The 57,184-nt window shown below is 60.4% G+C and carries 51 protein-coding genes and 1 tRNA gene (1 of these 52 cut by a window edge); 24 read left to right on the top strand and 28 right to left on the bottom strand.

The window, feature by feature from the left end; all coding sequences use genetic code 11:
* Positions 1-157 precede the first annotated feature (157 nt).
* Entirely contained in the window at positions 158-553 is a 396-nt protein-coding gene (locus tag Q355_RS0108655; RefSeq protein ID WP_027877440.1) for a GatB/YqeY domain-containing protein, read from the bottom strand.
* Between the two features lie 75 nt (positions 554-628).
* On the opposite strand from Q355_RS0108655, the gene purH reads away from it, so the two are divergent.
* The gene (purH, locus tag Q355_RS0108660) at positions 629-2,137 is read left to right on the top strand and encodes a bifunctional phosphoribosylaminoimidazolecarboxamide formyltransferase/IMP cyclohydrolase (RefSeq protein WP_027877441.1); all 1,509 of its coding nucleotides are present in this window, start codon (positions 629-631) and stop codon (positions 2,135-2,137) included.
* Positions 2,138-2,170: 33 nt separating this feature from the next.
* Here the strand turns inward: purH and Q355_RS0108665 are convergent, their stop codons facing one another.
* The 3 genes from Q355_RS0108665 to Q355_RS0108675 all read right to left on the bottom strand — a co-directional run bounded on the left by Q355_RS0108665 (position 2,171) and on the right by Q355_RS0108675 (position 4,172).
* Positions 2,171-3,070: an EamA family transporter gene (locus tag Q355_RS0108665; RefSeq protein ID WP_027877442.1), complete on the bottom strand. Its 900-nt coding sequence runs from the start codon at positions 3,068-3,070 to the stop codon at positions 2,171-2,173.
* Positions 3,071-3,113: 43 nt separating this feature from the next.
* Positions 3,114-3,731: a uracil-DNA glycosylase gene (locus tag Q355_RS0108670; RefSeq protein WP_027877443.1), complete on the bottom strand. Its 618-nt coding sequence runs from the start codon at positions 3,729-3,731 to the stop codon at positions 3,114-3,116.
* Between the two features lie 72 nt (positions 3,732-3,803).
* Positions 3,804-4,172 carry a hypothetical protein gene (locus tag Q355_RS0108675; RefSeq protein ID WP_027877444.1) on the bottom strand — a complete coding sequence of 123 codons (369 nt, stop codon included), beginning with the start codon at positions 4,170-4,172 and terminating at the stop codon, positions 3,804-3,806.
* A 284-nt stretch (positions 4,173-4,456) separates the two neighbouring features.
* On the opposite strand from Q355_RS0108675, the gene Q355_RS0108680 reads away from it, so the two are divergent.
* Positions 4,457-5,923, top strand: a complete 1,467-nt coding sequence (locus Q355_RS0108680; protein ID WP_027877445.1) for a hypothetical protein — start codon at positions 4,457-4,459, stop codon at positions 5,921-5,923.
* 209 nt (positions 5,924-6,132) lie between these two features.
* On the top strand, positions 6,133-7,659 hold the full coding sequence (gene guaA, locus Q355_RS0108685) for a glutamine-hydrolyzing GMP synthase (protein ID WP_027877446.1): 1,527 nt from the start codon (positions 6,133-6,135) through the stop codon (positions 7,657-7,659).
* Between the two features lie 176 nt (positions 7,660-7,835).
* Here guaA and Q355_RS0108690 read toward each other — a convergent pair whose 3' ends face one another.
* The 8 genes from Q355_RS0108690 to Q355_RS0108720 form a co-directional block, all read right to left on the bottom strand.
* Positions 7,836-8,417: a protoglobin domain-containing protein gene (locus tag Q355_RS0108690; RefSeq protein ID WP_027877447.1), complete on the bottom strand. Its 582-nt coding sequence runs from the start codon at positions 8,415-8,417 to the stop codon at positions 7,836-7,838.
* A 186-nt stretch (positions 8,418-8,603) separates the two neighbouring features.
* Positions 8,604-10,883, bottom strand: coding sequence for a protein translocase subunit SecD (gene secD, locus Q355_RS0108695; protein WP_027877448.1), 2,280 nt, complete (start codon positions 10,881-10,883; stop codon positions 8,604-8,606).
* 192 nt (positions 10,884-11,075) lie between these two features.
* A complete protein-coding gene (locus tag Q355_RS0108700) occupies positions 11,076-11,396 on the bottom strand; it encodes a hypothetical protein (protein ID WP_027877449.1) in 321 nt (106 codons plus the stop codon).
* A gap of 129 nt (positions 11,397-11,525) precedes the next feature.
* The gene (infB, locus tag Q355_RS0108705) at positions 11,526-13,241 is read right to left on the bottom strand and encodes a translation initiation factor IF-2 (protein WP_027877450.1); all 1,716 of its coding nucleotides are present in this window, start codon (positions 13,239-13,241) and stop codon (positions 11,526-11,528) included.
* Positions 13,242-13,269: 28 nt separating this feature from the next.
* A complete protein-coding gene (locus tag Q355_RS16445; RefSeq protein ID WP_084496093.1) occupies positions 13,270-13,569 on the bottom strand; it encodes a YlxR family protein in 300 nt (99 codons plus the stop codon).
* 26 nt (positions 13,570-13,595) lie between these two features.
* The gene (gene nusA, locus Q355_RS0108710) at positions 13,596-14,774 is read right to left on the bottom strand and encodes a transcription termination factor NusA (RefSeq protein WP_027877451.1); all 1,179 of its coding nucleotides are present in this window, start codon (positions 14,772-14,774) and stop codon (positions 13,596-13,598) included.
* Between the two features lie 54 nt (positions 14,775-14,828).
* Positions 14,829-15,371 (bottom strand): ribosome maturation factor RimP, encoded by a 543-nt coding sequence (gene rimP / locus Q355_RS0108715; RefSeq protein WP_416338664.1) that lies wholly within the window; start codon positions 15,369-15,371, stop codon positions 14,829-14,831.
* Positions 15,372-15,683: 312 nt separating this feature from the next.
* Positions 15,684-15,770: transfer RNA gene (locus Q355_RS0108720), tRNA-Leu, on the bottom strand.
* A 109-nt stretch (positions 15,771-15,879) separates the two neighbouring features.
* Between Q355_RS0108720 and Q355_RS0108725 the strand changes: the two genes are divergently transcribed.
* The 10 genes from Q355_RS0108725 (at position 15,880) to Q355_RS0108770 (ending at position 24,261) form a co-directional block, all read left to right on the top strand.
* Complete coding sequence (locus tag Q355_RS0108725) at positions 15,880-17,022, top strand: ABC transporter ATP-binding protein (RefSeq protein ID WP_027877453.1); 1,143 nt, start codon at positions 15,880-15,882, stop codon at positions 17,020-17,022.
* Positions 17,015-17,878 (top strand): ABC transporter permease, encoded by an 864-nt coding sequence (locus Q355_RS0108730; RefSeq protein ID WP_027877454.1) that lies wholly within the window; start codon positions 17,015-17,017, stop codon positions 17,876-17,878. The genes Q355_RS0108725 and Q355_RS0108730 overlap by 8 nt, the downstream gene beginning before the upstream one ends.
* Positions 17,875-18,654 carry an ABC transporter permease gene (locus Q355_RS0108735; protein WP_027877455.1) on the top strand — a complete coding sequence of 260 codons (780 nt, stop codon included), beginning with the start codon at positions 17,875-17,877 and terminating at the stop codon, positions 18,652-18,654. The genes Q355_RS0108730 and Q355_RS0108735 overlap by 4 nt, the downstream gene beginning before the upstream one ends.
* A gap of 55 nt (positions 18,655-18,709) precedes the next feature.
* The gene (locus Q355_RS0108740) at positions 18,710-19,735 is read left to right on the top strand and encodes a polyamine ABC transporter substrate-binding protein (RefSeq protein ID WP_027877456.1); all 1,026 of its coding nucleotides are present in this window, start codon (positions 18,710-18,712) and stop codon (positions 19,733-19,735) included.
* A 211-nt stretch (positions 19,736-19,946) separates the two neighbouring features.
* The gene (locus Q355_RS0108745) at positions 19,947-20,399 is read left to right on the top strand and encodes a c-type cytochrome (RefSeq protein WP_027877457.1); all 453 of its coding nucleotides are present in this window, start codon (positions 19,947-19,949) and stop codon (positions 20,397-20,399) included.
* Between the two features lie 34 nt (positions 20,400-20,433).
* Positions 20,434-20,874, top strand: a complete 441-nt coding sequence (locus Q355_RS0108750) for a c-type cytochrome (RefSeq protein WP_027877458.1) — start codon at positions 20,434-20,436, stop codon at positions 20,872-20,874.
* 290 nt (positions 20,875-21,164) lie between these two features.
* The gene (locus tag Q355_RS0108755) at positions 21,165-21,713 is read left to right on the top strand and encodes a PadR family transcriptional regulator (protein ID WP_027877459.1); all 549 of its coding nucleotides are present in this window, start codon (positions 21,165-21,167) and stop codon (positions 21,711-21,713) included.
* 45 nt (positions 21,714-21,758) lie between these two features.
* On the top strand, positions 21,759-22,607 hold the full coding sequence (modA, locus tag Q355_RS0108760; RefSeq protein WP_027877460.1) for a molybdate ABC transporter substrate-binding protein: 849 nt from the start codon (positions 21,759-21,761) through the stop codon (positions 22,605-22,607).
* Entirely contained in the window at positions 22,607-23,275 is a 669-nt protein-coding gene (modB, locus tag Q355_RS0108765; RefSeq protein WP_027877461.1) for a molybdate ABC transporter permease subunit, read from the top strand. The genes modA and modB overlap by 1 nt, the downstream gene beginning before the upstream one ends.
* Positions 23,254-24,261: an ABC transporter ATP-binding protein gene (locus Q355_RS0108770; RefSeq protein ID WP_027877462.1), complete on the top strand. Its 1,008-nt coding sequence runs from the start codon at positions 23,254-23,256 to the stop codon at positions 24,259-24,261. The genes modB and Q355_RS0108770 overlap by 22 nt, the downstream gene beginning before the upstream one ends.
* Here Q355_RS0108770 and Q355_RS0108775 read toward each other — a convergent pair.
* Both Q355_RS0108775 and rodA read right to left on the bottom strand, forming a co-directional pair.
* Positions 24,258-24,437, bottom strand: coding sequence for a twin-arginine translocase TatA/TatE family subunit (locus Q355_RS0108775; RefSeq protein WP_027877463.1), 180 nt, complete (start codon positions 24,435-24,437; stop codon positions 24,258-24,260). The two genes, Q355_RS0108770 and Q355_RS0108775, sit on opposite strands and share 4 nt — an antisense overlap.
* An 85-nt stretch (positions 24,438-24,522) precedes the next feature.
* A complete protein-coding gene (rodA, locus tag Q355_RS0108780; RefSeq protein ID WP_027877464.1) occupies positions 24,523-25,605 on the bottom strand; it encodes a rod shape-determining protein RodA in 1,083 nt (360 codons plus the stop codon).
* Between the two features lie 617 nt (positions 25,606-26,222).
* Between rodA and Q355_RS0108790 the strand changes: the two genes are divergently transcribed.
* Positions 26,223-27,416, top strand: a complete 1,194-nt coding sequence (locus Q355_RS0108790) for a thiolase family protein (protein ID WP_027877465.1) — start codon at positions 26,223-26,225, stop codon at positions 27,414-27,416.
* A gap of 237 nt (positions 27,417-27,653) precedes the next feature.
* Here the strand turns inward: Q355_RS0108790 and Q355_RS0108795 are convergent, their stop codons facing one another.
* From Q355_RS0108795 to Q355_RS0108815, 5 genes are all read right to left on the bottom strand, one after another.
* Positions 27,654-27,980: a DUF503 domain-containing protein gene (locus Q355_RS0108795; RefSeq protein ID WP_027877466.1), complete on the bottom strand. Its 327-nt coding sequence runs from the start codon at positions 27,978-27,980 to the stop codon at positions 27,654-27,656.
* 51 nt (positions 27,981-28,031) lie between these two features.
* Positions 28,032-28,916, bottom strand: a complete 885-nt coding sequence (fdhD, locus tag Q355_RS0108800; RefSeq protein WP_027877467.1) for a formate dehydrogenase accessory sulfurtransferase FdhD — start codon at positions 28,914-28,916, stop codon at positions 28,032-28,034.
* The gene (locus Q355_RS0108805; protein WP_027877468.1) at positions 28,852-31,116 is read right to left on the bottom strand and encodes an FdhF/YdeP family oxidoreductase; all 2,265 of its coding nucleotides are present in this window, start codon (positions 31,114-31,116) and stop codon (positions 28,852-28,854) included. The genes fdhD and Q355_RS0108805 overlap by 65 nt, the downstream gene beginning before the upstream one ends.
* A 264-nt stretch (positions 31,117-31,380) precedes the next feature.
* The gene (locus Q355_RS15635; RefSeq protein WP_245597540.1) at positions 31,381-31,854 is read right to left on the bottom strand and encodes a hypothetical protein; all 474 of its coding nucleotides are present in this window, start codon (positions 31,852-31,854) and stop codon (positions 31,381-31,383) included.
* A 350-nt stretch (positions 31,855-32,204) separates the two neighbouring features.
* Positions 32,205-33,269 (bottom strand): alpha/beta hydrolase, encoded by a 1,065-nt coding sequence (locus Q355_RS0108815; protein WP_027877469.1) that lies wholly within the window; start codon positions 33,267-33,269, stop codon positions 32,205-32,207.
* A gap of 114 nt (positions 33,270-33,383) precedes the next feature.
* Between Q355_RS0108815 and Q355_RS0108820 the strand changes: the two genes are divergently transcribed.
* The 6 genes from Q355_RS0108820 to cimA all read left to right on the top strand — a co-directional run bounded on the left by Q355_RS0108820 (position 33,384) and on the right by cimA (position 41,158).
* The gene (locus Q355_RS0108820) at positions 33,384-34,367 is read left to right on the top strand and encodes a YpdA family putative bacillithiol disulfide reductase (RefSeq protein ID WP_027877470.1); all 984 of its coding nucleotides are present in this window, start codon (positions 33,384-33,386) and stop codon (positions 34,365-34,367) included.
* Positions 34,368-34,582: 215 nt separating this feature from the next.
* On the top strand, positions 34,583-36,268 hold the full coding sequence (ilvB, locus tag Q355_RS0108825) for a biosynthetic-type acetolactate synthase large subunit (protein WP_027877471.1): 1,686 nt from the start codon (positions 34,583-34,585) through the stop codon (positions 36,266-36,268).
* 62 nt (positions 36,269-36,330) lie between these two features.
* A complete protein-coding gene (ilvN, locus tag Q355_RS0108830; protein WP_027877472.1) occupies positions 36,331-36,840 on the top strand; it encodes an acetolactate synthase small subunit in 510 nt (169 codons plus the stop codon).
* Between the two features lie 77 nt (positions 36,841-36,917).
* A complete protein-coding gene (gene ilvC / locus Q355_RS0108835; protein ID WP_027877473.1) occupies positions 36,918-37,937 on the top strand; it encodes a ketol-acid reductoisomerase in 1,020 nt (339 codons plus the stop codon).
* A gap of 42 nt (positions 37,938-37,979) precedes the next feature.
* Entirely contained in the window at positions 37,980-39,539 is a 1,560-nt protein-coding gene (locus Q355_RS0108840) for a 2-isopropylmalate synthase (RefSeq protein ID WP_027877474.1), read from the top strand.
* A 2-nt stretch (positions 39,540-39,541) separates the two neighbouring features.
* Positions 39,542-41,158 carry a citramalate synthase gene (cimA, locus tag Q355_RS15640; RefSeq protein ID WP_036259101.1) on the top strand — a complete coding sequence of 539 codons (1,617 nt, stop codon included), beginning with the start codon at positions 39,542-39,544 and terminating at the stop codon, positions 41,156-41,158.
* 21 nt (positions 41,159-41,179) lie between these two features.
* On the opposite strand, the gene Q355_RS0108850 is transcribed toward cimA, so the two are convergent.
* The 6 genes from Q355_RS0108850 to Q355_RS0108875 form a co-directional block, all read right to left on the bottom strand.
* Complete coding sequence (locus Q355_RS0108850) at positions 41,180-41,692, bottom strand: isoprenylcysteine carboxyl methyltransferase family protein (RefSeq protein ID WP_027877475.1); 513 nt, start codon at positions 41,690-41,692, stop codon at positions 41,180-41,182.
* Complete coding sequence (locus Q355_RS0108855) at positions 41,686-42,747, bottom strand: type III polyketide synthase (protein WP_036259117.1); 1,062 nt, start codon at positions 42,745-42,747, stop codon at positions 41,686-41,688. Before Q355_RS0108855 ends, Q355_RS0108850 begins: the two co-directional genes overlap by 7 nt.
* A gap of 5 nt (positions 42,748-42,752) precedes the next feature.
* A complete protein-coding gene (locus Q355_RS0108860; RefSeq protein ID WP_027877477.1) occupies positions 42,753-43,538 on the bottom strand; it encodes a nitroreductase family protein in 786 nt (261 codons plus the stop codon).
* Positions 43,539-43,653: 115 nt separating this feature from the next.
* Positions 43,654-43,935, bottom strand: a complete 282-nt coding sequence (locus Q355_RS0108865; RefSeq protein ID WP_027877478.1) for a hypothetical protein — start codon at positions 43,933-43,935, stop codon at positions 43,654-43,656.
* Positions 43,936-44,160: 225 nt separating this feature from the next.
* A complete protein-coding gene (locus tag Q355_RS0108870) occupies positions 44,161-44,736 on the bottom strand; it encodes a hypothetical protein (protein WP_245597541.1) in 576 nt (191 codons plus the stop codon).
* 192 nt (positions 44,737-44,928) lie between these two features.
* Positions 44,929-46,350 (bottom strand): phosphoglucomutase/phosphomannomutase family protein, encoded by a 1,422-nt coding sequence (locus Q355_RS0108875; RefSeq protein ID WP_036259103.1) that lies wholly within the window; start codon positions 46,348-46,350, stop codon positions 44,929-44,931.
* 114 nt (positions 46,351-46,464) lie between these two features.
* Here Q355_RS0108875 and Q355_RS0108880 point away from each other — a divergent pair, with 114 nt between their 5' ends.
* Positions 46,465-48,585, top strand: a complete 2,121-nt coding sequence (locus Q355_RS0108880) for an ATP-dependent helicase (protein ID WP_027877481.1) — start codon at positions 46,465-46,467, stop codon at positions 48,583-48,585.
* Positions 48,586-48,792: 207 nt separating this feature from the next.
* On the opposite strand, the gene Q355_RS0108885 is transcribed toward Q355_RS0108880, so the two are convergent.
* Positions 48,793-51,078 carry an LruC domain-containing protein gene (locus Q355_RS0108885; protein ID WP_027877482.1) on the bottom strand — a complete coding sequence of 762 codons (2,286 nt, stop codon included), beginning with the start codon at positions 51,076-51,078 and terminating at the stop codon, positions 48,793-48,795.
* Between the two features lie 85 nt (positions 51,079-51,163).
* On the opposite strand from Q355_RS0108885, the gene Q355_RS0108890 reads away from it, so the two are divergent.
* The 3 genes from Q355_RS0108890 to Q355_RS0108900 all read left to right on the top strand — a co-directional run bounded on the left by Q355_RS0108890 (position 51,164) and on the right by Q355_RS0108900 (position 54,707).
* A complete protein-coding gene (locus Q355_RS0108890; protein ID WP_156941898.1) occupies positions 51,164-52,777 on the top strand; it encodes a hypothetical protein in 1,614 nt (537 codons plus the stop codon).
* Positions 52,774-53,898, top strand: coding sequence for a mannosyltransferase family protein (locus tag Q355_RS16205; protein WP_051529363.1), 1,125 nt, complete (start codon positions 52,774-52,776; stop codon positions 53,896-53,898). The genes Q355_RS0108890 and Q355_RS16205 overlap by 4 nt, the downstream gene beginning before the upstream one ends.
* A 137-nt stretch (positions 53,899-54,035) precedes the next feature.
* Entirely contained in the window at positions 54,036-54,707 is a 672-nt protein-coding gene (locus Q355_RS0108900; protein WP_027877484.1) for a response regulator transcription factor, read from the top strand.
* Here Q355_RS0108900 and Q355_RS0108905 read toward each other — a convergent pair.
* Together Q355_RS0108905 and Q355_RS0108910 are read right to left on the bottom strand one after the other, a co-directional pair.
* Positions 54,688-56,232: a glycoside hydrolase 5 family protein gene (locus tag Q355_RS0108905; RefSeq protein WP_027877485.1), complete on the bottom strand. Its 1,545-nt coding sequence runs from the start codon at positions 56,230-56,232 to the stop codon at positions 54,688-54,690. The two genes, Q355_RS0108900 and Q355_RS0108905, sit on opposite strands and share 20 nt — an antisense overlap.
* Positions 56,229-57,184, bottom strand: the 3' portion of a protein-coding gene (locus Q355_RS0108910) for a hypothetical protein (RefSeq protein WP_027877486.1). It continues 220 nt past the right edge of the window; the window shows 956 of its 1,176 coding nt (coding positions 221-1,176); its start codon lies beyond the right edge, outside the window — the gene reads right to left on this strand; it ends in the stop codon at positions 56,229-56,231. Before Q355_RS0108910 ends, Q355_RS0108905 begins: the two co-directional genes overlap by 4 nt.

The raw sequence follows: 57,184 nt of genomic DNA on the forward strand, positions 1-57,184 counted from the left end.
AAGGGATACGCTTTCTTCGCCGAGCGCAGCGAGGGGTGTGCTCTAGGATTCAAAAAGATAGCCTCTTAGCGCTTTTTATTTGAAGATTATCTTTTTGAATCCGGTATTACGAGCCGTTGGAGGAATCCGGCCTGAAGGGGGATCGGGCCTGGCTGGATTAGCCTTTGACGATTTTCTCAATCACCTGCTTCACCCGTTCCCCCGGCGCAGATGGCCCTAGCGCCCTGGTTACAATACCGATAGCGGCCATGGGCGATTTGAGCTGGGAGAAGTCCACGTTGGCGCGAACCCAGGCTTCAATTTCGGCTTCGCTCAGCTCTTTCGGCAGGTATCTGTCCAGAAAAGCAAGCTCGAAGGCGTTTTGGTTTTCTTCCGCCGTGACCCGCAGGGCCTTGAGAATTTTGGCTGCATCGGCATCTGGTAGGGGTCTGCCATCGCCCTTGCGGTCGAGTTCGGCTTTGACTACGCGGGCGAAGTCGCGGGTGGCGGCATCGCCCCGCTTCATGGCTTCGACAATCTCCTTCTTGATGGCTTCATAAATGCTCGTGCTCATATCTACAGTGTAGCTTGCTCTGGCCAGCCAAACCAAAGTTTATAGGCGCTCTTTGGAGGGTATGATTTTTGAGCTATGCGTGCGCTTTTATCGGTGTCGAATAAGTCGGGCCTGGTGGAGTTCGCCAGCGGTCTGGTAGAGCTGGGGTTTGAGCTGGTGTCTACCGGAGGAACCTACAAAACCCTGCAGGCGGCGGGCCTGCGCGTTACCTACGTGTCCGAGGTGACCGGCTTCCCCGAAATTTTGGATGGCCGGGTAAAAACCCTGCATCCCCATATTCATGCAGGCTTACTGGCCAGCAAAAGCCCCCAACACGAAGCAGAGCTAAAAGCCCACAACCTGACCCGCATCGACCTGCTATGTGTCAACCTGTACCCCTTTCGCGAGACGCTTGCACGCGGGGCCGCTTTTGAAGAGTGCCTGGAAAACATCGACATTGGGGGGCCGGCCATGCTGCGCGCCGCCGCCAAAAACCACGAGGCTGTGCTGCCGGTGTGCGACCCCGCCGACTATGCACAGGTACTGCAGGCCCTGCGAACCGGTATCAGCAGTGAGTTTCGTCGTAGGCTGGCCTATAAGGCTTTTGCTCACACTGCGGCCTACGATGCGGCCATTGCCAACTTTCTGGCTTATGAGAAGTTCCCCCAGACCAAGCTCCTGACCCTGGAGCGCCTGCCGGGGGTGGAGCTGCGCTATGGCGAGAACCCGCACCAGGAAGCGGCTTTGTACGCCCTCGAGGGCCAGACCGGCCCAGTGTTGCACGCAAAGGTGCTTTCGGGTAAGCCCATGGGTTTCAACAACTACGCCGACGCCGACGCGGCCTGGAGTCTGGTCAAAGAGTTTGAGCTGCCGGCTTGTGTGGCCGTCAAGCACGCCAACCCCTGCGGGGTAGCCCTGGCCGATAACCCCAAAACTGCCTGGGAACGTGCCCGTGACGCCGATACCCTCTCGGTGTTTGGCGGGGTGGTGGCTTTTAACCGTCCGGTGGATTTACCCACCGCGATGGCTACCCGTGGAACTTTCCTCGAGGTGCTCATCGCGCCCGAGGTAAGCCTCGAGGCCCTGGACTGGTTCCGCAGCAAAAAACCAGACCTGCGGGTGCTGGTTGCGGCTTTGGAAGACGCCGACAAGCGAGAGTTTCGCCCCCTGGTGGGCGGTTTCCTAGCCCAGGACAGAGATTTTCGGCGTTGGGAGGAGCTAAAGCTGCGCTATGTGACCGAGCGCATTCCCACACCCCAGGAACTGCTCGACCTTAAGTTTGCCTGGTATGTGGGCAAGCACACCCGCTCGAACAGCGTGGTGCTGGCTAAAGATGGCGTGACGGTGGGGCTGGGTACAGGTGCGGTAAGCCGCATCTGGGCCGCCGAGCGCGCCATCCAGAATGCGGGTGAGCGGGCCCGTGGGGCGGTACTCTCTTCCGAGGCCTTTTTTCCTTTCGACGATGTGGTGCGGGCGGCGGCGGCAGCAGGTGTTACCGCCATCGTGCAGCCAGGTGGCGCCAAACGGGATGAAGAGGTAATTGCTGCTTGCAACGAGCTGGGCCTTGCGATGGTTTTTACTGGTTCGCGCCACTTCAAACACTGATGGTTGGACAAAGGTTCCCTTGGCGCAGTCAGGTTAGAGCACAGGCTGGACAGCGGGCTTCATGCGGCTGCGGAAAACCAGGCCCACCCCCACAAGCACCAGGGCGGCCCCTATCCAGGTCCAAACCCCCAGGGGCTCTTGCAAGAACGCCCAGCCTAACAGCAGGGCAATTACCGGATTTACATAGGCATAGGTTGTTACGAGGCTCAGGGGCAGCAGCCGCACCGCCAGGATGTATGAGGTATAGGCAATTAGTGAACCAAAGACAATCAGGTAAAGGTTGCTGGCCCAGCCCAGAAGCGTGGGGGTGTGCCACGGCTCGCCAAGAACGATGGAGATCAGCAAGAAGCCCAGCCCGCCAAAAAGTTGCTGATAACCCGAGACGACCACCGGCTCTACGCTGGCAATGCTGCGCTGGGTGTAGATAGTGCCGCTGGCCCACATTATTGGAGAGATGAGCAATAGCGCGAAAGCCAGCAGGTTGGTGGGCGCGGCTGTGCTCAGCTTGGGTACGTTTAGCGCCAGGATACCCAACAAACCAATCAGCAGGCCTAGCACTAGAAGCCCTGAGGGCTGCTTTCGATCCAAAAAGCCTTCAACGATGGCAGCCCAGATGGGTGTAGTGGCAATCATCAAAGCCACGTAACCCGAAGGCACATACTGGGTTGCCACCAGAATGAGGCCGGTGCCGCCCAGCCATAGCATGGTGCCCGATAGCGCCAGTTTCCCCACTATGGCACGGCGGGGCTGTACCTGCCTGCCCCGCCAGCGGGCATACAAAAGCAAAAGCAAGGCCGCGGGGATAAACCGCGTGGCTCCCATCCAAAACGGCTCAAAGCCATTGAGGAGACCAATTTTGAAGGCCAGATAGGTGCTGCTCCAAACCAGATATACCACCAGGAGATGCAGCAGGCCAACACGGGAGATAAGCATTTGCGAGCTCTGTCAAACAGGCATCTTGGGGGCTTTTGACCATTCAAAAAAGCGATTCCTGGCTGGCGGCTTTGATTTCGACACCCCTTTTGGGGCCCAGCTCGTCGAGGGTTTTTTTGACCAGCTGAATGTCTTGCCAGGTGAGGTATTTGGGGCTGCCTGCTTCGCGCGAGGGATTGCGTAGCAGGTAAGCCGGGTGGAACATGGGGAAAATTTTGATGCCCTGCCACTCAAAAAACTTGCCTCGAGCTCTGGTGATGGGCAGCTTCTCGCCAGCGAAGAACTCGAGCGCTGTCGCACCCAGGGGAATAATGATTTGGGGCTTGACCAGCTGGATTTGCTTTATCAGCCAGAGCGAGGTGCAGGTCTTGGCCTCGAGCGGCTCGGGTGCACGGTTTCCTGGTGGGCGGCACTTTACGATGTTGGCGATGTAGACGCTCTCTCGAGCGATCCCCACAGCCCCCAGGATTTTGTCGAGCAGTTGCCCGCTGCGCCCCACAAACGGCCTACCCTGCAAGTCTTCATCTTCGCCAGGGCCTTCGCCCACTATCATCAGCTGGGCATCGGGGTTGCCCTCTCCAAAGACCACCTGGGTACGGTTTTTGGCCAGGCCACAGGCCACACAGGCTCTGGCTTGAGCAGCAAGAAGTTCGAGGTTCATGGTTGATAAAAACAAGACAGTTGTGAGGCCCAAATCTGGGGAGCGCCCCAGTATCCCCCAGGCTGGCGCCCTTTATTGCAAGGGTTTACGTGCTTTGCGGGCCTCCCGGCGAATTTTGGGATCGAGACCAATCATCAGAAAGAAGTTCTCGAGGGCGTTTTCCTGGCCTTTAATTTCGGGGTGTGCATCTTCGGCGGTGCCGGTTACAAAGGGCAACTGCTGGTACAGCTCCAGGGCCTGGCTCACGACCGCATCGGGGCCTTCGGCCTCGGCTACCTCGGCCAGCTTGGCATAAATTTCGCGCCGGGCTTCAGCGTGCAGGCGAAAGATATCGGGGTTCGGTGTCTCCGGGGCCCGAAGAACATCCTGCTTGGCAATACGGCGATAGTGCTTGAGACCGCGCACAATTTCTTCGGTGGAGAGGGTCACCTTGTACTCCATCCTAGCTCCTTTCAACGCAGAACCCACTTTGGGGTAAAGGTCGACTTTCCTAGTTGTGATTATAGGATTCACAAAAATATAGTGTCAACGCAAAGCTGTTTGTATAGAGTCTGTTTTTTGTGTACTGATGTGTTCGATTCAAAACCCAGATGGCACGCCGGCATCAAGCTGGCGTGCAGGTTGAGGGGGCACCAGGCTGGGCCAAGCTTGAAGCCAGGTATTCAAACAGCGCTCCTCAGATACCCCATGCCTTTTATGGCCCTAAGCGCGATATACTGCGGGTTATGGAAAGCCTGGGGCACTACTTGTTGCGGGAGCGCATTGCGCTGCCGGGGGTAGGTGCAATTGAGGCGTATGAAGGCCAGGATGTGCGTACTGGTATTGATGTGCTGGCCTTTAAGCCTTTGCCGGAACAACCTCCCAAACTATCCATACCCCATACCCTTTCCTGGATAGACCAGGAAGAAGACGCCTGGATTGCCGAGATTCCTGTAGGTGCCGTCAAGACCGCCTGGCTGGCCGGACGGGTTGATGTGGTCCGACTGACGCAGTGGTGCAAGCAACTATTGGGCGTGCTTAATCGGGCACAAGAAAGCAGCATTCCGGTGGGGTGCATAATTCCAGAGCTGATCTGGGCCAGGGGTAGCCGGGTCTGGCTGGGTGGGGTAGGGGTGCCCAACCCTGTGCACAGGTGGGATTTTGGAGGGTTGCTCAACACCGTGAAGGTGCTTGCTGGAGATGCGTATCCAGCCTTGCCCTGGAGGGCAGCACTGGAAGACTACGTGGCGGGCCGGCTCGACTACGCAGACCTGGTGGAGCAACTCGAGGCCGAAGGCGCGAGCGGTGGAGGGATTAGCGGCCAGTTTACTCCCAGTCAAGATGCCTCGTCTTCGCTCGAGACGCTTGCTTCGGGGCGCGAGGCTGAGGATACGTCCCCAGCGACAGACGAGCCCAAGCGCGTCCGAAATGGGCACCTCGAGGCCCGTAGGGCGCGAGCCCAGGGGGAGAGGGTGGACAGTGTGTCTCACGAGGAGAGGGCCTCGTCTTCGCTCGAGACACTTGCTTCGGGGCGCGAGGCTCAAGATACGTCCCCAGCGACAGACGAGCCCAAGCGCGTCCGAAATGTGCGCCTCGAGGCCGAAGGCGCGAGCAGACTGGGCAAGTCCCCACAGACCAAGACACCCCTGGAAGCCTCGTCTTCGCTCGATGGCTTCTACTCGCCATACTCGGAGGAAGCAAAGCAGGCTCAGCCTGAAGCAGTCCCCGAAAAGCCTGCCGTTAGCAAAAGCCTCAACGTTCAGGTAAACGAACCTTCCTTGCCGACACCGACCGCCATACCCCCACGCCGCATCCGTATCGAAGAGCGCCTCGAGCCTCCCTTTGAGGTTTTAGAACCCCCTTCGCAAAGCCGTCGTGCAGCCCTGCTTTGGCTATGGCTGATTCCCCTTTTGTTGCTGCTGGCCGGGGCTGGTTTGTGGATACGCTCCAGAAACGCTTCTTCCGCGCAGGCTACGGCCTATCCGGTCGAGTTTCGCCTGCAACCGCCAGGGCCGAGTGCTAGCCTGGTTATCCTGGAAATCCCCGAAGGTTCCAAAATGCCGCTCAACACCGAGGTGGCCCAGTTGCCGGGGCGGGTCGACTTCGACAAACCTGGTGTTTATCGCATTCGGGTTCGGGTGCAGGGGCGCGTGCCGGTGGAATCGCTGATCGAGGTGCCCAACCCTGGCGGGGTTACTATCAGCTTGCGCTAGGGCGGGTAATACCCAGCAGCTAAAGGCGCATCGCCGAGGCGTGGCCCAGCCGCAAAAGAATCCCTGTACGCTTTTGGCTCAAATTGAGAACGGTTGAGGGTGCAGGCTTACCCCGGTGGTGTTTCAGGAACTGGCCGACAGAGAACAGAGCAGGCAAAACATGTCGTCAACATCTTGGAGCTTGCCGCCTCGAGCCTTATGCTTCTTGCATGAGTGTGGTCATCCTCGACTATGGTTCGCAGTACACCCGCCTGATTGCCCGCCGTATCCGGGAGCTACGGGCATATTCGGTTATTTTGCCGGGGACTGCCAGTTTAGAGCGTATCAAAGCGGAAAATCCGCAAGCCCTGATTCTCTCGGGGGGGCCCGCCTCGGTGTTCGACCCGAGCAGTCCGCGGCCTGCGCCAGGGGTGCTCGAGCAGGGCTGGCCGGTGCTGGGCATCTGCTACGGGATGCAGTACCTGGCCCAGCACTACGGGGGCAGGGTCGAGCGGGCTGGGCGCCGCGAGTACGGTAAGGCCAACCTGGTTTTTCATACCGGCCCGCTCTTTGCTGGCCTCGAGGGCGAGCTGCAGATGTGGATGTCCCACTCCGACGCAGTTACCGAGCTACCCCCTGGTTGGCAGGTAATTGCCCGTACGGAAGAAAATCCGGTTGCGGCCATTGCTGCGCCCGATGGGCGTACCTTTGGGGTACAGTTTCACCCCGAGGTGGTGCACAGCCCCAAGGGAATGCAGGTGCTGGAGAATTTCCTCGAGCTAGCCGGAGTTGCCCGCGACTGGACGGCCCAGCACACCCTGGAAAGCCTGGTGGCCGACATTCGCGCCAGGGTGGGCGACGACAGAGTGATGCTGGCCGTATCGGGCGGGGTAGACTCCTCCACGCTGGCCCTCTTGCTGGCAAAAGCCATTGGAGACCGTCTCACAGCGGTTTTTGTGGATCATGGCCTGCTGCGGCTGGGTGAGCGAACCGAGGTCGAGCAGGCCCTGCGCCCCCTGGGAAAGGCCCTGCGGGTGGTGGATGCAAAAGAGCAGTTTATGGCTGCTCTGCAAGGGGTAGCTGACCCCGAACAGAAGCGCAAAATAGTGGGCCGCGAATTTATCCGGGTTTTCGAGCGCGAGGCCCGGCAGCTTTCGGCCCAGGGCTACCGATGGCTGGCCCAGGGAACCCTCTACCCCGACGTGATCGAGTCAGCGGGCAGCGGCGAGGGCAGCGCCAACATCAAAAGCCACCACAATGTGGGGGGCCTGCCCGAGGATTTGCAGTTTGAGCTGCTCGAGCCCTTCCGCTACCTGTTCAAAGACGAGGTGCGCGAACTGGCCCTGCTGCTGGGCCTGCCCGAGCCCATCCGAATGCGGCACCCTTTTCCGGGGCCGGGGCTGGCCATCCGCATACTGGGCGAAGTCACCCAGGAGAAACTGGATATTCTGCGTCGGGCAGACGACATCTTTATCTCCAGCCTGCGGGACTGGAACCTCTACGACCAGGTTTCGCAAGCAGCGGCCATCCTGACCTCTATGCAAAGCGTGGGGGTGGTGGGCGATGAGCGCAGCTATGGCTATGTGCTGGGTTTGCGGGCGGTATCCACGGTAGACTTTATGACCGCCGACTGGGCCCGTCTTCCGCTGGACTTTCTGGACGAAGTGGCGCGCAAAATTACCCGCCAGGTACCGGAGATTGGGCGGGTGGTCTACGACATTACCAGCAAGCCCCCGGCTACCATTGAGTGGGAGTGAAGCCCAAGCAAAGGGCGCTGTGGGGCAGGCCTGCTTGTCTATGGTGAACAGCCGCTTTAGCGGTCTGTCCCGAAGGGGATCGTCCGGCTGGTGAACAGCCGCTTTGGCGGTCTGTCCTGAACGGGGTCGCCTACCTGCTGTTGTTCAAAGCCATTATTGCAACACAGGCAAAGTGGTTAGATCTGGCTGGAACGTTCCTCGAGCCAGCTCACTGCTGCCGACTGGAGAATGCGCGGACTGACCCCGGACTGCTCCAGTTTATGCAGGTAGGCCTCGAGCCGCTCGTCAGCAGCCATGGCTTGGACGGAGTTGGCCAGGCGCATCCAGGCCCTGAAGAGCTGGTCGGCCTCGTCGAGGGGCAGGCTGAGGTGGGAAAGTTGCCAGATTTGCTCGATGAGCCAGCCCCACATCACCATGACCTGGCTTTTGGAGATGCCCCGGTACTGATGCACCCATCCGACCAGAACCTGCCAGGCGAAGTACTCGAGGTCAAACGGCCCAGCAATCGTGCGCCGGTACCATATCCTGAGCACCTGCTCCCGCATGGGCCGCTCACCCTCACGAAACACCGAGCGGGTGGCTGGGTGGCTGAATAAGATGTCGTAGAACCCGCTGATAATGGCCTCTTCCCAGCCCCGTAAGTGCGCCGCGTAGGTATTGAGGGTAACCCCATCCTGGGGGCTATAGCGGGTCATGGGTGGTAAGGTCTCCCAGACGGTCTGGGCGACCTGGAAATACCCGTTCAACGATGGATACATACGGTCAGCTTAGAACAGTTTCAGAGGTACAAATTGCCCCGATCCCCACAGGCGCTGAACAGTTGACTTTGCAAGCATAGCGGCTTCACAGCGCTGTGCAGCCAAATTCTGTTCATCCAAACCCGGTATCGGCTGGGGTAGCAAAAGACCCCCACCCGCAGGTGGGGGCTGCCCGGCCCGGCTGAACTAGGCCGAACGGGCTTTTGTGGCCGCCTTGCGGCGCTGCTCGAGGGTTTTGTACCAGACCACCAGGCCCGAAACCACATAGATGGAAGAGTAGGTTCCCACAATAAAGCCCACGAAGATGGCCAGCGAGAAGTCGCGCAGTACCGGCCCGCCCAGGAAGAGCAGGGCCAGGATGGGCAGCATGGTTGAGAGCGAGGTCATAAGGGTGCGGGAGAGGGTCTGGTTGATGGAGGCGTTGACGATATCGTAGTAACTGCGGCCCCGCATTAGCTTGAGGTTTTCCCGGATGCGGTCAGAGATGATGACGGAGTCGTTGATGGAGAACCCCACAATGGTCAGCAAGACCGCCACCGTCGGAATGGAAAATTCCAGCCCCAACAAGCTATACATCCCGGCCACAATCGCCACGTCGTGGCCTACTGCAATCACGCTGGCTACCCCGAACACCCAGTCGAAGCGGAAAGCCACATAAATCAGGATGAGCGCCAGCCCCACCAGCACCGCAAAAACAGTATTCCGGCGCAGCTCCGCCCCAATGGCCGGGCCCACCGTTTCGGACTGGAGGATGGTGGCATTTAGGCCTTCCTGGAACTTTTTCTCTAGTTCGATGCGCTGTTCTTCGCTCACCTGACGCACCCGCACCGAGAACTCATTGCCGCTCACACTGGAGAGCGAGGTGATGACCGATTCGGCCCCGCGCAGCTCGGCAATGCCAGTGTTATCCAGGAAGCTGCGTATCTGATCGGCCCTGACGGTATCAGGTACGCGGATGGTAAAAGCCGTACCGCCGGTAAAGTCGATGCCAAAGTTGAAGCCCTTTACAAATACAATACCCGCGGCGATGACAGCCAGGGTGAGCGATGCAGCCGTGACGTAGCGGGAGATGCCCAGGAAGTCAATTTTTGTACCCCACAGCCAGTAGGGGGGCTTAACTTCGCGGCGGTCGCCGATGGTTTCCAGGAGCCAGCGGCTGAAGACCAGGTTGGAGAAGACCGCGGTTACCACCCCCAGGGCCAGCATCACCGCAAAACCCCGCACCGGGCCGGTGCTGTACTGGTAAAGGGCGGCTGCCGCCAGCAGATGGCACATGTTCACGTCGAGAATGGTAATGATGGAGTGGGAGAAGCCGCCCGGGATGGCCTGACGGAACTTCTTGCCCATTTTGAGCTCTTCCTTGATGCGCTCGAAGGAGAGCACGTTGCCGTCCACCGCGGCTCCCAGGGTGAGAATCAGGCCAGCGATGCCCGGCAGGGTAAGGGTTGCGCCCAGCATGGAAATCGAAGCTAGCAGCAGGATGGCAGTATAAACCAGGCCAAGTGCAGCAACCAACCCCATCCAGAAGCCGTAGTAGGCGAAGATTAAGACAAACAGCAGGATCGTGCCGATAATTCCTGCCTGGATACCCGCGTTGATGGCATCCTGACCTAGGGTAGGGCCAATGGCGCGGGTTTCCGCCACTTCCAGCTTCACCGGGAGGGAGCCTGAGCGCAGCACCAGGGCAATGTCGGAGGCTTCCTGTACGCCTGAAAGCCCCTCGATAACGGCCCGCCCACCGACGATGGCCTGGCGGATGCTGGGTGCAGTATAAACTTTGTCGTCCAGCACTACTGCCAGCTGGCGGCCCACATTGGCCCGGGTAACCTCCTCGAACTTTTTAGCCCCCTCGGGGGTGAACTCCATATCGACCTGAGGTCGGCCAAACTGATCGAAAGAGGCATTGGCAGTGCGGAGGTCGGCACCGGTGAGCAGGGGCGGTCCGAGGTCCTCGAGCTTGTACAGATTTTTCTCGAGCTCGGCCCGGCGGGCAGCCAGGGCGGCCCCGCTCAGGCCTGAGTTGCGCAGTTGCTCGTTGATTTGCGCCACGGTGGTGCCAGTTGCGCCCTGATTGACAATGCGAAACTCGAGCTTGGCGGTCTGGCCAATCAATGCTAGGGCACGCTCTTGCTGGTCCTGCTTCAAGCCTGGCAGCTCAACGATAATCCGGTCGTTGCCCTGCACCTGCACCAGCGGCTCGGCCACCCCAATCGCATTGACCCGGTTCTCGATAACGGTGCGGGCTACCTCGAGCTCGGTTTTGGCTACGGCAGGGTCGGGGTTCGGGGTTACTACCCTCAGGGTTACCCGCAAGCCCCCTTGCAGGTCGAGGCCTAGCCGAATCAGTCCATCTGCAGGCAGCAAGGGGTTTTGCGGGTTGCGGGCTTCCCAGGGACGGAAAAGTCCCACCATGGCTGCTACAAGCAGCCCGATCAGAAAAACAGCTTTCCACAAACGGTTGGTCATATGGGCTCCTGCTGCAGTTCACTGTATTTCTCCGCCAGAGTGGGGCGGGATTGTTTTCGCGAACTGCTCTAAATCCAGTTAGGACGAGGGTTTTGGGCCATACCTTATCCAGATTGCACTCGCCTGGGGCCAGGCCAAAATTCCTGAACAGCGTTTATTTTTTGGCCTTTGGCACCGGGCCGCATGGGGGTTTTAGCCACCGTCGGTTTGCAGGCGGGAATAGGCCAGATAAAGCCGCCGCCTTGGGGGCAGCATGAACTGTGCAGGGGCCGGCGGGCAAACCGGGACAGAAGGGCTGCGCATGGCCAGTCCAAGCGCCACCACAATCAAGCCCAAACTTAGGGGATTGAATTTGGCTTTGGCCTCGAGCAGTTGCTGGGGTAGGGGAATGGCCATCCAGCCCTGGCTAAACCCGTTATCGGCTTTGGCTTTGCTGGGCGACCAGAAGAGCCCCGGCCCCAAGGCTAATAGGGCCAGGATTGCAAAGGTGATCCAGCGTTGCCAGCGTTTCATAACTTAAAGCCAAACCACTTTATACCGCAATGCAAAGTTTGACCAGCTCGAGGCACCGCTGCGGCAAAGCGCAAAGCACTCGACTGCCCATACACAAGAAGGTTTTCTGTAACCGCTTGAGGCGCTTGGTTAGTCTGTGGCGACCTCAACTTGCTGGCTGGCCTCGAGCACGTCCCCCTCCTGGAAATCGGTAAAGCCATCCAGCAGAATTCCGCACTCAAAGCCCTGAGCCACCTCACGCACATCGTCTTTGACCCGCTTGAGGCTTTCGATTTTGCCTTTCCAGACCTCCTTACCTTTGCGCAAAACCCTGATGTCGGCGTTGCGTGTAATTTTGCCCGAGGTGACCATGCAGCCTGCAATGACCCCACGGGTCAGCTTGAAGATGGCCCGCACTTCGGCAGTTCCCAGGATTTCTTCTTTGTAAACCGGCTCGCGCTGCCCCTTCACCATTTTTCGGATCTCGTCAATCAGCTCGTAGATGATGCGGAAGCTTTGTAAGGGCACACCCTTTTGCTCCGCCGCTTTCTTAACTGAGCCGCTGGGATTGACGTTAAAGGCGAGGATGGCCCCGCCCGCAGTCGAGGCCAGCAGCACATCCGATTCCGTAGGTGCGCCTACCGCGGCCAGCAGCAGGTTGATCTTGACTTCTTCGGTGGCCTCTTTAGCCAGAATGTTTTGAATGGCTTCCAGGGAACCCTGGGTATCGGCGCGCAGGATCAGGTTGATTTCCTTTTGTTCGTCCTCGTGTACCTTTCGCATCAGATCGGCCAGGCTGCGGGCGCGGGTAAACTCGGCTTTGGCCTCAGAGGCTTTGCGCTCCTCGATGCGCTCTTCGGTAATTTCCTTGGCCGCTACCTGGTCGGGGACCCAGGTAAAGGTATCCCCGGCCGAGGGCAGGTCGGAAAAGCCCAGTACCTGCACAGCACTCCCGGGGCCAGCCTCAGTGCGACGGTTGCCTTCGGCATCGGACATGGCCTTTATCTTGCCCCAGTGCTCGCCCGCGACCACATAATCGCCGATTTTGAGGGTACCTTGTTGTACCAGCAGGCTCACCAGGACACCGGCTTGTTTGTCAACTCGAGCTTCCAGTATTACCCCCTGGGCCTCGGCTTTGGGGTCGGCCCGCAGGTCTTCGAGTTCGGCTAGCAGCAGGATGGTCTCGAGCAGATCGGCGACGCCCTGGCCGGTCTTGGCCGAGATGGGCAGCACTTCTACATCCCCCCCGAAGGCCACCGGCACCATGCCCAGCTGCATCAAGTCCTGGTAGACCTTGTTGATGTCTGCGCCTGGCAGATCCATCTTGTTGGCGGCAAAGACAATCTTGGCCCCGGAGGCCTTGGCGTGGGCGATGGCCTCTTTGGTCTGGGGCATCACCCCCTCGGTGGCGGCGACCACGATAACGGCGATATCGGCAACCCGGGCCCCCCGCTGCCGGATGGTGGTGAAGGCCTCGTGGCCGGGGGTATCGATAAACACCACTGTGCCGCCTTTGGTCTTTACTTCAAAGGCCCCTACGTGCTGGGTAATACCTCCGGCTTCCTTCTCGGCGATGCGGCTTTTGCGCAGGTAATCGAGCAGGCTGGTCTTGCCGTGGTCTACGTGCCCCATAATCACCACCACCGGGGGACGGTGGGGGATAGACTTGCGGGCCTCTTCAGCTTTGCGTGCTGCCTCGGCGACCTTTTGTTCACCGATGAGCTCCTTGACTGCTAGGGCGGTGTCTTCCTCGAGGGTGCTGGCATGGGACTTATAGCTTACCCCCATCTCGTCGAGGATTTTGAGCAGCTCTTCGTTGGTCATGCCGAGCTCTTTAGCGAGCTGATAGATTCTGATTTTTGCCATGCTGACCTCCAGTTCTGTGCGTCCAAAGTCATGTGTCTTGCGACGACGGTTTCTCGACCTTTGGGGCCTGACTAAAGACGTTTCCTAGAACCATTTGTAACGCTGTGGAGAGCTCTGTTGCTTTGGCTCCGGCGAAGCGGCGAAGTTTTTTCTCGGCCCAGCACCCGGGGCGGTCGGGGCATACGTAAGCGCCACGCCCGGGTTTGCGCCCGCTGGGATCGAGCACGGGGCCTCCCTCGGTAATCACAATCCGCAACAATTCCTGCTTGGGCCTGCGTTCCCGACAGGCGATGCACTGGCGGATGGGAATGTGTTTAGCCTTGGGCATCCAGCCTCCGTGATGGGCCACCGCCACTATTCGCCGTCTTTGAACAGGCTCTCGAAGCGGCTCTTGGCATCCTGCGAGACCTTCAGGGACTCGTCCTTCTCGGCTGCTTTCAGAATGGCTGCGTCGAGGTCGGTAATCTCTTCGGCTTCTTCAAAGTCGATCTCGTAGCCGGTTAGCTTGGACGCCAGGCGCACATTCTGGCCAGCCTTACCGATAGCCAGCGAGTGTTGATCTTTTGCGACCACTACCCTGGCGCGGTTCTTGCCATCCTCGCTGGTTTCTATGGTTATTTCGCCCACAGTGGCGGGCGAGAGTGCGTTGCGGATGAACTCTTTTGGATTAGGGCTCCATTGAATAATGTCGATTCGCTCGCGGCCAAGCTCGGCCGAGACCGCCTGAATGCGCTGGCCCTTGTGCCCGATGCAGGCTCCGATGGGGTCGACGTTGGGGTTGTGGCTTACCACGGCCACCTTGGAGCGGCTTCCGGGTTCGCGAGCCAAGGCCTTGACCTCCACGATGCCCTCGGCAATCTCGGGGACTTCCTGGCGAAGCAGGTAGCGCAACAGTTCTTCGTGGGCCCGGGAAACCACCAGGCTGGGTCCTTTGGTGGAGCGCTGCACCTGTTTCAGGTAGACCTTAATGCGCTGGCCGGGGTGATAACGCTCGGTGGGGATTTGCTCTTTGGGGGGCATCAGGGCCTCACCGCGGCCCAGCTCCACGTAAACGTTGCCCCGGTTGTCCACCCGGGCCACGCTGCCGGTTACGACCTCGCCTTCTTTGTTCTTGTACTCGTTATGTACGCGGGTGCGTTCGGCTTCTTTGAGGCGCTGGGTGAGCACCTGCTTGGCAATCTGTACCGCAATGCGGCTGAACTCCTCGGGGTCGACGGGGAACTCCATCTCCTCGCCCACTTCGACTTCGGGGTCGTACTTTCTGGCCGTCTCGAGGTCAATCTCTTTATCGGAGTCTTCGACCTTCTCGACCACCCGCCGTATTTCCAGCACCTCGAGGTGGCCCTCCTGGGGGTCTAGCTGCACCTCTACGATGGGGCCCTTGCCTTCTTCTTCGACATCTTTTTGTTTGAAGCCTTTTTGCCGTAAGTAGGCTAGCCGCAAGGCCTCTTCAAAATTGGAAATTAACTCTTCTGCTGTAACCCCACGCTCGTGGGCTACCTGGGAAAGGGCGTCTACAAAATCTTTGTTCACAGATGTTCCTCCTTTTTGGATGCGGATACTTGCCTGGGGCTTGTTGGGCCTGACCTACCTGGGCCTGTCGGGCCACTCGGCCAGGTTCGCTTTGAAGGTGCCGAGCTGAAGGGTGCGCACCTCGTCCTTCTCGAGCCAGAACTCCACCATATCCCCCTTGACTGTCCCTACCCGTCCGGTAAAGTTGCCCTGGGGGCTGCGAACCTTCACCTTCAAGCCCACAAAGCGCTCGAAATGGCGGGCAGTGAAGAGCGGACGTTCGGCGCCCGGCGACTCGACCTGAAGCAGGTAATGCTCTGGCAAAAGCGCCTCGAGGGTGTCGAGATGCGCGCTGAGTGCGCGGTTGGCCCGCTCGAGGTCGGCCACCGAGATGGGCACCTCGTCCTTGCGCTCAATGCGCACGAGCAGAATGGGGTTCTTACCGCTTTTTAGGCTGGCCTCGAGCACCTCATAACCCAGGGGCGACAGCACACCTGCGGCAACCTGGTTCCACTGAGAAGTGCTTTCTGAGCCGGTTTTGGGCCCCATCTGCAAGGATTTATCTGGCTCCACGCATTCACCTCCTCCCCAAGAAAGAAGGGTGGGTTGAAAACCCACCCCCTGGAATCTCGGGAGAACTTAGCAAGTAAAAGTGTAGCACTATTTGATGAGAGGGTAAAGTGAGACGGATTGCCTTGTGCGCTGGGCTTAACCTGGGGGCAACAAACCCCTAGTACCGGCTTAACAGATTGGCTGTTCAGCCAAACCCGACATAACTAAGAAATGCCCTTGGTTAGTTCTTTTTGCTGGGGTTCCCACCTGAAGCACGGGTAGCAACGGCCTGAAAAACGCTGGTGCTCCGACCTCTCCCTAACGGAACGATTCGGGTAGGATTCATATAAGAGACCCCCTCTTGCAAGAGGGGGTTGGTGGTGCCGGGAACAGGACTTGAACCTGCACACCCTTGCGGGCGCATGACCCTGAATCATGTGCGTCTACCAATTCCGCCATCCCGGCTCAGGGCAAGAGAAATAGTAGCCAGTTAAGTCTACTTCGTCAAGGGGGGTAGCAGAAAGAAACCGGGGCATGTTGTCGTCAACCTTTATTAAAGATTACACTCTGCCCTGTGGAGCCTACGCTTTTTCGCAGCCGACGCGAGCGGAAACTGGGTGAGCAAATTGCCGTGCGCCTCGAGGGTGTCACCAAACGCTTTGGCGATCAGGTAGCGGTTGATAGGGTAAGCCTCGAGATTCGTGATGGTGAGTTTTTTAGCCTGCTGGGGCCCTCGGGCTGTGGCAAAACCACCTTGCTGCGCATGATTGCCGGCTTTGATACCCCCGACCAGGGCCGGGTCATCATCGGAGGAAAGGACATGACCGAGGTGCCGCCCTACCTGCGCCCGGTCAATACAGTTTTTCAGAACTATGCGCTTTTCCCCCACATGACCGTGGAGCAAAACATCGCTTTTGGGCTGCGCATGAAAAAAATGCCCCGCGACGAAATTGCCCGGCGGGTGCAGTGGGCCCTGGAGCTCATTAACCTGCCGGGCTACGAAAAACGCCGCACCGACCAGATGTCCGGGGGCCAGCGTCAGCGCATTGCTCTAGCCCGGGCCCTGGTTAACGAGCCGGAGGTGCTGCTGCTCGACGAACCCCTTTCGGCCCTCGACCTAAAGCTGCGCCAGGAGTTGCGGGTAGACCTGATGAACCTCCAGGAACAACTGGGCATCACCTTCATCTTTGTAACCCATGACCAGGAAGAAGCCCTGGTCATGTCCGACCGCATCGCCGTGATGAACAAGGGGCGTATCGAGCAATTAGGCCCCACCGAGGAGATTTACGAGCTTCCACAAACGGCCTTTGTGGCTAAGTTCATCGGCGACTCCAACCTGATTCCGGCCCAGGCCATAGAGCCGCGCAAAGTCAGGACGCCCCTGGGTGAGTTTGTGCTCGACGACGAGGACGCCCTCGCCCCTGGTCAGGAGGTGCTGCTTTCGATTCGCCCCGAGAAAATACGCCTCTTTAGGGAGAAACCCAGCCTGCCCAACGTTTTTTCGGCAAAGGTAGACGACATTATCTACACGGGTTCGGAAAACCAGTATTTGCTTTTGGCCGATGGGCAGCGCCTGATGTGCAAGACCCTCAACCAGGACATACAGGAGCCCGGCCACGAGGAGTTTGCCTACGACGAAGAGGTCTGGGTGGCCTTCACGCCCGAAAAGCTGGTGGTCATTCAGGGCGGGGCCGAAGGGAGCAATCCCTATGCGTGAAGCCGCAAGGCCCTGGGAGCGCTTGCGCCAGGTGCTCGTTACGGTGGGGCCGGGTGCTTTGTGGCTGGTGGTTTTTGTTCTTATCCCGACCCTCATCATGTTTGTGGCCTCGCTGATGAGCCGGGGCAGCCTGGGCCAGCTGGTACCGCCATTTGGCCTGCACAACTATGCGCGCTTTTTTTCCGACCCGCTTTTTATTGAAATTATCGGGCGCAGTCTGGTGATTGGCTTCTGGTCTACGGTATTCATCGTTTTGCTGGGCTATCCGCTGGCCTTTTACATTGCCCAAAGCCGACACAAGGAAGTGTTGCTGCTGCTGGTGGTCATTCCGTTCTTCACCAATTTTCTGATTCGGGTCTACGCCTGGATTGTGGTGTTTCAGAAAGAAGGCCTTGTGAATAGCCTATTCGCAGCCTTTGGTCTCCCACCTGCGGAGCTGCTGCCCTCTACCTTCGCGGTGTATGTGGCTACCGTTTACACCTACCTGCCTTTTTTTGTACTGCCGCTTTATGCCGCCGTCGAGCGCATCGACTGGAGCCAGCTCGAGGCTGCCTACGACCTGGGGGCCCGGCCCATCCGGGCTTTCTGGGAGGCCATCTTTCCCCAGACGCTTCCGGGCTTGTTTGCTGGCTTTTTGCTGGTGTTCATACCGGCGGTAGGCACTTTTGTCATTGCCGACCTGCTGGGGGGCGGCAAGGTTACGCTGGTGGGCAACCTGATCCAGCTTCAGTTTGGCTCGGCGCAAAACTGGGCCTTTGGCAGCGCGGCCAGCATGGTGCTAATGGGCATGGTATTGCTGGGGCTGTGGCTCTACGCCCGTACCCAGGGTGAGAAAGGACTGGACAAGCTGGTATGAAGCGCTTGCTATCCCTTCACGCCTGGCTGGTATTTGCCTTTTTATATCTGCCCATAGGGGTCATCGTGGCCCTCTCCTTCAACCAAAGCCGCTTTGGGGTGCGCTTTACCGGCTTTACTTTCGACTGGTACCTTCGGCTTTTTAGCAACGAGCGCATCCTCGAGTACCTCACCAACACCCTGATTGTGGCGGTGGTGTCCACCCTGGTCTCGACCATCCTGGGCACCCTTCTGGCGGTGGGTTTGGTGCGTTATCAGTTCCGCTGGCAGAACGTGCTGCGCTACTTGCTGTATGTGCCGGTGGTGGTGCCGGACGTGGTGATGGGCATCTCGCTGCTGCTTTTGTTCGACGTGGTGCGCGACGCCATTGGCTGGCCCCGGCTGTCGCTGTTTACCATCATCCTGGCCCACATCAGCTTTCAAATTGCCTACGTCACCCTGGTGGTGCGGGCCCGGCTAATGCTCCTGGACCCCACCCTGGAAGAAGCCGCCAAAGACCTGGGGGCTACCCCCTGGCTCACCTTCCGTGAGGTAACGCTGCCGCTGATCATGCCGGGGGTGGTTTCGGGGGCTTTACTGGCTTTTAGCCTATCGCTCGACGATTTCGTGGTAACCTTTTTTACCGCAGGCCCGGGTTCAACCACCCTGCCGCTTTATATCTATTCGTCGGTCAAACTGGGGATTAGCCCCGAAATTCATGCCCTTTCTACATTGATGGTGGGGATTACAATTTTGGTGCTGTTGTTGGGGACACTGTTCTGGAGGAAGCGTACCTAGCGCCCTGGGTGCGTTGGTAGGAACGACAACAAGTCTTGAGTGGAGGAAGGTTGGCATGAACAGATTCGGGCTTATCGCTTTGTTGGGGCTTTTGATAGCCGGGTGCGGTCAGCAGAAAAAAGAGTTGCGTCTGCTGAACTGGTCGGACTACATGCCCAAAGAGGTGCTTCAGGAGTTCGAGAAGCGTGAGGGCATTAAGGTGGTGGAGGATACTTACGACTCCCCCGAGGCCATGCTCTCCAAGTTGCAGGCCGGTGGCGACACCGAGTACGACGTGCTGATTACCCCCGACTATACCGTGGGGTCGCTGGCTCGAGCCGGTAGCCTGCTGGAGCTCGACAAGACCAAAATTCCCAACCTCAAGAACCTCGACCCGCAGTTTGCCAACCCGGCCTTTGATCCAGAGGGCAGGTACAGCGTGGTGTACCAGTGGGGCACCACCGGGCTGGCCTACCGTGAAGACCTGGTAAGTGGGCCGGTGGAGAGCTGGGCGGTGTTGTTCGACCCGGCCAAGCAGGTAGGGCGGTTCTTGCTGCTGGACGAGATGCGCGAGATGATAGGGGCAGCCCTCAAATACAAGGGGGCGTCGGTGAACACCACCGACCCGGCTATCCTGGCCGAGGTTCAGGCCCTGCTACTCGAGGCCAAGCGTCGTTCGCAGGGCTTTGCTGGGGGAACCAGTATCCGCGATCGCCTGATTGCCGGTGACATTGCGGTGGGGCCCGCCTATTCGGGGGACATCCTGGCGGCCCAGCCCGAGAATCCCCAGCTCAAATATGTAATCCCTGCTGAAGGGGCTACCCTCTGGACCGACAACCTGGTGCTGTTGAAAAAGAGTCCCAACCACGAGCTGGCCCATAAGTTCATCAACTTCTTGCTCGAGCCCGAGATTGCCGCGCAAATCTCCAACTCGATTGGCTATGCCACCCCAGTAGCGGCAGCCATGGATCAGGTTGAAGAAAAAGACAACCCCATCATCTACCCCACCCCCGAGATTAGGGCCCGCCTCGAGCTGCTGGCCGACCTGGGCGACCAGGCCGATTTGTTCAATAAGGTCTGGGCGGAGGTCAAGTCACGTTAGGGGGCTTTGACCCCGAAAGCAAACTTTGGGCATGCAGCACGGATTGCTCATAGGCGCAGGTGCGGTATCGTCCAAAACCCGTTCTGCTCTGGCCTGGCTCGGCCAGCGACTTTTGCTAAATCGGACTGGCGGCCTTTAGCTTCGATTAACCAAAGGCCCCTGTGGGGCTGAACCTTACTTTTGTCACAGCCAGCAGGGCTATACTCAGGGCGTGAGAACGCTCTTTGGTCTCCTGACCTTTTTGAGCCTGGCGCTGGGCCAGCCTGGGCCCCAGATTTACCAGCAGAACTGCGCGTTCTGCCACGGCGACAACGGCCAGGGACGGCCGGGAGCCTTTCCGCCCCTGGCGGCCCATGTCAACGAGTTGGTAAAAATCCCAGAAGGCCGTACCCATCTGATTAATGCGGTGCTATTCGGGATGCAGGGCCCGGTTCGGGTTAAGGGTATTACCTATAACGGTGTGATGCCGGCTTTTGGTCAGCTTACCGACGACCAGATCGCTACTGTGCTCAATTACATCCTCAACGCCTGGGGCAATGACAAACTGCTGCCGCGGGATCATCGGCCCATAACGGCATCAGAAGTTGGCGCTGCGCGCAATGTGGCCGATAGGCCAACCCCTCAACAAATCGGCAGCATTCGCTCCCGCATAAATGTCCCGTAGCGTTCGAAGCTAAACTTGTTTTGGAGGAGAAGCGATGAAGAGGCTTTTGCTTTTGCTGGTTCTAATTCTTCCGGCTGCTTTTGCCCAAAGTGGGCCAGTGCTGTACCAGCAGTGCCAGGGCTGTCATCAGCCCAATGGCGCGGGTATACCTGGCGTATTTCCCCCATTGGCCGGGCATGTTCCCGATATTCTGGCAGCCAAGGGGGGCCGACCCTGGCTCATCCAGGTTTTACTCTGGGGTATGAGCGGCGAAATTGTCGTAAAAGGGGTCAAGTACAACGGGGTTATGCCTAGCTACCGCCAGCTTGGTGATGCCGAGATTGCTGCCCTGCTCAACCACATCTCGACCCAGTGGGGCAACAAGTTCCCTGCAGGGCAGAAGCCGTTCACACCAGCAGAGGTCAGGGCCCAGCGGGCCAAAACCTTGACGCCGGCCCAGGTTAACTCAGCCCGCAAGGCCCTGGGCTTGAAGTGAGCTGGCGTGGTTTTTGTAGGACTTACGCAGTTGAACGTTGACAAAACCATAGGTTAGCTCCTCACTTCAGCCCGTCGGAATCGTGTTTTATTGACGTTGTGGGCTTCTTGTTTCTGGAATCGTTATACCTTGTAAACGCAGGCACCTTAGGATTCGGGTAAATGCTGTTCTGTACGCGATTTTATCGATCTTGTTCTCCCCAAATCCTCACTCAAGTGCGTAACTCCTATTTTGTTTTTTGCAAATTGCCAATCTTACGGCTGTGTCCAAGAGTGCGATAGGCTGATGGGGTGAGCGAGCTGGCGTCCTACAGGCTCTCGACCACCGATTGGGCTGTGCTGGCAGCCTTGTTCGAGCAGCCCTCGCACGGGTTCCGCCTGTCGCTTTTGTTTGCCCCCAGTGGCGAACTGGGGGATATCTGGCGCATCCAGCGCACCCAGGTCTATAGGGCCATAGAACACCTCGAGGCTCGAGGGCTTATCGAGGCTGTCCGGCAGGAAGAAGGCGATGCGGGGCCGCCCCGAACGCTGTATGGCGCTACCTCCAGCGGCCAGGCAGCGGTGCTGTGCTGGCTTTACACCCCCGTAACCCAGCTGCGCTATGGCCGCTCCGACCTGAGGCTGAAAATCGCTTTCCTGATTCGATTGCAGCGCGACCTCGAGCCATTGCTAAAAGCCCAGGCGGGGGTTTTTAGGGCCATACTGGAGGATTTGCAGCAGCAGATTCGGGCGGCAGAGGGTATTCAACTGGTTTCGGCTTTGTGGCGCATGGAGATGGCCAGGGCCAGCCTGGGGTTCATTGAGCGGCTGCTGGCGCAAAACGTGGCCTTGTCCAAGTAGGCACCGACCCATATAGTTACACTGTAACTAATAGGGGAGACTGACGTGATTCGCTTATTGAGCATGGGGTTGTTGCTGATGGGACTGGGCCTGGCCCAAAACGCGGTGCGGGTGGTGGCTGCTGCGGACCTGCAATACGCCCTGAGCGAAATTGCGCAAAATTTCGAGCGGCAGAACCCGGGCCTGCGGGTTGAACTGAGCTTTGGCTCCTCGGGCAAGATTTACACCCAGCTTATGCAGGGTTTGCCAGCGGACATCTATTTTTCTGCTGATGAAACCTTCCCCAACCAGCTCGAGCAGGCAGGACGTATCGTGCCCGGAAGCCTGAAGCTGTATGCCGTAGGCCGCATGGTGATATGGGCTTCCAATAGGTTGGTTGAGCAAGGGCTTGACCCCCGGCGGCTGGGGCCGCGCATACTGCTAGATCCGAAAGTTACCCGGCTGGCCATCGCTAATCCGATACACGCACCGTATGGTCGGGCTGGGGTAACGCTTCTGGAGCGTTTCGGTTTATTGCGCCAGACCCGTCCAGTTAGATGGGAGGAGATGACCGGCGGCATCCCGGCTTATTACGACCTGGCCGCACTACAGCGGGGCAAGGCCGGCTTTGAGTTTGTGTATGGCGAAAACATCTCCCAGACTGCACAACTGGCCCTGACCAGCACCAATATTGGCCTGATTGCGCTCTCCCTGGCCAGGAGTGAGGCCATGCAAAGTTCTGGGGTTTACTGGCTGGCCCCCCTGAGCAGCCACCTGCGCCTGAACCAGACCTACGTCATCTTGCGGGGCCAGGATCGCCCGGCGGTGCGTCGTTTTTATGACTATGTGGCTTCGCCCGAGTCGCACCGTGTGCTTCGCAAGTATGGGTTCTTGCTGCCGGGGGAGAAAGAGTAATGGACGACCCGGCCTTCTGGCAGACCCTGCGCCTGACCCTCGAGGTCAGTCTGGTGACGACCGTAATTCTGCTTATCCTGGGGCTGCCGCTGGGCTGGGTGCTGGCCCACAAGCGCTTTTGGGGCAAGCGGGTGCTGGAGTCCATTGTGCTTTTGCCCCTTACCCTGCCCCCCACGGTACTGGGGTTTTACCTGCTCCTGCTGCTGGGCCAGAATGGTCCAATCGCCCAGACCTTTGGCTTCACCTGGGCCTTTCGCTTCGAGGGGCTGGTGGTGGGTTCGGTGCTGTTTAGCCTGCCATTCGCCCTCAATGGCTACCGGGAGGCCTTTCGCAGCCTGGACTTAGACCTGATACAGACCGCGCGCACCCTGGGGGCGGGCTGGCGGCGGGTCTGGCTCGAGGTGATTCTGCCCATTACCTGGCCGGGCATTTTGTCGGGCTCCATCCTGGCTTTTGCCCACACCCTGGGCGAGTTTGGGGTGGTGCTGATGGTAGGGGGAAGCATTCCCGGTAAAACCCAGCTGGTCAGCATCTACATCTACGACCAGGTACAGGCCCTCCAGTTTGGGCGGGCTGGGGAGGCCGCGGGGCTTTTGCTGGCGGTAAGCTTTGTGCTGGTGTACCTGGTACGCACCCTGGAGGACGTGTGGAGATCGCGTATGCCCTGAAGCACCCGGTAAGGCTAGAGCTAAAGCTGCAGGTGCAGGGTTTTACGGTTTTGCTGGGGGAGAGTGGGGTGGGCAAGACCAGCCTGCTCAAGGCCATTGCGGGCTTGATTCCGGCAAGCGGCCAGCCTTTTTCCGGGCTAAGGGCGGAAAAGCGCCCTGTTGGCTACCTGCCCCAGCACTTTGCCCTGTTTCCGCATCTGCGGGCCTGGCAGAATGTGGCGTTTCCGCTGGCCCATCTACCGGGCCCGGCCCGTAAGCAAAAGGCCCTGGCCTACCTCGAGCTGATGGGCATTGCCGAACTGGCCGAACGCTACCCAAGGCAGATGTCGGGTGGGCAGCAGCAGCGGGTAGCCCTGGCCCGGGCCCTGGCTAAAGAGCCCCAGATTCTACTGCTGGACGAACCCACCAGCGCGCTGGATATGGCGACCCGGGAGGAGGTTTTTGGGGGGGTGCTGGAGCGCCTGAAGTCCCTTGCGCTGCCTACCCTGGCCGCCTCGCACGACCAGTGGCTGGCCCAACGGGCCCACCGGGTGGCGGTGCTGACCCGGCATGGGCTGGTGCAGCAGGGTTCTGCCGAAGAGGTGTTTACCCGACCAAAGCGCCTCGAGGTGGCCCGGCTGGTGGGTTTTCGCAACCTGTGGGGAGGAGTGGTGCTGCGGCTGGAAGGGGGGTGGGTCTGGGTAGAGACCCCGCTGGGGGTGCTTCAGGCGGCCCGCCCCGACTGGGTTCAGGTGGGCCAGAAGGTCTGGCTGGGTATTCGTTCGGAGGAGGTATTTACCCTGGACACACCACAAAACCGCGTACTGGGCAGGGTTTGTCAACTGCGCTGGCAGGGCTTGCGTCTGCGCGGCCAGCTGGTGGTGGGAGAGGTTGCGCTGGACTTCTTGCTGCCCCGCTACAAACAGACCCAGCTGGGGCTGACCGAAGGACAGCAGCTCGAGGTTGCCCTCGAGCCGCGCTTTTTGCACCTGATGCCAGCAAGCTAGGACTGCTTCTGCTCAGGCTTGCTTTCTTCGGGCTTTTTGTCCTCTTCGCTCAAACCTTTGCGAAACTCTTTGGCCGACTGGCCCAGACCTCGAGCCAGCTCCGGTAGCTTGCGTGCGCCAAATAACAAAACCACAATTAGCAGGATGATGAGTAGTTCGGTGGGGCCTAAAGGCATGGTGTTCCTCCTTGCGGCTAGTATACGCCGACTGACCTATGCCCAACTATAAACCCCCTTCGTAACAGAAGTATGAAAACCACCCTTATACCTCGCTGTACCGGTCGCGGTGGATCAGCAAAGCCAGCCCCAGGCCTAAGTAGACCATAATCAGGCTGCTGCCACCTTTAGAGACCAAAGGCAGGGTGAGGCCGGTTACCGGGGCCAGGCCCAGCGTAACCGCAATATTAACCGCAACCTGAAAAGCCAGCATCGAGAGCACCCCCATGATGATCAGGCGATCCTCCAGGCGTACGCACTCTAAGGCCATGCGGCCCAGGCGAAAAAAAAGCAAGGCATAAAGTGCCATCAGCGTGGTTGCACCGACAAAGCCCCACTCTTCGGCCAGCACAGCGTAGATGAAGTCGGTCTGGCGCTCTGGTACGAACCCCAGCTGGGTCTGGGTGCCGGCTCCAAAACCCTTGCCCATCAGGCCCCCAGAGCCAATGGCAATGGTGGATTGAATCTGTTGAAAGCCCTTGCCCTTGGGGTCTTTGGAGAGATCGAACAAAATTTCAACCCGTTCGCGCTGGTACTGGTTCAGGTTGGGCCAAATTACTGTTGGCAGCAGTACCGCAACCGCAACCAGCCCAAAAATGATGTGTCTGGTGGGCATACCCCGCACAAACAACATGCCCAGAAACCCCGCGATAAGCACCAGGGTGCCCCCCAGGTCTGGCTGGATGAAAACCAACCCCAGCACGGGGGCTGCCAGCAAAGCCGGCAAAACATAGTCCAGCGGGCCTTCCAGCGGTCTTGCCGCCAGCACTCGAGCCAGCACCAGGATGAGGCCAATTTTGGCGAGCTCGAGCGGCTGAAAACTAACCGGGCCCAGGTCGAACCAGGCCTTGGCGCCGTTTATCTCGCGGCCTATCAGCAAGACCAGCACCAGCATGGCCAGTGAAGCCAGGTAGAGCGGAAAGCCCCAGGAGAGTACCTGTCGGCGCGTAAACACCTGTATCAACAGGCCCACCGCCAGGGCAATCGGAAGGGCTACCAGCTGCTGTAACCAGACACTATGGCTTGGCGCCGCACTGTAAAGTGTAACCAGCCCAATAAAGCTAATAAGCAATACCAAGCCTATCAGTACCCAGTCATAAGCAAAAACCGGAACCCTGCGCAGCGTCACCCCAACAGTCTATAAAGGCAGGGTGAGATTTGTCATATGAACCCCACCTGAAGGTTTCTGTTTGGGCAGGTCAAAGCCGACCGGATGCAAGGGCAACTCCCAGCAAAACGAGCGAATCAAATCAGAAAATGTGTGATTACAAAGGTACTGCGAACCCCCCTGAATATGGCAATGGTGCTAAACTTTTGTTGGGTAGTTCGTCACCAAGGCTGGCGAACCACCCCGATCGGCGGGAGATACTTGTTCCCGAACGCTATCAGGGGTGTGCTCCAGGATTCAAAAGATAGCCCTGAGCCGATTATCTGTTTGAATCCGCAACAAAAGGAGGTTAGAAGGCTATGGACGAGATCATCACCATTGGTTCGGCTGTGGTTATTTTGCTGCTGGTTATCATGTTTGTCTTTTTTGTAAAGGATAAGGGCCTGCCCAACAAGGATCACTAAGTACCGGGCAGATTTGCTGGCCCCAGCACCCAGCCGGAGGTATGTCTGGGTGCTGGGTGTTTGATGTTCAGGTGCTATAAACGGTCGATTTCCCCTTACCCGCCAAACCCACAAACATCCTACGGTTTTACGTTGCTGGGCCAAAATGACGTAATATATCGTCAGGAGGCAGTTATGCGTGAGGTGTTGGTTGTCTCGGCCGTGCGCACCCCGATTGGGCGGTTTGGTGGTGCGCTTAAGGATTTTTCGCCGGTTGACCTGGGGGCGCATGTGATGAAAGCGGCCCTCGAGCAAGCAGGCTTGAACGGAGCCGACCTAGACCTGTTTGTGTTTGGGCAGGTGTTGCGGGCCGGGCACGGCCAGCTGCCGCCGCGGCAGGCTGCTTTCAAGGCGGGCATCCCCAACACCGTCGACGGCTACGCGGTGGATATGGTGTGCGCTTCGGGCATGCAGGCTGTGGCCAACGGGGCGCTGGCCATCAAAAATGGCGATGCAGAGGTGGTGCTGGCTGGTGGCATGGAATCCATGACCCAGACTGGGTTTTACCTCTCGAGCCGGGCCCGCTGGGGCTACAAGTACCTGGCGGGTGCGCCCGAGCAGCTGCAAGATATTTTGCAGCGGGACGGGCTATCCGACCCCTTCACCGGGGAGGCCATGGGCGACCAAACCGAACGCCTGGCCGCCGAATTCGGCGTTACCCGGGCCGAGCTCGACGAGGTGGCCTGCGAGTCGCATCAGCGGGCTGCCAGGGCCCAGGAAGCCTGCTACTTTAGCAGGGAGATTGTGCCCCTCGAGCTCAGGACCCGCAAGGGGCTCGATAAGATTGAAAAAGACGAAGGCGTAAGGCCCGATACCACCCTCGAATCGCTGGCAGCCTTGCGCCCGGCCTTCAAGAAAGACGGGGTGCTGACCGCAGGCAATGCCTCGCAGATATCCGACGGGGCCTCGGCGCTGATTTTGGCCAGCCCCGAAGCAGTGCAAAAGTACGGCTTGAAACCTATTGCGCGCATTCTGGGCAACAGCTGGGCCGCGGGTGAGCCCTGGCGTTTCCCCGAGGCGCCGGTTCCTGCGGTGAAGAAGCTTCTAGAAAAGCTCCGTCTTGGCGTGGGCGACTTCCAGCTATTTGAAAATAACGAGGCCTTTGCCCTCAACAATCTGTTGTTCAACCGCCTGTTGGGCGTGCCCATGGATCGCCTGAATGTGCACGGAGGGGCCATTGCGCTGGGTCATCCCATTGGGGCCTCCGGTGCCCGCATCCTGACCACCCTGATTCATGCCCTGCACATCCGCGGCAAGGAGCGGGGTCTGGCTGCGATCTGCCACGGAACCGGTGGCTCTACTGCAATGGCGCTGGAAGCCATCGGCTAGGCCAGTTATCCCAGACTGGGTTAGCTCGTCACCCTTCGGTGGCGAACTAACCCGACCGAAGTTATCTGCATAGCGGAGGGCGGCACCGCTCCTTGGGAGGGATGCGCACTGCGTTGACAAGCTCAGCAACCTGGCTAACCTGGTATATACGCATGTTTTCGAGGTTCCCAGCGGCAAAAAATAGGCCTTGGACGGCACCTGTTTTAATCGGCTTCGTGCCTCTCTCTGAAGACCGCGTTAGTGAGCCCAGGTGGGAACTAGATCCTCGAGGTTTACCTCCTCGATGCTCCAGCTCACATCGGTTACCGTGTATTCGGCCTGGGCCGCAATAAAGTCGGCGGCTTGGCGCAGTACCGTTTCGACCCAGACCCCGTCGTAGCCGATTAGGCTAAAACCCACCACTTCCCAGCCGTGGTCGTCCTGCCCGGCCAGCCGCGCTGCCGAAACGGGAAAGCGCGAACGCAGGCGCTCGATGGTGGGCTTGATTAGCGCCCGCTTTTCCTTGAGGCTTTTCACCCAGGGCATTTCCAGGCGCGCGGTGTAGATGCCCAGGTAGGCTTTCATACCCTAGATTGTGCCACAAACCCGGACACGACCCCCAGCATGGGGTCAGGGTTAGGAGCTGGGGCCGATATCGAGCCGCTCTGCACCGCTATACACATTGAAGCTGTCTCGCAGAAAACCAATCAGGGTTAGGTTAAATTCCCTGGCCAGCTCCACCGCCAGGCTGCTGGGGGCGGAAATAGCGCACAGCAGGGGAATGCTGGCAGCAAGGGCTTTTTGCACCAGCTCGTAGCTGGCTCGTCCGCTTACCAGCACCATGTGTTCACAAAGGGGGAGCTGGTATTCCAGCAAGGCCCAGCCCAGAAGCTTATCCAGGGCATTGTGGCGGCCCACGTCTTCGCGCAGGGCCAGGAGGTTGCCGTATCGGTCGAACAGGGCGGCTGCGTGCAGGCCCCCGGTTTGGGCAAAGAGGGGCTGGTGGGCCCGGAGCTGTGAGGGCAGTTTGGCGATGACTTCGCTCGAGACCGTCCAGCCTGCTTCCAGCGGGGCATACCGCCGCTGGAGGTTCTCCAGCCCGGCCTTCCCGCAGACCCCACAGGCCGATGTGGTGTAAAAATGGCGCTCCAGTGGGGCCAGGTCGGGTAGCCTGGCTGCCTTCAACTCCACGTTCACGATGTTGTACTGCTGGGGCTCGCCGGGGTCGGTGCAGTAGGCAATGCGCGCGATGTCTTCCCGCCCTGCAATTACCCCTTCGGCCAGCAAAAACCCCGCGGCCAGCTCAAAGTCGTGGCCGGGGGTACGCATGGTTACAGCCAGGGTTTTAGCTCCCTCAGACACCTTTTTGCTCACCTGACCTGAGCTTGCAAGCAAGCGTATCTCCAACGGTTCTTCGCTGGCGAGCAGGTCGGACTTAACCAAAGCCCGCCCGTATTCAATCCGCAATAGCTGGGTTCGGATGCGGGCTTTGGGACGGTGGTTGGGTGTGGATATAAACATACACCTCTTTGTAAGCGGGAATTTTGGCCTGGCTCGAGCGCAGCGTGGGGTCTACCAGCACATTGCCCTCAGGCCAGTGTACCTGGATGCTGCCGGGCCGAAGCTCGGCCGCAAAGACCCGGCCCGCCAGGGTGCCAGAGGGGTTTTGTAGCCAGACCTGCTGACCCGGTTGCAGGCCCAGCTTTTGCAGGTCGCTGGGGTTCATCAAGACCGCATCGCGGGGAGCGCCGTTGATGGGATCGGTGTGCTCATGCACCATGCTATTGAACTGCTTGCCGCGCCGGGTAACCAGGCGGTAAGCCCCTGCGGGAAGGCTGCTTTCGGGCAGCACCACGGGCAGGAACCGTGCCCGCCCGCTGGGGGTAGGGCAGATCCCCCCAGGGCACAGCTGCGGCCCCCCGTACTGGAAGCTGTCGCCTTTGTTTCGCAGGTGCTGGATGCCGTCGTAAAGTGGAACCACCCGGGCAATCTCGGCCCGCACGGCGGCGGTATCCGCAAAGCGCACCTTTTCGGCCAGCTCGGGACTGCACATCCGGGCGACCACATCCTGGAAGGCCTGCCCTTCCCAGCGGGCTTCGGCAATGCGAGGGCCGGGGATTTCGGGGCTAAAGATAACCCGACGCTCGGTGCTGGTCTCGGTACACCCGCCTGGTATTTCGTAGCGGGTGGTGGCAGGCAGCAGAATAACCTCTTCGGCAGGCTCTACCAGCATCTGCGAAGACAGCACAATGTCCTGGTGAATACGCAGTGGCACCTGGGCCAGGTGGGCTTCGGCCAGGGCCGGGCTGGGCAGGGTTTCGAGGAAATTGCCCCCCACGCTCCACAAGACCTCGAGGCCCCCCTCGAGCATTTCCGTGACCGTCAGGCCCGGCTGGCTTGGTACCGGAAAACCCCACAGCTTCTCCAACGCAGCTGCATTTTCGGCGTTGATGGGCAGGCCGCCGGGAAACACCGAGGCATAGGCTCCCATCTCGGCCCCGCCCTGTACGCCCGAGTGGCCGCGGATGGGCATCAGGCCACAGCCCTCGCGCCCCAGGTAGCCCCGCGCCAGGCCCAGGTTGATGATGTTCTGCACGGTGTCCTCGCCCGAGCGATGCTGGGTAATGCCCATGCTCCAGACCAGCACTGCTTTCTCGGCCTTGTAAAGCAGCAGAGCAAACTCGAGCATCTCGGCTTTGCTCAGCCCGGAAAGCTGCTCGAGCCTCTCCCACGAGGTTCCAACCACCTGGGCTCTGACCTGCTCAAAACCTTCGGTGTGCTCGGCAATGAAGCTGTGGTGCAGCCAGCCCTGTTCAATCAGATGTTTGAGCACTCCGGCAATAAAAGCACTGTCGCCCCCCGGCTGAACCAGAAAGAAGCGGTCGGTAATTTTGCTGCCAAAAAGCGCACTCTCTGGGTCGGAGGGAATCCAGTAGTGCTGCATGGCCGGTTCCTGGTAGGGGTTTACACAAACCACCTGGGTTCCGGCTTTTTTGGCGTAGTAGAGGTACTTCATCATGACCGGCTGGTTAACCGCCGGATTCGAGCCAAAAAACACCACCAGGTCGGTGCCAATCAGGTCGCGGTAGCTGATTGTGGTAGCGGCCACGCCCAGGGCAGCTTTAAGTGCAACCGTGCTGGGGCTATGGCAGATGCGCGCGGCGTTGTCGATGTTGTTGCTGCCCAGCGCTCGCACCGCTTTCTGGGCCACGTAGTAGGTTTCGTTGGGGGTGCCGCGGCTGGTCAGGTAGAAACCCATCTTTTCGGGAGATGTTTTACAAAGCTTCCAGGCGATGCGGTCGAGGGCCTCGTCCCAGCTAATCCGGGTGAACCCCGCCTCCCCCCGACGGCGGCGCATGGGGTAGGGGAGGCGGCCCAGCGCCCGCAGTTCAGCAGAGCTTTTTGCACGAAGCTGCGCTACATCCTTCAGACTGGAGGCCTCGAGCGGCCCCATGGTGTTGAGCCGCAGCAGCCGCAGGCGGATGTTGCAGAGATGGATACCCTCGATGGTCCAGTCTTTTAGCCCACTGGTGCCCAGGGCGCAGCCATCGCAGACCCCATCGCGCAGGATACGCCAGGCGTACTCGAGGTTATCGGCGTTCTCAAAAACCGCCCGGAAGACCTCGAGGAAATTGTTGGGTTTCTGCATCCCCAGCCCAAAAGGCCGCAGGCTGACCCAAGTTTCGGGGCTCCACCCTTTCTTGACTGGCTTGAGTGCCACTTCATGCCTCCAGCGAATGCCTTCATTTTAAGCCCCAATCTGGAAAACGATGTGTGATACCAGATTCGGTTAGTTCGTCACCGAACGGTGACGAACTAACCCGACCGAAGGGAGTGCTCTAGGATTCAAAAAGATAGCCTCTTAGCGCTTTTTGTTTGAAGATTATCTTTTTGAATCCGGTATGAGGGGGGCTCTGGCTTATCGCACTCTGTACAGACGTGGTCTCCCATCCGGGAGGCCGCTTTGCTGTGCAGGACAAAGCAATCAAGTTGTGGGCAGCTCAATATTGGTGAAAAGCGCTCTACCTGGCAGATCTGCCTCAAATTTCAGCCAGTTGCCTTGCCAGTCGAAGTATTCAAGCGCCCCCAGCCGTTTCTTGTAGTCGTACTCGGAGGGTTCCTGGTAGGCATAGCCAGGGTAGTAGTAGGCCTTTCCCCAGGATCGCGAAAGCTCAATCGAGTGAACAATCATCAGAATGCCCAGACTGCGCTTTGTGTAGGCGGGGTCGAAACACTGGTAAACGCTGGAAGTGGCCTGCTCGCCCTCGTCCAGATAACTGATGCCCACCAGGCGATTCTGGTGGTACAGGGTCAGGCTGTGGCAGCGGCAGGGGATGTCGGCCGGACGACGCGAGATAAAACTGTAGATGCTCTCGGGTACGTTGTGGGTAAAGCGGGTTCTGTGCCTGGCGAACAAGGCCTCAACCTCACTGTTTACGAAGGCAGGTTGTAGTTTCAACTGCAAGTCCTGATTCCTGTTGCGCGCTCGACGCTGGCTACGGCTTGGGGTATGGTCGGCCAGCCGCACCCTAAGGGGCAGCACATGATTGTTTCCAAGACGGCTATAGCGAAAGAAATACACTCCAAAATGACGCCAGCCTTCTGCCCAGAGCGCGTCCGTCTGGGCGGGGTCAGTCGCCGTGGCCAAAAAATACTCATTAACCTGGGGCCGCATGCTTCCAACAGCATACGCAATCCACATGCCCACCTCGCAAAAGTTTCTGGCAGGCTTCTATAGCGGTTTGGCTGAAATTGGCCAGGTACGCATAGACTCATTCCGCGGGTTTTGCCAATCTACCCTGGCGCAACTTAAACCGACTTCAGATGGGCATGAAACAACGGGTCGAAGATGTCGGGTTTTTCCATGTGGGGGGAGTGGCCGGTATCCGGGACTACCTCTTCGTGGAACCAGCCACCGTTGGCTGCGTACAGCTCGAGCACATAACGGGTCTGGCCCACCATTGGCTGTGGGGGGTGTACGTCATCGCCAGGCCAGCCAGGAACCACGCCCAGCTTGCCTAGGGTGCCCATGTTGAACAGGCTCATATCCCCCACAATCTGATCGTCAGAGCCGCGCACCCAGAGGATGGGGGGTTTGGCTGTTGCCGATAGCATCTTTTGAACTGTATCACCCACATACTTGGGCGAGATGGCGTTGGCCGGGCCCCACTTTCCTGGCGCCACGCCCGGCCAGTGGGGCGAAGGTACAGCGTCGCCAGGGTACCGATCCGGCCCAATCTTTTCGGAGAGAACCCCCGAAAGCAGGGCCTCCTCGCGGGGGTGACGAAAGGGCGGCTTCCAGTAGAAGCTGTTCATAACGACGCGGGGGGAGGCCTGGAATTCGCTGCCCCGGTAGCCCTCGGCGATAAGCCGTGCGAACTCGGGGTTGACGATGCCAGCACCCGAGCCAGCAAAGTCGGGGGCGCAGGGGGTTCCCTGGAGATCCTTGGTGCCGCCAAACCCAAACGGGGAACCCGGCGCAATTACGGTAGCGGTGTAAATGCGATGGGGTGCGGTAGCCAGCAAGGCCCAGACCACGCTTCCCCCCAGCGAGTGCCCCGCTACATGAAAGCGGGCATAGCCCAGGGTGTCCATCAGGCCCAGCAGGTCGTCCACCCAGTCCATGCAGCCACGGCTGGCATCAATCGGCTTGTCTTCGGTATCGCCGTAGCCGCGCAGGTCGGGGGCAATGGCGCGGTAGCCTGCGGGTAGGGCCAGCATGGTCTCTTCCCAAAAGGTATTGCTGCTGGCGTTGCCATGAAGCAGCAGCACCGGTACCCCATCGGAGGGGCCTCGTAGCAGCAGGTGCATGCGGAGGCGAGGGGTCTCGATCACTGTGGAAAAAATGCCCGGCAAGGTAGGGATGGAACCCATAGCTCACTCCTTCAGACTCGAGGTAAATCATGCTACTGAAATTTTGTTACAAACTTGTTACTCATAGGCCGGGCGCAACAATCAGCTTTGCCCAAACTGGGTATCCTTTAGCCTATGTGGGATCTAGTGATTGTAGGTGCAGGGCCAGTGGGGCTGGCGGCTGCAATCGAGGCCAGGCGAGCTGGCCTCAATGCGGTGGTTCTGGAGAAGGGCACCATCGTTCACACCCTGTACCGCTGGCCTAAAGAAACGGTTTTTTTCAGCGAAGCCAAAAACATCGAGATTGGGGGGCATCCCTTTCCCTCGCTCTTTGCCAAGCCTACCCGGCGCGAGGCTTTGCAATACTACCGTCGGGTAGCTGAGAACGAAGCGCTGAATATTCGAACCTATACCGAGGTAACCGGCATCTACCCCGAGCTGGCCCACTTCAGGGTGGGCTACCGCGACCGCGATGGTGAAGGCGAGCTTGAAAGCCGTTTTGTGCTGGTAGCCACCGGCTACTACGACAACCCCAACCGCTTAGGTGTACCCGGGGAAAATCTGCCCCACGTGCGCTACGGCATAGACGAAACCCTGCCCTACTGGAACCAGAGGGTAACGGTGGTGGGGGGCTCCAACAGTGCGATAGAAGCGGCCCTCGAGCTCTACCGTGCGGGGGCTGGGGTTACGGTTGTCCATAAGGGGGCCGAAATTCGGCCCAGGGTCAAGTACTGGCTCAAGCCCGATTTTGAGAACCGGGTCAAAGAGGGCGCCATACGGCTTTTGCTGAACGCGCAGGTGGTGGAGATTACCCCGCGAGAGGTAGTGGTTCAGCAGGTTGCGGAAGAAAAGGCCGTACACCACCTCGCCAGCGATTTTGTGCTGATTCACATTGGCTACAAAGCGGCAGACGGGCTTCTAAGGGCGGCCAGGGTGGCTTACCGCGGCGATGCGCCGGTGCTGTCCGACACCTACGAGACCAGCATCAAGGGCCTTTTTGTGGCGGGCAGTGCCGGGCATGGCTCCGATACCCGCACGGTGTTTATCGAAAACGGGCGGGAGCACGCCAGAAGAGCCGTGCTGGAGATGGCTGTTCGTATGCAAAAGCGCCTTACCTAGAGCGGTCTTCGGAGAGAGGGGACATAGGCCAAGCCTTGACACGGTATACCAAACACCCGTAAACTCTTGCACAAGATGCTTCTGCCCAGCAGCCTAATCCTAGTCGTAGTAGGCCTAATTACCAGGCCTACGGGGGATTTGGTGTAGCGAAGAGCCTATAAGCGCATCCTAAAGCCCCCCGAAGCACCGGGGGGCGATTTTTTGAGGAGAGAGCTATGAACGGAGCCGCCGCCATCCTGAAAGCCCTGGAGATGCAGGGAGTGGATACCATTTTTGGGCATCCGGGGGGCACCATCATGCCCACCTACGATGCGCTCTACGACTCGCCTATACGGCACATCCTGGTGCGACACGAGCAGGCCGGTGTGCATGCTGCTACGGCCTATGCGCGGGCTTCGGGTCGGGTGGGGGTGTGTATGGCGACCTCGGGGCCGGGGGCACTGAACCTGGTCACGGGGCTGCAGGATGCCCTCATGGATTCCACCCCGGTGGTGGCTATCACGGGTAATGTGCCCCAGCACCTCATCGGCACCGATGCCTTTCAGGAAGCCGACGTGGTCGGCATCACCCAGCCGGTGACCAAACACAACTTTCAGGTGCGCAAGGTCAACGATATTCCGCGGGTAATTGCCGAGGCCTTTTACATCGCCTCCACCGGTCGGCCTGGCCCGGTGCTGATAGACTTTCCCAAGGACGTGCAGCAAGCCGAGTTTACCGGTAGCTTCGATGTGGAGATAGACTTGCCGGGTTACAAGCCAACCTACAAGGGCCATCCCCGCCAGATAGAGCGGGCCCTCGAGGCCCTGCAAAAAGCCGAAAAACCCATTCTGATGGTGGGCGGTGGGGCCTTGAATGCGGCCCCGGAAATCATGGCCCTGGCTGAGAAGACGGGCCTTCCGGTGATTCCAACCCTGATGGGCCTGGGGGTCTTCCCCGGAACCCACCCGCAGTTTCTTGGCATGCCGGGGATGCATGGTTCGGTAGCGGCCAACCGCGCCATCCATAATGCCGATACCATCCTGGCAATTGGGTTGCGCTTCGACGACCGAGTAACTGGCAAGGTTTCGCGCTTTGCCCCCAATGCCCACACCATCATCCACGTGGACATTGACCCCGCCGAGATTGGCAAGCTGGTCAAGACCACTGTTCCGGTGGTGGGCGACGCCAAATGGGTGGCGGCAGAGCTGGTCAAGGGCGCAAAAAAGCTCAACCTAAGCAAGTGGTGGGTGCAGCTCGAGGACTGGAAGACCAAGCACCCCTTCGCCTGGAGGCCCAAGCCCCACCTGCAAAGCCAGGAGGTCATCCAGGCCTTCTGGGAGGCTACCCAGGGCAAGGCCGTGGTGACCTCGGGGGTAGGGCAGCACCAGATGTTTGCAGCCCAGTTCTACAAGTTCGACGCGCCGCGCTCCTGGATCAACTCCGGGGGCCTGGGCACCATGGGGGTGGGGTTGCCTTTCGCCATCGGGGCGGCCCTGGCCCGACCGGGCGAGCTGGTGATCGACTTCGATGGCGATGGCAGCTTCCAGATGACCCTGCAAGAGCTAGCCACCCTCAAAAAACACAACCTGAATGTCAAGATTGTAATTCTGAACAACGGCTTTTTGGGCATGGTGCGCCAGTGGCAAGACCTTTTCCACGCCAAGCGCTACAGTGAGGTCTACCTGGCCGACTCCAATCCCGACTTCGCCAAGCTGGCCGATGCCTATGGCATCAAAGGCATTACCCTGACCGACAAGGCCAAACTGCACGATACCGTCAAAGAAGTGCTGGCGCACCCCGGCCCGGTGCTGCTGGAAGCCCGGGTTTACCATGAAGAAGGCGTCTTCCCCATGATTCCAGCAGGTGGGGCGGCGGAAGACATGATCATCGAGAACCCGCGGGAGACAGTGGCGGGTGATTGAGTAGGCCAGTATAGCCGGTAGCTGTTCCGCGTTTGGCTATCCGCAGAAATCGGAGATTTCTCATGAGACACTTGGTTTCGGTGCTGGTTCAAGACAACCCGGGCGTCCTGCAACGTATTGCGGGCCTGATTGCAAGGCGGGGCTTCAATATCGAGTCGCTGGCGGTGGGGCGCACCCACCAATCGGGCCTCTCCCGCATCTCGCTGGTGGTTTCGGGGGACGATGCGGTGCTGGAGCAGGTAGAAAAACAGCTCAACCGACTGATTGAGGTCATTAAGGTAACGGATCACGCTGAGCCCCACGTGGAGCGCGAGCTGGCCCTGGTCAAGGTGGGTATTGCCGGGATGGAGGAACGGCTCGAGGTCAAGGATATCGCCGAGGCCTTCAGGGCCCGTATTGTAGACGTGGCCAAAAAGTCCATCATCTTCGAGCTTACCGGCGACTCCACTAAGGTAAACAACTTTGTCGAGGCCATGCGGCCTTATGGACTGCTCGAGGTCATGCGTACCGGCGCGGTGGGCATGTCCCGCGGCGAGCAGGTGCTCAAGGTACGCGAGAAAAAAGCCGTCTAGGATGGGCCAATGCCCATCTTTTGTTTTTCGTGAAGATGTTGAAGGGCTGTCCTTCGACCTTCGATGAGGAGAAAAGAATGAAGATTTATTACGACTCAGATGCAGACCTCGGCTTTATCAAGGACAAGACGGTGGCTATTCTGGGCTTTGGCTCGCAGGGCCATGCCCACGCCCTCAACCTGCGCGACTCCGGCATCAAGGTGGTGGTGGGGCTGCGGCCCGGTAGCCGCAACGGGGAGAAGGCCCGTAAAGCGGGGCTCGAGGTACTGCCGGTGGGGGAGGCGGTGCGCAAGGCGGATGTGGTGATGATTCTGCTCCCCGACGAAACCCAGGGCGCGGTCTACAAGGCCGAGGTGGAGCCCAACCTGAAGGAAGGGGCCGCCATTGCCTTCGCCCACGGTTTCAACATCCACTTTGGCCAGATTAAGCCCCGCCGTGACCTGGACGTCTGGATGGTGGCCCCCAAAGGCCCCGGCCACCTGGTGCGCTCGGAGTACGAGAAGGGCTCGGGGGTGCCCTCGCTGGTGGCGGTCTATCAGGACGCCTCCGGCTCAGCCTTCCCCACCGCGCTGGCCTACGCCAAGGCCAACGGCGGCACCCGTGCCGGCACCATCGCCACCACCTTCAAAGACGAGACCGAGACCGACCTGTTTGGTGAGCAGACCGTGCTGTGTGGCGGCCTGACCCAGCTCATTGCCGCGGGATTCGAGACCCTGGTGGAGGCCGGTTATCCCCCCGAGATGGCCTACTTTGAGTGTCTGCATGAAGTAAAACTGATTGTAGACCTGATTTACGAATCGGGTTTTGCCGGGATGCGCTACAGCATCTCCAACACGGCGGAGTACGGCGACTATACCCGCGGCCCTATGGTCATCAACCGCGAAGAAACCAAGGCCCGCATGCGCGAGGTGCTGCGCCAGATTCAGCAGGGCGAGTTTGCCCGCGAGTGGATGCTCGAGAACGTGGTGGGCCAGCCTACCCTGAACGCCAACCGCAACTACTGGAAAGACCACCCCATCGAGCAGGTAGGCCCCAAGCTCAGGGCCATGATGCCTTTCCTCAAGTCCAGGTTTTCCAAGGAAGAGGTTGGTAGCTAGCAGTCATAGCTGATAGCCGAAATCAGCAGAACTGGAGATTTTATGCGGCACATCCGAATTTTCGATACCACCCTGCGGGACGGCGAGCAAAGCCCCGGTGTAGCCCTTTCGCTCCAGCAGAAGCTGGAAATTGCCCATGGGCTGGCCCGGCTGAATGTAGATATCATCGAGGCAGGCTTTCCGGTGAATGGGGCTAGCGAGTTCGAGTGTGTCTCGCGCATCGCAGCCGAGGTTAAGGGGCCGGTCATCTGCGGGCTGGCCCGCACCCACAAGCTTGATATCGAACGGGCCGCAGCGGCCCTCGAGAAAGCCGAAAAGAAGCGTATTCACGTCTTTACCAGCGCCTCCAAGGTGCACCTGGAATACATGCTGCGCAAGACCCCAGAGGAGATTTTGGAAATTTCCGATGCGATGGTGCGCTACGCCCGGCAGTTCACCGACGATGTGGAGTTTAGCGCCCAGGATGTGATGCGGGCCGACTTCGACTTCGTCATGAAGCTCTACGAGACCGCCATCAACGCAGGGGCTACCACCATCAACATCCCCGATACCACCGGCTACGGCACCCCGCAGGAGTACGGGGCGCTGATCGGGCGCATCTACAAAGAAGTGGTGCGGGGGCGGGATGTGCATATCTCGGCCCACTGCCACGATGATTTGGGCATGGCCACGGCCAATAGTCTGGCCGCGGTGGAGAACGGGGCGACCCAGATCGAGTGCACCATCAACGGCATCGGTGAGCGGGCGGGCAACACCGCCTTGGAAGAGGTGGTGATGGCCCTGTATGTGCGCCGCGACCACTACAAGGCCCATACCCGCATCAACACCCGCGAGCTGTACCGCATGAGCCGGATGGTAGAGCGCTACACCGGCATGGTGGTGCAGCCCAACAAGGCCATTGTGGGCGATAACGCCTTTGCCCACGAGTCGGGTATCCACCAGGACGGGGTCATCAAGAACAAAGAGACCTACGAGATCATGAATGCCGAGCTGGTAGGCCGCCAGGCCGCAGTGCTGGTGCTGGGCAAGCACTCTGGACGGGCTGCGGTCAAGAAGGCCCTGGCCGACCTGGGTTATAAGCTGGACGATGCCCAGATTGGCACCATTTTTGCCCGCTTCCGCGAGATCGTCGAGCGCAAGGGGCCCATCGAGACCGAGGAACTGCGGGCCCTGGTGGAGAGCGAGTCGGTTTCGACCCCCCACCTGTTCAACCTCGAGAAGCTGCAATTCTTCTCCGGCTACGGGATGCTCCCCACCGCCACCGTGAGCCTCGAGACCCCCAAGGGCGTGGTGACCACCACCGCCATTGGCGATGGCCCGGTAGATGCGGTCTACAAAGCTCTTTCTGAAGCGATTGGCCTGAAACCCGAACTTGACCTGTACCGGGTGGAGTCGGTTACGGGCAGCACGGAAGCCCTGGGTGAGGTTACGGTAAGGCTCAAGCTGGGTGAGGTGATGGCTACTGGGCACGGCATCTCACCCGACATCATCGAGGCCTCGGCCCGGGCCTATCTGGATGCGGCCAACAAGCTCGCCGCCGGACAGGCCGCGCGGCATCCCAGGTCGCTGGAAGAGGTGCAGCGTTCGGGCCTGGGGAAATAAGCATGATCGAAATCCTCGACACCACCCTCCGCGACGGCACCCAGGGCGAGGCCGTCAACCTGTCGTCGGACGATAAGATCGCCATCGCACGCCGCCTGGCGGCTTTTGGGATTCCCCTCATCGAGGGGGGCTGGCCGGGCAGCAACCCCAAGGATGCCGAGTTTTTCGCCCGCATGAAGGGGGTAGATCTGGGGAAAAGCCAGCTCTGCGCCTTTGGCTCCACCCGGCGTAAGGGGGTGCGGCCCGAGGACGATCCCTCGGTGCAGGCCATGCTGGAAGCGGCCACCCCGGTGGTCACGGTGGTAGCCAAGAGCTGGGACTTTCACGTGACCCAGGCGCTCGAGGTCTCTTTGGAAGAAAACCTTCGCATGATTGAGGAGACCTACCGCTACCTGGTGGGTCAGGGTCGGCGGGTGATCCACGATGCCGAGCACTTTTTTGATGGCTTCAAGGCCAACCGGGGCTACGCTATGGCGACCCTCGAGGCCGCCGCGCGGGGCGGGGCCGATACCCTGTGCCTGTGCGATACCAATGGGGGGAGTTTGCCAGAAGAGGTCTTCGAGATCACCAGGGCTGTGCGCGAGGCCTTTCCGGGCCTCACCATCGGCATTCACCCCCACAACGACGCCGAGCTGGCGGTAGCCAACGCCCTGGCAGCGGTGCGGGCCGGGGCCACTCACGTGCAGGGCACCATCAACGGCTACGGTGAGCGCTGCGGCAACCTGAACCTGACCAGCGCCATCCCCAACCTGATGCTAAAGTACGGCCTACCGCTCAAGGGACTCACCCCCGAAAGACTGGCCGAGCTGCGCGAAGTTTCGCACTTTGTGGACGAGCGGGCCAACCTGGCCCCCAACCTGCGCGCGCCCTACGTGGGGGATGCGGCCTTTGCCCACAAAGGGGGCATTCATGTCTCGGCGGTGCTCAAAGACCCCCGCACCTACGAGCACGTGCCGCCCGAGGCGGTGGGCAACAGCCGAAGGGTGCTGGTTTCCGACCTTTCGGGCCGAAGCAACCTGCTGGCCAAGCTGGCTGAGTCCGGGGTTAATGTGCCCAAGGAGATAGCCGGGGCTTTGCTGGAGGAGGTCAAGCAGCTCGAGCACGCCGGCTATTCGTTTGAAGGGGCCGAGGCCAGCTTCTACCTGCTGGCCCACAAGCTGCGGGGCGGGCAGATGCCCTTCACCGTGGAAGGCTTTACGGTGTTTGTGCACGTCAACGATGCCAACCCCGAGACCCCCACCTGGGCCGAGGCCACGGTGCGGGTCAGGGTGGGCGAAACCCTACAGCACACCGCAGGCGAAAGCCAACACGGGCCGGTTTCAGCACTGGACAAGGCCTTTCGCAAGGCCATCGAGTCGTTTTATCCCGAGATTGCCGAAATCGAGCTTTGCGACTACAAGGTGCGCATCCTCTCGGGCCAGGAAGCCGGTACCGCCTCCGGGGTCCGGGTCATGATTGAGATGCACCGCGCGGGGGAGCGCTGGAGCACCGTGGGAGCCAGTAAAAACAACCTGGAAGCCTCCCTCAAAGCCCTGACCGATGGCTACGCTTACGCCCTGGTGAGAAGCCAGGAAGTACCGCAAAGTGTGGACCCGCGGGCGGATTTACCTCAGCGCTAGCCCTTGAGGCTCTGGGTCTGTCTAGGTTTGATCGTAGGTCGAGAGCGCTTTTTCCTCCGCGGGGATGCGGACGGTCAGCAACAACCAAGCGTTGAGCAGTGTGGCTGCCAGGGCGGTGATCCAGGCGTTGAAAATGAGCGGCAAGGACAGCAGCTCCAGCGCAACTGCCAGGTAGTTGGGGTGGCGCAGGTAACGGTAGGGCCCACCGGCGATCTTTTTTGCGCCAGGCACGATGATGATGCGGGTATTCCAGTACCTGCCCAGGCTTTGAATAGCCCAGTAGCGCAGACCCTGAGCCAGCACGAACACGGCCAGCCAGAGCCACCAGATGGGGGAGAGCTGCTGGCGTGCCAGGCCCTCGAGCAGCCATCCAAGCATCCAGCCAAGGTGCAGCAGAAAAAAAACCGGGTAATGTTCGCGTCCGTACTCCCTGGCCCCCTGGGATAGGGCCCAACGCAGGTTGGCCTGGGCCAGCCGCAGCTCTAGAATTCGCTGTACCACAACAAAGGCCAGTGCCAGCCAGAGGGCTACCACTCCAAGACCACCCCTTCTGCCGCAAAGCCAGGCCCCAGGGCCAGCAATACCCCTTTGCTTCCTGCGGGGGGGCGCTCGAGCTGGTACATCTGCCGGGCCAGCACAAAAAGCACCGTGGGGCTCGACATATTGCCAAACTTTTTGAGCACGCAGAAGGAGGCCTCGAGGCTCTTCTCGTCCACCGCCATGCCGCTTCGGTAGGCCTCGAGCACCTTGACCCCGCCAGGGTGGAGCGTCCAGGTCTGGATGTCCCCTGCCGATAAGCCATGGCCAGCCAGGCCGTCCCGGATGAGGTTGCCTAGCTCACCTTGTACCAGGGCGGGTATGCTCTGGGCAAAACGCACCTGCAGGCCCTCGGGGCTTACGTCCCAGCCCATTACGTCGTAGCTGTTGGGCAGCAAGCGGCTGAAGCCACTCAGAATAGCTGGGCCGATGGGGGAGTCTAGGGAGGCGGGATGCCCCAGTACCACTGCGGCGGCCCCATCGGCAAACAAACTGGTGGCCACCAGGTTGCTTTTGCTCAGGTCGCCCCGGACAAAAGTAAGGCTGCAAAGCTCGACAGCTACCAGCAGCACATACTGGCCAGAACCTTGCCCGGCCAGCTCGGCGGCCCGGGCCAGCCCCGCCGCACCGCCTGCACAGCCCAGCCCCCACAGGGGCAGGCGCACCACCGAAAGGGGCAGACCCAGGCGTTGGGCCAGGTAGGCCTCGAGGCTCGGGGTGGCGATGCCGGTGGTGGTGACCAGAACCACGGCTCCTATCTGCCGGGGCTCGAGGCCCGCCAGCGCAAGGGCTTCTCGGCTGGCTTTTTCGCTCAGGACCAGGGCGCTTTCGAACCAAAGCTGGTTTTTTTCACTGAAGCCATGCGGCTGTGCGAACCACTCGAGCGGGGCGGCCAGGTAGCGCGACTCGATGCCGGTGTTTTCAAAGACGCTCAGCAGTCGCTTTAGGCCCTCTAGGCGCTCAAATAAAACCTGTGCCAGCGCACGCGCCTCGGGCTGGCCCACCTTATAGGGTGGGTTGGCCGTGGCCACACTCAAAATTCTGGGGTGCATAAACCTCATCCGTCGCTTTCGGGGGTGGTGCAGGAATCGCGAAACACATACTGCGAGATGCGCTTGCGGTGATCAGACTTCCAGTCTATGCGGGGCCGGGGTTTTTGCGCGGGCAGGTAGCCCAGCCGGTAGATGGCCATAAGCTCCAGGTGCGTGGGCACTTCCAGCAGCGCTTTTAGCTCCTCCCAGGCTGCGGGTACTTCCATGGGCGTGGAGACAAACTGAATGCCCATGCCCAGCTCCACTGTGGTGAGCCAGATGTTTTCAATGGCCATACCCAAGCCCAGCACGCTATAAAAGCCCGAAAGTTCGCCAGGGCGGTACTCTTGCTTGTCTAACAGCGCGGCCAGCAGCAATGGCGAACCCGCTATCAGCTTGCGGTTGTCCTCGCCCAGGGTTTGGGGAACGCGCAATGTCCGCAAAAGCCCCAGGGCCGAGGGGCTCATAATTTGGCGGGTAAAAGGGCGCAACGGCCCGGGCAGCTGGTCAATCAGGATGCCGTCCCGCCGCTCCTCCATCTCTTTTTCGCTAAAACGGAAGTAGGGGCGGTACCGCTCAAAAAATTTGCCATCCGTAATGAGCTGCTCCATGGTTCTTCCACCAATTTCAGCGATTTTTTCCCGCTTGGCTTGGTCTTCTATCAGGATAAAACGCCAGGGCTGCGAGTTGAAGTGGCTGGGAGCCCGGCTGGCGGCTTCCATGAGTAGATGCTGGTGCTCTCTGGAAACAGGTTTGTCCAGAAAGGGGCCGTTGGTGGTTCTGCGTTTACGAATGACTTCTAGAAACTCCATACCAAGTGTCTCCATAAGCGAAATGCGAGATGTCGTACCGAAAGTTTGCTTTAGGAATTGCGCCAGGCATGCATTGACTCATTCCGCTGGTCTTGCCAATCTGCCCTGGCGCAACTCAAACCCCTAGCGACAGCAAGTATCCGATCAACCCTAGCATACCCAGTGTGGGGTGAAGCCAGGTCCGTGGCCTAGCCTTAGGAAACAGTGCCAGGCAGCCTATGGTAAGCGAAAGCCACCATTCCCTTGCAAAGATCATGGCTATAGCGGTGCCAATAAACACCACCAGGTATAGCCCGTGGTGCCAGATGCCGAAGTGGGCCAGGCGAAAATGCGCGGCCAGACCCACCAGCAGATTGAGCATATAAAGGCCAAATCCCACTGCAACCAAAAGGGACATCCCCCCCCAGCATAACGGTATGACCAATTATGATTGTGCACACCGGCTCAAGGTCAAGCCGTACCGGCGCTATTCCGCGCTTGAAGCACGCCTGGCTCCGCGCAAACAGCAACGATTTGGCGGGCAGGTGTGCTGTGCGGGACAAAGCAAACAAGTTGTGAGCAGCGCAATATTTGTGAAGAGCGCTCTAAGCACAGCCTATAACCGAGCGAGCGCCTGTTATGGCTACCTTCGCTCACAGCTCGAGCCGGTCCAGCGGCCACCACGGCTCTGGCACTCCCGCCGCAGGTTTTCCTCGGGGGCGCGTAACACCGCAAACACCAGACCCGCCGGGTAACCGCCAGCACCAGCCCCCAGGCCCAGCTCCAGGCGGGTCAGGGTGAAGCTTTCGCGGGTGCTGGGAACCTGGGTGCTCACATAGCCCCGCCCATCCCAGGTGTAAATCACACTTTTGATCACCCGGCCATGGGGACGATACGGTGGGTTGACCTGCAATTCAATCTCGATAGGCTTTAAGAAGCTGGTGGCCCCAGAGGAAAGCCGGTAAATCCCCACCACCTCACGTTCGGAGAGGGTCTGAATAAAAAACACTTCGTTTTGGGGCGGGGAAGTGGGTACGGCCTGCAGACGCTCGAGGCGGAAGCGAACCGAAGAAACCAGGGCACCGGCGGGAATCAACACCTGAATACCAGGTAGTGTCAGGGTTCCGCCTTGTGCATCAACACGGCGCTCGACCACAGGGGCGCTCAGCCCCCATCCCCCAGTTGCCATCAGACCCAACAGCAGCACCAGCCGAATCATAGCTTCACCCTACTTCCCTGCCCAGGTTAACCTACAAATATCTGAGAAAATCCAAGTTAGTTCTGCGCCAACCTTGCATAGGGCTTCAACCGGGCAGTGATAGAAAACTGAAGCTCGATGGGGACATGGTACGGCGCCAACATACCCACTGGGCTGCAGCAGGGGAACACCCTCAACAGTGGGACTGGCGGGCTACAAACCTACCAGCTTTCTGGCCTCGGCCAGGACGGCCTTTACGGTTTTCTCGTCTTGGGCCTCGCAGTAGATGCGCAGCACCGGTTCGGTGCCGGAAGCCCTGAACAGCAGCCAGCCGGTATCGTTGAAAAGCCACTTGATGCCGTCCAAATTCTCGCTGCCGCTCACCTGCTGAGCTGCGATGGGATGCGGGGTTTGCACTTTCTCCATGACCTGCTTAAGCTGCTCCATCGAGGGCAGGTGTAAATCGATGCGATCGTAGGCGTGCTTGAAGCCTACCTCGGCTTCAATTTCGGCAAACTGCTGGCCCAGGCTTTTTCCGGTATGTATCACCGCTTCCAGGAGCAACAGGGCGTTGAAAATTCCATCGCGTTCGGGTATATGCCCGGCTACACCGATACCGCCCGATTCTTCTCCCCCAATCAGGACACCGCCCTTTAGCATCTCATCGGTGATGTACTTGAAACCGATGGGCGTGACCAGCAGCTCCAGGCCCAGCTTATGCGCGAGCTTGTCGATAATTTTGGAGGTTGAGAAGGTCTTGACCACCCGCCCGGATAGCCCTTTGCGGTGAAGGTGTTTGAGCAACACCGCAAAAATCTGGTGGCTGTTGAAGTTGATTCCGCCTGCCAGCACCGCCCCAATGCGGTCGGCGTCCCCATCGTTGACGGCGGCAAAGGTGGGGTCTTCCTCGGCTTTGAGCACGGTCATGACGGTGAACTGGTTTTGGGGGATGGGTTCGGGATTTACACCGTAGAACATGGGGTCGGGCACGGCGTGCAGCTCACGAAGCTCGAGCTTCAGTCCCGCATGCTTAACAAAGCCGGCCAGCCAACCAGCCCCGGCCCCGCCCAGGCTGTCGTGATACATCACCCCGCTGTAGTTACGCAGCGCCTCCATGTCCAGCTGCTGCGCAAGGAAGTTGTAGTAGTCTTTGCGTACATCGAAGCTATGAACGGTTGCGCTGGCTTTCTTGGGTTCAGCACCAAGGTGCTTTTCCACTTCAGCTACCAATGCCGGTGTGGCCGCCCCGCCGTAGCTGCCCTTTATCTTGAACCCCAGGTACTCGGCGGGGTTATGGCTTGCGGTAATCATTACCCCCCCATCGGCCTGCAAGTGCTTCACTGCAAAAGAGAGCACCGGCGTGGGGAGGTAAGACCTGGCCAGGTAGACTTGCAGTCCGTTGGCGGCCAGCACCTCGGCGGCCCTTTGGGCAAACCTATTGGCCAGGAAGCGGGTGTCATAACCAACCACCACCCGCTTGCCCTGGTGCTCGAGCAGGTATTGGGCGTAGGCCTGGGCCACCAGCGCCACATTGTCGAAGGTGAATTGGTCGCCAATAATGGCTCGCCAGCCGTCGGTGCCAAACTTGATGCCTGTATTAGATGGGTTGCTGACGGCTTCTTTCGCCTTTTCCATACCCCAACACTATACAGGAGGCAAAGGCAGGGGGCGCGGGGAATTTGCCGGTTCACGGCGTACCCGCATGACTCACCCCTTGTCATGGGTTGGGTGATAGACTTCTAAGGCTTTATGTCCGACCTCCTTTCTTCCCTCAATCCCTCCCAGCAGGAGGCCGTTTTGCACTTTGAAGGCCCGGCCCTGGTGGTAGCAGGGGCTGGTTCTGGTAAGACCCGCACGGTGGTGCATCGAATTGCCTATTTGCTGCGTGAGCGGCGCGTGTATCCCGCCGAGATACTGGCCGTAACCTTTACCAACAAAGCCGCCGGCGAGATGAAGGAGCGGCTGGAAAAAATGGTGGGGCGTCCTGCAAAAGATCTCTGGGTTTCTACCTTTCACGCGGCGGCGGTGCGAATTTTGCGTACCTATGGTGAATATGTGGGGCTTAAGCCGGGCTTTGTCATCTACGACGACGACGACCAGAATGCGCTTTTGAAGGAGATTTTGAAGGAGCTTGGGCTCGAGGCCAAGCCCGGCCCATTCCGGGCCATGATTGACCGCATCAAGAACCGTGGGGATGGCCTGGTGGAGTTTTTGCGCGAGGCCCCCGACTTTATTGGGGGAGTGCCCAAGGATGTGGCTGCCGAGGTCTACCGCAAATACCAGAGCGGCTTGCGGATGCAGGGGGCGGTGGACTTTAACGACCTGTTGCTGCTGACCATCGAGCTTTTTGAGCAGCACCCCGAAGTCTTGCACAAGGTGCGCCAGCGGGCCCGCTTTATTCACGTGGATGAGTACCAGGACACCAACCCGGTGCAGTACGAGCTAACCCGCCTGCTGGCCGGCGATAAGCCCAACTTGATGGTGGTGGGCGACCCCGACCAGAGCATCTATGGCTTCCGGAGTGCTGACATCAACAATATCCTCGACTTTGCCAAAGACTACCCTGGTGCCAGGGTTATTCGCCTGGAGGAAAACTACCGCTCGAGCAGCACCATCCTGCGGGTGGCCAATGCGGTTATCGAGAAAAATGCACTGCGCTTGGAAAAGGTTCTGCGCCCTACCAAAGAGGGGGGAGAGCCGGTGCGCCTCTACCGTGCCCCCAATGCCCGCGAAGAGGCCGCATTTGTAGCCAGAGAAGTTGTTCGGTTGAGGGACTTCCAGCACATTGCAGTGCTTTACCGCACCAACGCCCAGTCGCGCTTGCTGGAAGAGCACCTGCGGCGGGCCAATGTGCCGGTACGGCTGGTAGGGGCGGTGGGTTTTTTTGAGCGCCGGGAAATCAAGGATCTGTTGGCCTATGGGCGCGTTGCCATCAACCCGGCCGACTCGATTAACCTGCGCCGCATTGTGAACACCCCGCCCCGTGGCATTGGGGCTACCACGGTGGCTAGGCTGGTTGAACACGCCCAGAAGTCCGGCATCACGGTCTATGAAGCTTTTCGCCTTGCTGAGCAGGTGATTAGCCGTCCCCAGCAGGTGCAGGCGTTCGTGCGGCTGCTGGACGAACTGATGGAAGCAGCTTTCGAGACCGGCCCAGCTGCTTTTTTCGAGCGAGTGCTGGATGAAACGGGTTTCCGTGAGGCCCTCAAGCAAGAACAGGACGGCGAAGACCGTTTGCAAAACGTGGAGGAACTGCTGCGGGCCGCGCGGGACTGGGAAGAAGAGGAGGGTGGCAGCCTTTCGGACTTCCTCGACTCGGTGGCCCTGACGGCCAAAGCCGAAGAGCCGCAGGGGGATGCCCCGGAGGAAGCCGTAACCCTCATGACCCTGCACAACGCCAAGGGCCTCGAGTTTCCCACGGTATTTCTGGTGGGCCTGGAAGAAAACCTGCTGCCCCACCGCAACAGCCTGAACCGCCTGGAAGACCTGGAAGAAGAGCGGCGCCTGTTTTATGTGGGCATTACAAGGGCCCAGGAGCGGCTTTATCTGTCTTATGCCGAAGAGCGGGAAACCTATGGTAAGCGCGAATTCACCCGCCCGAGCCGTTTTTTGGAGGACATTCCCCAGGAACTGCTCAAGGAGGTGGGGGCTTTTGGTGATAGCGAGGTGCCGGTGCTGTCGCACAGCCGCCCTGAGCCCAGGCCCAAAACCCAGCTTTCCGAGTTTAAGGGTGGCGAAAAGGTCAAACACCCCAAGTTTGGCAGCGGGACGGTGGTGGCCGCGATGGGTGGGGAGGTTACGGTGATGTTTCCTGGAGTTGGCCTGAAAAAGCTGGCCGTCAAATTTGCCGGGCTCGAGCGGCTCGATTGATTAAGTTTAGAGCGTGTTTGAAAACGTGCCTCACGCAATCTTAGCGAGACGTGCGAGCACAAGGTGGGACATGCAGGCGTAGATAATGGCCTCGGTGGTGCGTGTAATAAGAAACCCCAATTCGGAAAAGCCACCAGCCACATTCCCCCAAACAATCAATCGGTAGAGCTGGTTTGGCCCTACCGATTGGGCATTCCAGGGAAAACCTTACTTATAGCGGTTGGAACCCGGCTGAGCCAGCGAGGGCAGGTTCATCAGCTTGCTGGTCTCGCGGTAACCTGGCAGATCGCGGTACCAGTCCTTGTAGCTCGAGCCCCCACTAGCAATCCAGGGGTCGAACTTAAGATAGCCGTCCCGGATGTCGATGCCCAGGCTAACCCAGCCTCCGGGCCCGTCCAGCTCTTCCCGGACGTATTTGTGCTCGGTGGGCAGGTGCAGGCCCCAGGGGCGCCCGATGTTGTCGATGTAGTAGCGGCCAATCACCGGGTCGGTGGTATCGTCTTGGGTTTTGAACAGGGTGCCGTCGGCTTTATCGCTGGGGCGGAAGCCCGCTAGGTGAATCTCAACCCCCCGTTGCCACTGCGGCACGTAGCGATCGCCTTGCAGCACCACCGGGTTGGCCACAATGAAGGGGTTGTAGGGCGGCGTGCCCGGGGCGGTAAAGGGCAGGGGCTGGACCAGGTTGATGGTCATCCGCACCCGCCCAGGGGTCTTGTAGGGCTCTTCGGGCACCACGTTGGCGTAGAAGGGGCGGGTGGGCAGGGAGGGCTCGAGCAGGTCGTAGCCATCGTCGAAGACGAAGAACACCGCCTTGCTCTGGCCCGCCTCGGTGCCGTTGGGGTTGCGGTCGGTGCTGTAGTGGATGGGCGGCGGGCCAGCCTGCCAGGGGCCCCCGTTCTTCTGCCACTCGTAGCTCACGCTCTCGACCTGGCCCGGCAGAAGGTCGGTGGCAAAGGCGAAGCCGTTGTGCCAGCCCCCGCCCAGGGCTTTTACAACAAACTCGGCCTGAATCTGCACGAGCTGGCTGTTGGCGTTGGTTACGTGGTTGATGCGGTAGTCCACCACCACGTCGTTGAAGTCGTAGTCCCCCTTGCGCGGCCACAGGTCTTCGAAGGCCAGGGTGCCATAGTCGCTTTTGGCGGGGAAGTAGTTGTTAAAGGCCCGCTCGGGGTCGCTGGGGTAGGCGTCGTAGGGGTCGTTGACGCCGTCTTCGTCGGTATCGGCGGCCTGCGGGTCGTCGGTGGGCAGGAGGTCGGCGGTGCGGGTCAGGTCGGGGTTGACGGGGTCACGCACCAGAATGGACTCCTTCTTCACCGCGGTATAGGGGCTGGCCTCCACCAGCAGGACGGCGTCGTTGAAGTCCTGGTCGCCGCCATGGTGGCGCAGAATGTCTTCGAAGCCCAGCAGCAGGGTCTGCTGGTTGTCGTCGAAGAGCAGCACCGTTTGCGCGCTTTGCTCGACGCTCATGCCCTGGGTGCGGTACAGCTGGTAGTTGAGCACCGGGTCGGAGAAGACGGTCTGCTCGTAGCTGCGCTCGAGCACCCCCGTGCTGCTGCTGCGCCAGCCGTTGGCCACCAAAAACCAGCCAATGCCGGTTCCAGCGGGGAAAACGTCGCTCCAGTTAGCGCCATCGAAGTATTTGAGCTTGACCCGGTTGCCCGCAAGCAGGCCGCCCCCGGAGCCCTGGTAGGAGGCGTTGGGGTAAACCATAATCATGCGGTCTAGAATCTCGCTGACGCTGTGCGGGGGGTTGTCTGCGGGGTAGATGTAGTACCCCACGGCGTTCTTGTAGCCTGCCCCTTCGTGCACGAAGGTCAGCCAGACCTCAGCTGGGTCTTTCAGCACCAGGTTACTGGTCGCTTCGCGGGCAATGTAATTCTTGTGAATAGGGTGCAGCGGCAGCGGGGAGCGCTCGGGCAGGGTGGCGTTGATGGTCTGGAGCATCTGGCTGGTGAGCTTGCTGCTATTGGTGGTAAGGTTGTTGGGCACGCCCAAGCTGTTCCAGTTGCCAAAGCCGCTCAGGTAGTGGTAGCTGTAGTTGACGCTCTGGAGCTGCACCCCCTCGGGCCTGCTGGCAGAGGCCGGAACCACCACGTTCAGGCTGCTGACCGAGGCGTTGTCCAGGGTCACTCGAGCCCGGCCCTGCTGGATAGGAACCTTGATGGGCTCGCTAATAACCCCGATGTAGTCCACGCGCAACCCCACCGCGTCGAGGTCGGCAGGCAGCGTGACCTTGGCGGCAAAGCGGCCCGAGGCATCGGTCTGGCCAGAAAGTACGGTGGAGCCTTCGTCCACCTCGCCATCGGGCAAAAAACCCTGGAACACCGCTACCGGAGCCCCAGCGGCAGGCTGACCCAGGGCCTTGACCTGTACCTCGACCTCGACTTCCTGGGTGGTTTTGTAGTGGAAGGCCGGGCTGGCGGGCCGGGGGTTGGAGCAAGCGGCCAACCCCAGCACGGCCAGCAACAGGATATAAGTATGATTGCTGTGCATACACCACCTCATCAATTAGGTTAGGCGGGGATTTGTAGAAAAGTTGTGACCAATGGGCGGGATTCCGGTAAACTCGAGGCCGCCCATGTCCATGTACCGCTACCTGGCCCGCATTACGCCCTGGGGAACCCTTCTGATCTGCCTGGCGGGCCTCAACCTGGGCCTGCACTGGGGGCTGGCCCCGCGGGAAGGGCCGCTCACACCCCTGCCCTACAGCGCCGCAATCGGCAACCCCGCCCCCCCCAAGTGGCAGGAAATAAGCAGGGGCTTGTGGCTCAGCGAGGTGCATCTGGGCCGACAAAGGTCGTACCGCCTCCTGCTCAGCGGCGATGCGGCGCCGCAAAGCAGCTACGAGGTGATATTTATGGCCCAGGCCACCAGCCCGCTCGCCCGGGCCCATTATGTTCGGGTCGAGGGCCAACGGCTTTCCAGTGGCTTCTACGACGCCCAGGGGCAGGCCCGCTCCCTGGTTGAGCACCCGCTCGAGCGCCCGCTTCCGCTAGAAATTGCGCTGGAGGCCAAGCGTTACACAATTGGGGTGGGCGGGGTGGAGGTGGCTTCGCTGCCGCTGCGCTACCAGGGGGGGCGGATCCTGCTGCGGCTCGAGGGCCGCCCAGCCCTGCGGCAGCTGCAGGTGTTGGAGGGGGCCGGCCAGCTCCAGCCCAAAGCCCCGGCCAACCCGGCCCCGGGTCGGGTGTTGTATGCCGAAAACTTTGCTAGCGCCCAGCGCCGGTTTGTGCTGCTTGGGGGCAGTTGGCGGGCAGGGCAGGGCTTCCTCGAGCAGACCGAGGCCCAGGGCTTTGACCGGGTCGCCCTGGCCCCCATCGGTCCGCAGCGCTTTTATCGCCTGCGGGTGCGCCTACAGCACCTCGAGGGCGCGGGCGGTGGGGTGGTGTTCAACCTACCCAACCCGCGCCGCCTGGCCCAGGGCCACCTGGTGCGCTACGCCGAGGATGGTCGCAGCGTGTTCTGGGGCTACTTCAATGATCAGGGCACCTTCGTAGGCCAGGGGTTTGTCAAAGTCGAGCCGCCCGGCGCCGCGCCACACCTGCTCGAGGTGTTCAGCTACGACAAAACCTACGAGGTATGGCTCGATGGCGCACAGCTTGCCCGCGACGTGCCGTTGGTTTCGAACGCTGGGCACCTGGGGCTCACCACCTCGCTCAGCCGGGTGATGTTCACCGAATTGCGCCTCGAGGCCGCTGGCCCCGCGCCCCATACCCCCCGTCTGCCCTTCGGGCCGCTCATCCTGCACGCCATCGAAGGCACCTGGATGCCGCAAGGCCAGGCCTTGTACCAGCGCTCCAGCCAGCCCACCCTGGCCCGGGCCATTAGCGCCCAGCCCCTCCGGCCCCGCCGCCTGCGGGTCGAGCTGCGCTGGGCCTCGCCCCAGGCCGGGGCGGGAATTTTTATCGTGCCCCACCTGGGTCTGGAGCAGGGGGGCTGGGGTATACGGCTCAGCCAGGGGGGGCGCCAGGCCACCTGGGGGCGGCGGCTGGAGGGAGAACGCCTGGACGGTGGTAGTGTAACGCTAGAGCCTGGAAACCAGGTAGTCGCGATTGAGCTCGCAGAAAACCAGGCGCGTGTATGGCTCAACAATCAGCTCCTCTATACCCTTCCCCAGGCCGAAGCAGGCTTTTTGGTGTTGCAAACCCTGGGCGGCCCAGTGGGGTTCGTACCCTTGGAGGTCGAACCATGAGGTCTGCGCTTCAGCGCTTCTGGGCTGAGTGGTCTTGGCCGCTGCAGGTGTTCTTGCTCACCCGGCTGGCCCTGCTGGGGGTTGCCTTCCTCGCCGATGTGGCCCTACCGGGACCACCCGAGGCGGCGGGGCGCCTCGAGCCGAGCAACCTTTGGCTCGATGTCTGGGCCCGCTGGGACAGCGGCTTTTACCTGCACATCGCCACCCAGGGGTACTACCTCTACCCCGACGAACCCTCGGCGGTAGCCTTCTTTCCCCTTTACCCGCTTTTGCTCAAAGGCCTGGCGGGGCTGGTGGGCAATGCGGTGCTGGCCGGGGTGCTGCTCAGCCACCTGAGCTTTGCCCTGGCCCTGATGGTGCTCTGGAAGCTGAGCCTTCAGCTTCTCAATAGCCCGGCAGCGGCCCGGCGCGCCGTTTTGTACCTGGCTATCTTCCCCACCAGCTTCTATTTCAGTGCGGTGTACACCGAAAGTCTGTCGCTGCTGTGGGTGCTGCTGGCTTTTTATGCCTTACACGAGCGCCGGTGGGAATGGGCCGCCGTCAGCGCGGCGCTGGCTTCGGCCACCAGGGTAACGGGCATTCTGCTGGCTGGGGTGTTGTGGCTGGAGTACCTGCGGGCTTGGGAGGGGCGCAGCCGGTGGCCTGTGGGCCTTGCCCTGGCCGGGGTGGGCAGTCTGGGGCTGCTGAGCTATATGGCTTTTCTGGCCGTTCAATTTGGCGACCCGCTGGCCTTTTGGAGCGTTCAGGGTAGCTTCAGCCGCGAGGTGGGGGGCTTTATCGAGGAAATTCGGCCCCTCTTCCAGCAAAACTTTCTGACCGGCCCCATTTCCTGGAACGTTCTGCTGGATCTGCTGGCCCTGGTATTTGGGGTTGTGGGCTCGCTGGTGGCCGCCCGGCGGCTGGGGCTGGGCTATGCCCTTTTTGGCCTTTTGAGCCTGCTGATCCCTTTCAGCAGCGGAACCGGGAGCCTCAGTCGCTACGTGCTGATGGTCTTCCCTGCGTTCATGGTGCTGGCAGAGGCCGCCGAGCGCCCCTGGCTGGACAGCCTGATTCGCTTTATTTTTCCGTTGCTGCTGGGTCTGCTGCTGGCCATACATGTCAATGGCATTTTTGTGGCATAAAGAAAAGAAGGGATAGGGGCGGTTTAATACCGGGTTTGGGTGGCTAGCCACCCCGAGGGCTTCCCAAAGATGTACCTCCGGCGGTTTTGCAGAGTATCTTTGTGAAGCCGGTATAAGGTAGGCTATAAGCAGGCCGGATGATTCGTATTCTCGTTGTGGACGATGAAGCTATAGTACGTCGGACGCTGCGGGCCTTGCTGGAGCGGGCAGGTTACGCGGTGCTCGAGGCGGCCCACGGGCTCGAGGCCCTGGATCTGTTGGATGGAGCCGACCTGGTGGTGCTGGATTGGAACATGCCCCAGATGGACGGCCTGGAGCTGCTGCGGCACCTGCGCGAGGAGCGGCCCGAGCTGCCCGTGCTTATGCTCACCGCCCACGACGGCGAGGCCGAGCGGGTGCAGGGCTTGCGCCTGGGGGCCGACGACTACCTGGGAAAGCCCTTGCGCAACGCCGAGTTTTTAGCCCGCATCGAGGCCCTGTTGCGCCGCACCCGGCGGTATGGGCTGGTGCGTGTGGGGGAGCTAGAGCTCGAGCCCGCCACCCAGGAGACCCGCCTGCAGGGGGCGGCGCTCTCCCTGACCCCTACCGAGTTTGCTCTGTTGCTGGCGCTGGCCCGACAACCCGGCCAGCCCCTATCGCGCCGAATCCTTTTCGCCCAGGTCTGGGGCAGCGACCCCCAGGTCGATGAGCGGATCGTGGATCACTACGTCAAGCGCCTGCGCAAAAAGTTGGGCGATGACCCCAAAAATCCCCGCTACATCGAGACCGTGTTCGCTCGAGGCTACCGACTCAAGCAGCCCGCCGAGTAAGCCACAGCCGCCACCCCAGCAGCAAACCCATCCCCAGCAGCAGCAAAGGCCAGAACACCAGCCATTTGCCCAAGCGCTCGCTCCAGCCCAGCGGCGGCGCAGGTTGGCCTGCAAGCACCTGCACAACCGGCTTGGGGGTTCCGTCGGCGCGCAGCAGCCCCAGGTGCCGCTCCACCGCCCGCCCCCCCGGCATTGCACCCCGGTCGAAGTCGTAAAGGGTCCAGGCCAGCCAGCCCAGGTTGTAGCGGTGGGTGAACTGCAACACCTGTTGGTAGTGGTGGGCCTGCTCGAGCTCGCTGTGGGGGTCGGGCAGCTTGTTGCGCTGGGTGTGGAAGCCAAACTCTTCCAGCAAGAGCGGCTTTTGGTGCTTCATAAACCCCTCGATGCGCCGCTCGAGCTGGGCGGGGGTTCCGTAGTGGTGGAAGCTGAGCACCTCCAGCTCGGGCACCAGAGCCGGATGCGGCTCAATAAAACCCACGGTTATGGGCTTTGCGCTGTAGTAGCGCAAGGCCCGCGACCAGGCCCGCAAAAATTCAATCACCAGCTCTTGGCCGGCTCGAGCGTAGTCGCGGTCGGGCTCGTTCTTGGCATCCACCAGCCAGACCGCAGGGTGCCGCAGCAGGGGCGCCAGCTCCTCGAGGTGGGCAAACACCTTGGGGAAGTCTTCAAAGCGGTAGCGGGTATAGCCGTCCAGCAGTGTCACAACCACCCGCACCTGCTGGTCCTGGGCCAGGCTCAGGAAGCTTTCAAGCCGCTGGCGGTAGCCCGGTGGGGGTGGGTAGGGCACGAAAACCCGCCAGGTTCCAAGGCCCAGCATGCGGCCAATGCGCATATCGCTAAGCACCTCGCGGGGCTCATAGCCCGGCCCAAACAGATCGAAGGGGTGGCTGCGGGGCTGGTAGTTGACTCCCCGCACCCCGGCGGTGGAAACGGGCAGCAGGCGCGCCGGCAGGGGGCGCTCCTGCAGCAGGCGCCAGTGGTGGATGCGCCAGTTTCCGTCGTCGAGCTGCATCACCACCTCGAGGGTGCGCTCGGCCAGCCTGGCGGGGGACTGCCGGGAGACCTGCGCGTACCAGTAGGTATCGCTAAAGGCCACCGTCGCGCCGTCGGGGGCATAAAAATGCAGCCGCAGGCGGTGCTTCCAGTCCACCATCACGCCCGAGGGCCCCTGCCCCATCAGCAAGGCGTCTTCCAACGCCCCCGACTGAAAGTATGAGCGCAACCCGGTGGTCTCGCCGGTGAAGTGGGTGTGGCTCAGCTCCTCGTGGGCCAGCAGGTAGTCGCTGGTAATCTCGTCGCGGCGGAAAGGCTCGAGCGGGCGCGGGGTGGGGTCGTCGGGCAGCCACTCCAGGCGTCCGGGGGCGGCCCGGCGGGGCTCGATGAGGTTGAGGGCCTGCTCAAGTGTACTGGCCTGCTGGGCCGTGCGAAAAAGTTCCCCCAGCCCCCTCAAGCCCAGCAAAGCCAGCAGGCTGCCCAGCAGCAGCAGCGCCGCCCAGACCAGCAACTTGAGCCGAAGCTCGCTCATGGGCGGGGTACCTCCAGGCGCGCGCGCTGGCCCGCAAGCTCAAGCTCGAGCCAGAAGGGCCGGGCCAAAGGCGGGGGCGTCCAGAGGGCCTGCCCGTTGACCAGCGGAACGCTCTCCTCCAGCAAAAGCCGCCCGGCCGGGTTCACCACGCGCAGCCGCAGCGGGGTTCCATCGTCGGGGAGGGCGCCCAGCGCGTCCACCACCGGGCCTATGCGCAAGCGTTTTCCGCTCCAGCGCAGCGGCAGGCGCACCACCCGCACGGCCGGGCGCGCCCGCAGCGTGATCTCGCTGCTCATCCAGCCCTCGCTCCAGGCCCTCAAGGGATAGCTTCCCGCCCGGTCGGGTAGCGGCAGCGAGAGGGGCAGGCGGCCCTGGGGCGCCGAGCGGGTCAGGAAGAAATCCTCCAGGGCGCCACCAATCAGACTGACGGCCAGCCCGTCGGGGGCAAGGTTGCCTTTTTCGTCGCGCAGCCCCTGCACCTCAAGCGCCCAACGGTCGCGCCCGGAAGTGGCCGCCTCTGGCTGGAGCGGCAGCAGCGCCCCAGTGCGAATGCGGCCCGGCAGCACATCCACCTCGGCCCGCTCGCCCCGGGCGGTTCCGCTCTTTACCACCACCTTCAGTATCCCGGTGCGGCTTCCTGGGGGAAAGTAGCTCCAGGCCAGTTGGCGAACCACCGGCAGCACCCATTCCCGCTGCCCCCCATCGGGATAAAACACCTTCATCCGCACCGGCTCTTCGGCCACGTTGAGCTGCGCGTCAAGGGGGTGCAGTACCAGCGAGGGCTGGCGGGGGGCGTCCAGCCGAACTGCCCGCGCCCCCACCTTGGGTTGCAGGGGGGTTACGGCCGGGCCAGGCCGCCGCCGCAGGGTTCCCTCGAGGCTGGCCCCACCGACCTCGAGGCGGTAGGGAATCAGCCCGGCCCGACGGTAAGGGATAAAAACCTCCCCCTCTC

The organism is Meiothermus cerbereus DSM 11376, assembly GCF_000620065.1.
Lineage (GTDB): Bacteria > Deinococcota > Deinococci > Deinococcales > Thermaceae > Meiothermus > Meiothermus cerbereus.

Coding starts and splice junctions, on each gene's coding strand:
- Q355_RS0108655 (WP_027877440.1), bottom strand. CDS start 553: ATGAGCACGAGCATTTATGAAGCCATCAAGAAGGAGATTGTCGAAGCC.
- purH (WP_027877441.1), top strand. CDS start 629: ATGCGTGCGCTTTTATCGGTGTCGAATAAGTCGGGCCTGGTGGAGTTC.
- Q355_RS0108665 (WP_027877442.1), bottom strand. CDS start 3,070: ATGCTTATCTCCCGTGTTGGCCTGCTGCATCTCCTGGTGGTATATCTG.
- Q355_RS0108670 (WP_027877443.1), bottom strand. CDS start 3,731: ATGAACCTCGAACTTCTTGCTGCTCAAGCCAGAGCCTGTGTGGCCTGT.
- Q355_RS0108675 (WP_027877444.1), bottom strand. CDS start 4,172: ATGGAGTACAAGGTGACCCTCTCCACCGAAGAAATTGTGCGCGGTCTC.
- Q355_RS0108680 (WP_027877445.1), top strand. CDS start 4,457: ATGGAAAGCCTGGGGCACTACTTGTTGCGGGAGCGCATTGCGCTGCCG.
- guaA (WP_027877446.1), top strand. CDS start 6,133: ATGAGTGTGGTCATCCTCGACTATGGTTCGCAGTACACCCGCCTGATT.
- Q355_RS0108690 (WP_027877447.1), bottom strand. CDS start 8,417: ATGTATCCATCGTTGAACGGGTATTTCCAGGTCGCCCAGACCGTCTGG.
- secD (WP_027877448.1), bottom strand. CDS start 10,883: ATGACCAACCGTTTGTGGAAAGCTGTTTTTCTGATCGGGCTGCTTGTA.
- Q355_RS0108700 (WP_027877449.1), bottom strand. CDS start 11,396: ATGAAACGCTGGCAACGCTGGATCACCTTTGCAATCCTGGCCCTATTA.
- infB (WP_027877450.1), bottom strand. CDS start 13,241: ATGGCAAAAATCAGAATCTATCAGCTCGCTAAAGAGCTCGGCATGACC.
- Q355_RS16445 (WP_084496093.1), bottom strand. CDS start 13,569: ATGCCCAAGGCTAAACACATTCCCATCCGCCAGTGCATCGCCTGTCGG.
- Q355_RS0108730 (WP_027877454.1), top strand. CDS start 17,015: ATGCGTGAAGCCGCAAGGCCCTGGGAGCGCTTGCGCCAGGTGCTCGTT.
- Q355_RS0108735 (WP_027877455.1), top strand. CDS start 17,875: ATGAAGCGCTTGCTATCCCTTCACGCCTGGCTGGTATTTGCCTTTTTA.
- Q355_RS0108740 (WP_027877456.1), top strand. CDS start 18,710: ATGAACAGATTCGGGCTTATCGCTTTGTTGGGGCTTTTGATAGCCGGG.
- Q355_RS0108750 (WP_027877458.1), top strand. CDS start 20,434: ATGAAGAGGCTTTTGCTTTTGCTGGTTCTAATTCTTCCGGCTGCTTTT.
- modB (WP_027877461.1), top strand. CDS start 22,607: ATGGACGACCCGGCCTTCTGGCAGACCCTGCGCCTGACCCTCGAGGTC.
- Q355_RS0108775 (WP_027877463.1), bottom strand. CDS start 24,437: ATGCCTTTAGGCCCCACCGAACTACTCATCATCCTGCTAATTGTGGTT.
- Q355_RS0108790 (WP_027877465.1), top strand. CDS start 26,223: ATGCGTGAGGTGTTGGTTGTCTCGGCCGTGCGCACCCCGATTGGGCGG.
- Q355_RS0108795 (WP_027877466.1), bottom strand. CDS start 27,980: ATGAAAGCCTACCTGGGCATCTACACCGCGCGCCTGGAAATGCCCTGG.
- fdhD (WP_027877467.1), bottom strand. CDS start 28,916: ATGTTTATATCCACACCCAACCACCGTCCCAAAGCCCGCATCCGAACC.
- Q355_RS0108815 (WP_027877469.1), bottom strand. CDS start 33,269: ATGGGTTCCATCCCTACCTTGCCGGGCATTTTTTCCACAGTGATCGAG.
- Q355_RS0108820 (WP_027877470.1), top strand. CDS start 33,384: ATGTGGGATCTAGTGATTGTAGGTGCAGGGCCAGTGGGGCTGGCGGCT.
- ilvB (WP_027877471.1), top strand. CDS start 34,583: ATGAACGGAGCCGCCGCCATCCTGAAAGCCCTGGAGATGCAGGGAGTG.
- ilvN (WP_027877472.1), top strand. CDS start 36,331: ATGAGACACTTGGTTTCGGTGCTGGTTCAAGACAACCCGGGCGTCCTG.
- ilvC (WP_027877473.1), top strand. CDS start 36,918: ATGAAGATTTATTACGACTCAGATGCAGACCTCGGCTTTATCAAGGAC.
- Q355_RS0108840 (WP_027877474.1), top strand. CDS start 37,980: ATGCGGCACATCCGAATTTTCGATACCACCCTGCGGGACGGCGAGCAA.
- cimA (WP_036259101.1), top strand. CDS start 39,542: ATGATCGAAATCCTCGACACCACCCTCCGCGACGGCACCCAGGGCGAG.
- Q355_RS0108855 (WP_036259117.1), bottom strand. CDS start 42,747: ATGCACCCCAGAATTTTGAGTGTGGCCACGGCCAACCCACCCTATAAG.
- Q355_RS0108860 (WP_027877477.1), bottom strand. CDS start 43,538: ATGGAGTTTCTAGAAGTCATTCGTAAACGCAGAACCACCAACGGCCCC.
- Q355_RS0108865 (WP_027877478.1), bottom strand. CDS start 43,935: ATGTCCCTTTTGGTTGCAGTGGGATTTGGCCTTTATATGCTCAATCTG.
- Q355_RS0108870 (WP_245597541.1), bottom strand. CDS start 44,736: ATGATTCGGCTGGTGCTGCTGTTGGGTCTGATGGCAACTGGGGGATGG.
- Q355_RS0108875 (WP_036259103.1), bottom strand. CDS start 46,350: ATGGAAAAGGCGAAAGAAGCCGTCAGCAACCCATCTAATACAGGCATC.
- Q355_RS0108880 (WP_027877481.1), top strand. CDS start 46,465: ATGTCCGACCTCCTTTCTTCCCTCAATCCCTCCCAGCAGGAGGCCGTT.
- Q355_RS0108885 (WP_027877482.1), bottom strand. CDS start 51,078: ATGCACAGCAATCATACTTATATCCTGTTGCTGGCCGTGCTGGGGTTG.
- Q355_RS0108890 (WP_156941898.1), top strand. CDS start 51,164: ATGTCCATGTACCGCTACCTGGCCCGCATTACGCCCTGGGGAACCCTT.
- Q355_RS16205 (WP_051529363.1), top strand. CDS start 52,774: ATGAGGTCTGCGCTTCAGCGCTTCTGGGCTGAGTGGTCTTGGCCGCTG.
- Q355_RS0108900 (WP_027877484.1), top strand. CDS start 54,036: ATGATTCGTATTCTCGTTGTGGACGATGAAGCTATAGTACGTCGGACG.
- Q355_RS0108905 (WP_027877485.1), bottom strand. CDS start 56,232: ATGAGCGAGCTTCGGCTCAAGTTGCTGGTCTGGGCGGCGCTGCTGCTG.